Here is a 45,257-nt window from a genome sequence, read left to right as displayed (position 1 = left end):
GGCCCGGGGGGTGCTCCGGCGGGCCGTGCGACCAGACTGCCCGTCAGCCGGCGGGCCCATCCTCATCCCACGCCCCGGCGCGGGTGTGCCGGCGAACCGGGCACCGGTGCACCGGCGCGCTCGCGCCCCCGACCGCCGCCGGTCCACCCGCCCGGCTCCGGGGTCCGGTTGTCAGGGGTAGCGGCTTGGATGGGCGCATGACCGTCCATGACGTGGCCCGCCGGCTCCCCTCCATCGCCCGCCTGCGGGCCTGTGCCGCTCGCCGGCGATGCTCGACGCGATCCTGAGCCCCGACTGGGCGGGCCGGTACCACTCCTTCGACGCGGCCTGGGCCGACGACGAGGAGATGGCGTCGATGCGCAACGGGTCGGGGGACGAGTACGCCGTCGTGTTCTCCACGGCCGGCACCTACGTGCGCGGCTTCGGCCACGAGGCCCCGACGAGCCCGTACGGCAACGACGGCGAGCCCTGGCCGGGCGTGATCGACGACGTCCCGGCGGTCTTCCGGCCCTTCGTCGAGGAGCCGGCGTTCACCGACGAGCACGGCGTCCCCGTCGTGACGGCCTGCCTGTGGCGGGGTGCGGCGGACGACCGCCGGCAGCACGGCGTGATCGGCTTCCCGGCCGGCCACGCCGACCCCGACGGGGCGACGGCCCTGTTCGAGCTCCTGGTCGAGCGCTCACCGGAGGCGTTCCGGCGTTTCGCCGAGGACGGCTACGAGGTCCCCGTGGACCTGGGGGCGGTGCGCGACCTGTACGCCCTGCGGCCGCTCAGCCGGGCACTCGTGTCCGCGCTGAACCCTGAGCTCACCCTCGCGGACCTGGCCGAGGACATCGCGGAGATCGGCTGCCCCGCGGGCACCGGCCCCTCGGCCCGCACCGGGGACCGCCCCGTCAGCGGGTGAACTTGGCGACGGCGGCCGGGGTGACGGGGGTGAAGAAGTTGACGAGGTTGCCGTCGGGGTCGCGGAGCAGCAGCGAGCGGTTGCCCCAGGGCATCGTGGTGGGCTCCGTGACGAAGTCCGTGACGAACCCGGTCAGGTCCCGGTGGAGGCGGTCGACGTCGTCGACGAGGAACTCGGTGATCACACTGCGGTTGGCCGCCGGGGCGGCCGAGCCCGGGGCGAACAGCGGGACGGTGCGGACGCCGGCGATCGCGAGCGTGGCGCCCGTGGTCCGCAGTTCGGCGAAGTCCTCGGTGGCCCACTCCGCCCGCACCCCCAGGGCCCGTTCGTAGAAGCCGACCAGGCGCGCGACGTCGCCGGTGATGACGCGGATCGAAACGAAGTCCATGGTGATTCTCCTCGGGTGTGCGGAGCCGACCGCAGCCGGTGCGGCCGTGCGCTCCGCAGACTAGGAGGAATAGTGGACAGAACCGGTCCACTATTCGCCCTAGGCTGTGAACCGTGTCCCGACCCACCGGCCGCGTGCTGACCCTCCTGGAACTGCTGCAGGCGGGCGGTACCCGGACCGTCGCCGAACTCGCCGACCGCCTCGGCGTCGACGGGCGCACCGTGCGGCGCTACGTGGGCCACCTGGTCGACCTCGACGTGCCCGTGGAGTCGGTGCGCGGCCGGTACGGCGGCTACCGGCTCTCCCCCGGGTACCGCCTGCCCCCGCTGATGCTCGACGACGACGAGGCGCTGGCCGTGCTGCTCGGACTGGTCGCCGGCCCCCGGACGGGTCTGGCGACCGCCCAGCGCACGGCGGCCGAGACCGCGGCGGCCAAGATCCGGCGGGTGCTGCCCCGGCACGTCGCCCGCCGCCTCGACGCCCTGCTGGACTCCCTCTCCTTCACCGGTCGGACCGACCTGACCGACCGGGCCGGCCGCCCCGACCTGACCGGCCACCCCGACCGGCCCGACACCGCCGTCGCGCCGGAGGCCGAGGTCCTGCTCACCCTCGCCGACGCGGTGCGCCACCGCCGCCCCGTCGCCGTCCGGTACACCGACCGCAACGGCAGCACCACCGAACGCACGCTGCACCCGTACGGCATCGTCGCCCACGGCGGCCGGTGGTACGTCACCGGCGAGGACCCAGGGATCGGCGAGGACCGGACCTTCCGGCTCGACCGCATCACGGGCGCCCGGGCCCAGCCGGGCACCTTCGACGCACCCGCCGGACCGGACCCGGCCCAGCGGGTGCTCTCGGGGTTCGCCACGGCCGGGTACCGGCACGAGGTGGTGGTGCGGATCCGGGCCACGGCCGAGCGGATCCGCGTCCACCTCCCCGGGAGCGTCGCGACCCTGGAGGATTCCGAACCCGCGCCCGAACCGGGACCACGGGCGGAACCAGGAGCTGGGGCGGGGGCCAGGACGGGAACGGGAACGGGAACGGGCGGCGACGGTACGACCGAGGGCTGGACGCGCGTCGCGCTGCGGGCCGAGCGGCTCGACTGGCTGCCGCCGGTCCTCGCCGCCATCGACCGTCCCTTCGTCATCGAACGCCCCGAGGAACTGCGCACCCTCGTCGCCGCGTTCGCCGACCGCCTCGCCTCCCACGCCCGCCGGACCTGACGTCGCCCGACCCGACGGCGGGCGGGCCGACGGCGGGCGGGCCGGCACTGCCCCGCGGACTACCGCACGGTGAGCAACTCCGCCAACCGGTCCGCGAATCGGGTGAGCCAGTCCAGTCGCGGTCCGCTGCGGGCGACGCGGAAGCCGTGGCGGCGGCCCCAGAACGCCGCCTGGACGGCATGGAACTGGGCCCAGCACTGGACCCGTTCGCGGTCGAGTTCGGCCGTCTCGGCGAACACGTCCAGGATGCGGTGGACGGCCCGGCGCGGGTCGTCCGCGTCGAGGAGCGTCAGCGCGCGGGACTTCAGCAGGGTGCCGCCGTCGTAGGCGGGATCCCCGGCGTACCCCTTGGGGTCGACGGCGAGCCACGGTTCGCGGCCGGCGCGCAGGATGTTCCGCGCGTGGAGGTCACCGTGGACGAGGGTGTCCGGCTGGGTCCGGCCCAGTTCCCGGACGGTCGCCACCGCCGCGTCCAGCACGCGGCCCGGCAAGGGGTGCGCCAACGCCTCGGCGTCCGCGCGCAGTTGCTCCTCCCATGCCGCGGCCTGATCGCGCAGCCGGGGCAGGCCGGGCGGCGCGGGGACGGCCAGGCGGCGGTTGAGCCGCCCGGCGACCGCCACCAGCTCGTCGCCGTCCTCGACCTCCGCCAGGGTCACGGGCTCCGCCCGCTCCAGCAGCATCGCGTACCGCTCGTCGTCGCGTTCGTGCATCAGGACGGCGCCGCGCCCGGCCCACGCCACGAACGCGTCCGGCTCGTGGACGTTCCCCGGGTGTGGGAACGACACCTTCAGCACGGCGCTCTCCCCGCCCCGCCGGCGCACCGGGACGACGACACCGACGCCCCCGTGCATGACCTCGCCGTCCGGCACGCAGGCCCAGCTCCCCAGCAAGTCCTCCACGGTCCCGGGCAACGCCGCGATCCACCGCGCCCCGGCCTCCCCCTCACGTTCGACGGTGCTGCGCGCGAACTCCTCCGGCATCGTCATCATCCCGGCACCCTACGCGCCCGCCCCGCGCCGTCACGGCCCGGACGTGCGCCGAACGAACTTGTTCGTTACGAACATGTTCGTTACCGTGGAGGAAGAACCGGACCGACCCCCGAGCACCACGAGGAGCGAACCATGAGCACCCAGCACCACCCCGTCGCCGTCATCGGAGCCGGGCTCGGCGGCCTCACCCTCGCCCGCGTCCTGCACGTCCACGGCGTCCCGGCCGCCGTCTTCGACCTGGAGCCCTCCCCCGAGGCCCGCACCCAGGGCGGCCTGCTCGACATCCACGAGGACTCCGGCCAGCAGGCGCTGCGGGCCGCCGGGCTGCACGAGCGGTTCCGGCAGCTGGTCCACGAGGGCGGCGAGGCGGTGCGGCTGGTCGGGCCGGACGGCGTCGTCCGGCTGGAGCAGGAGGACGACGGCACCGGCGGCCGCCCCGAGGTCGACCGCGGCGACCTGCGGGCGCTGCTGCTGGGCTCACTGCCCGCCGGCACCGTCCACTGGGGGCGCAAAGCGGTCGGCGTCCGGGCGCTCGGCGACGGCCGGCACGAGGTCGCCTTCGCGGACGGGACGGCGATCACCACCGACCTGCTGGTCGGCGCGGACGGCGCGTGGTCGCGGATCCGGCCGCTGCTGTCCCGGGCGCGGCCCGTCTACACCGGCATCTCCTTCCTGGAGGCCGACCTGCACGAGGTCGACACCCGACACCCGGCGGTGGCCGCCCTGGTGGGCGGCGGGTTCTTCCTCTCCGTCGCCGAGGACCGCGGCTTCCTCGCGCACCGCGAGGGCGACCGGAGCATCCACGTCTACACCGCCCTGCGGGTGGGTGAGGAGTGGCTGGACTCCGTCGACGCCGAGGACCGCACCGCCACCAAGGCGGCCGTGCTCGCCCACTTCGACGGTTGGGCCGACGACCTGCGCGCCCTGGTCGCCGACGCCGACGGCGCCCTGGTGCCGCGCCGGATCCACGCCCTGCCGGTCGGCCACCGCTGGGAGCGCGTACCCGGGGTGACCCTGCTCGGCGACGCCGCGCACCTGATGTCCCCGTTCGCCGGGGAGGGCGCCAACCTCGCCATGCTCGACGGGGCCGAACTGGGCCTGGCCCTCGCCCGCCACCCGGGCGACCCGGAAGCCGCCCTGGCCGCCTACGAGGACGCGCTGTTCCCGCGCTCCGAGGTATCGGCCGCCGAATCCGCGGCGAGCCTGCAGCTGATGTTCGGGCCGGACGGCCTGCGGGGTCTGGCGGAGCTGTTCGCCGGCCCCGCGCCCGAGCCCACACCTACCGCCACGCCCACCACCACGCCCACCACCACGCCTACCGCCGCACCCGCACCCGCACCCGCACCTGCACCTGCACCCGCGAACTAGTTCGTCACGAACACGATCGCTACGCTGTCGGGCATGACCGGTTCGCCCTCCGCCACCCCCTCCGCCGCCCCCTCCCCGGCCCCCTCCCCCGCGCACCCGCGCAGCCGCCGCGAGCGGCCGGCCAAGCCCGCGCTGAGCCACCGGGCGATCGTCGCCGCCGCGGTCCGGATCCTGGAGGCGGAGGGGCTGCAGCGAGTGACGATGCGCCGGCTGGCGCAGGAGCTGGACACCGGGCCGGCCTCGCTCTACGTGTACGTGGCAAACACCGCGGAACTGCACGCCGCGATCCTGGAGGAGTACCTCGGCCAGGTCGACCTCTCCCCGGTGACGGCGGCCGGGGACTGGCGCGAGCGGCTGGCGCAGGTCCTCGACTCCTGCACCGCGGTGCTGTTCCGGCACCCGGCGCTCGCCCACGCCGCCCTGGTGGCCCGGCCGTCCGGTCCCCACTACCTGGCCCTCGTCGAGGCACTCCTCACCCTGCTCCAGGAGGGCGGCGTGCCGGACGCCCAGGCGGCCTGGGGCGTGGACGTCCTGCTGCTGACCGCCACCGCGACCGCCGCCGAGCAGTCCGCCCGGGACGCCGACCCCGAGGCCGAGGCGGAGCACCACGCACTCGGCGAAGCCCTGCGCGCGGCCCCCGCCGCCACCCACCCGAGGATCGCCGCCCTCGGCGACGACCTGGTGTCCGGGGCGCCCGAGGACCGGCTGGCCTGGATGTTCCGGGTCGTCGTCAACGGCACGCTGGCCACCCCCCGCCCCAGCTGACACCCCGCCCGTCCCCTGCGGGAAACCGCAGGGCACGGGGTGCGGAAACCCGCAGACGGTTCGCCGGAAACCCGCATACGGTTCGCCGGAAACCCGCATACCGCCGCTGACCAGCGGTTTCTAGCGTGGACGGTACCTGAGCGCAGCAGCGCTCCGACACAACCGTCAGGGAGCCCGTCATGCCCCACGCCGTCCTCGCCGCCGCACAGCCCGCCGACGGGTTCGCCGGGTGGGCCGCCCACCTGGTCGACACCCTGGGCGGCCCCGGCGCCGGCCTGGCGATCGCCCTGGAGAACCTGTTCCCGCCGCTGCCCAGCGAGGTGATCCTGCCGCTGACGGGCTTCGCCGCCGGACAGGGCGTGATCAGCCTCGCCTCCGCCCTGACCTGGACCACCCTCGGCTCGGTCGCCGGCGCCGTCGTCCTCTACTGGCTGGGCGCCCTGTTCGGCCGGGAGCGGATGCACGCGATCTGGGCCCGGCTGCCACTGGTCAAGGCCACCGACCTGGAGCGCACCGAGGCGTGGTTCGCCCGGCACGGGACGAAGGCGGTGCTGCTGGGCCGGATGGTGCCGATCTTCCGCAGCCTGATCTCCGTCCCGGCCGGGGTCGAGCGGATGCCGCTGCCCGCGTTCGTCATGCTGACCACGCTCGGCAGCCTGGTCTGGAACAGCGTGCTGGTGATGGCCGGCTTCCTGCTCGGGGACCGCTGGGACGCGGTGGAGACGTACGTCGGCCTGTTCTCGAAGGCGGTCCTGGTGGTCGTCCTGGTGGCCGTGGCCGGGTACGTCGTGCTGCGGTGGCGCGGGCGTCACACCACCGCCCAGCACCGCCGCGCCCGTTGACCGGTCCGTTGCCCGGCCTTCTGCCGAGTCGCTTGCCCAGTCCGACGAGCAGCCCGACGGACGCACCGGCCGGGCCCGTAGACTCGGACCCCGTGCAGGGGGACGGAACAGACACCGCGTCATGGCAGCGCCGCGCCACCGGAATGCTGCTCGGCTGCCCGAGCGCCGCACTCGCCGCGCTGTACCTGCTGTCCGCCGGCGTCGCCCTCGGCCCCTTCCTGCTCTGGCCGCGCACCCGCCCGTACGCGGAGCGGAGCCTGCTCTCCGGGGTGCGCCGCCTTTCCGGCCTGGAACGGGCCCGGCGCGGCGCGTTCTTCGGGGACCGCTTCCCCCGGCACTACCGCGCGGACGACCGCAGGCTGCTGCGCTACCTCGCGGTGCGCAGCGGCACCGGGCTGCTCACCGGGGTCGTCCTGGGCCTGCTGGTGTTCGGCGCGGGGCTGGCCGTGCTGCTGGCCGGCGGGGTGGCGCGCGGCTCGCTCGGCTGGGAGGAACTGGCGACCCAGGTGCTGCTCGGCGGGGTGCTGCTGTTCCTCGCCGTGCAGGGCCTGTTCTCGCTCGCCGCGCTGGACGCCCGGACGGCGCGGGAGTGCTTCGGGCCGTCCGAGGCGGAGCTGCTGCGCCGCCGGATCGCCGAACTCGCCGACAGCCGGGCCGCGGTGGTGCGGGCGGTGGACGCGGAACGGCGGCGGATCGAGCGGGACCTGCACGACGGCGTCCAGCAGCGGGTGGTGGCGCTGGCGATGCTGCTCGGACGGGCCCGGCGCGGCCGGGACCCGGAGCGGACCGGGGAACTGCTGCACCAGGCGCACCGGGAGGCGCGGGAGGTGCTGACCGAGCTGCGCGAGGTCGCCTGGCGGGCCTACCCGTCGGCGCTGGACACCCTGGGGCTGGAGGAGGCGCTGGGCGGGGTCGCCGAGCGGTGCGCCATCCCACTGCGGCTGCACTACGAGGTGCCCGCCCCCCTGCCCGAACCGGTGCGCACAGCAGCCTACTTCGTGGTGTCCGAGTGCGTCACCAACGCCGCCAAGCACTCCGGCGCCTCGGCGGTCTCGGCCCGGCTGTACGGGGCGGGCCCGCTGCTCACCGTCCGGGTCGAGGACGACGGCGACGGCGGCGCGGACCCGGCGGGCAGCGGCCTGACCGGGCTGCGCGGTCGGGTCGCCGCACTGGACGGCACCCTCCACGTCCACAGCCCCGCCGGGGGCCCGACCGTCATCACCGCGGAGCTGCCATGCGCGTGACCCTCGCCGAGGACTCGACCCTGCTGCGGGAGGGGCTGGTCCGGCTGCTCGCCGAGGAGGGGCACGAGGTGCTGGCCGCGGTCGGCGACGCGACGTCGCTGACCGCGGCCGTGGCCGAACAGCCCCCGGACGTCGTGGTGGTGGACATCCGGATGCCGCCGACGCACACCGACGAGGGGCTGCGGGCGGCGGTGCAGATCCGCGAGCAGTGGCCGGAGGTGGGCGTGCTGGTGCTGTCCCAGCACGTCGAACGCGGCTACGCGGCCCGGCTGTTGGAGGCAGGCGCGGAGCGGGTCGGCTACCTGCTGAAGGACCGGGTCGCCGAGGTCGAGGAGTTCCTGGACGCCCTGGAGCGGGTCGCGGCGGGCGGCACGGCGATCGACCCGGAGGTGGTCCGCCGGCTGGTGGTGCACACCACCCGCGTCGACCCGCTGGCCCGGCTCACCCCGCGGGAGCGCAGCGTCCTGGAGGCGCTCGCCGAGGGCTGGACGAACACCGCCGTCGCGCAGCGGCTGCACATCTCGCTGAGCGCGGTGGAGAAGAACCTCAACGCCGTCTTCGACAAGCTGGACCTGCCGCGTACCACCGACCACAACCGCCGCGTCCTGGCCGTCCTGCACCACCTCGGCGCGTAGCCGCCGGGCCGGGACGGGACGCCGGACCCGGCGTCCGCGTCCACGTCCGCGTCCACGCCTGCGCCTGCGCCTGCGCCTGCGCCGAAGCGGCACTGGCGGAAGGTTTCAGCGGCCGGTCGTCGCAGCGTCCGGAGGCGTCAGGAGGCCTCGGTGAGGCAGCGGGTGAAGCCGTCGAGCAGCGCCCGGTTGGTGGCCCGGGCCTGCGCGGTGTCGACGTGGATGGTGTTGACGAACAGGCCCTCGTCGGTGCGGTGCAGCCAGTGCAGGACGCCGTTGCAGCCGGAGACCCAGACGTGCAGCCGGGCCCGCTGCGCGGTGTGCTGCCCGGCACCGGGCAGCCGGCGGAAGTCGATGTAGGAGAAGAAGTTCACCGCGTGCGGCCAGTAGTGCAGCCGCGCGTACTCGGCGGGGGCGAGCAGCCGCCACGCCTTCACGAAGTGCACCCCGGCGTGGGCCTGCATCTGCCCGTAGGCGTCCTGCGCGGCGGCCAGCACCTCGCCGAAACCCGCCTGCGGCCCGACCGGGAACTCGATCGGCAGGGTGTTGATGAACCACCCCATCGACTCCGCGTAGTCGCCCCGGCCGCGCTCGTTGACCGGCACCAGCCCGCGGTACACCGCGGGCCCGCCCTCCTGCCGCAGGGCGATCGCCAGGCCGGCGAGCAGCCCCATGGACAGCCGCCCGCCGCGGGCCCGGCAGGCTGCGCCGAACTCCTCGATCTGCCGGGCCGTCAGCAGCCGTTCGGTGCTCGCGACCGGCGCGTACAGCCGGCCGGGCCGGACCCCGAGGTCGAGCGGGAAGGCCGGGAAGAGGCCGCCGTTGCGGTCGCGGAACGCCCGCCAGTAGTCCAGCCGCGCGTCGTCGGCGCGCATCGCCCGGTTGGCCCGGCGCTGGGCGCGGCTGAACTCCAGGTAGCTGCCCGGCTGCCGGGGCGCGGCGGGGGTTTCGCCGCTCCCGGTGTCACGGCTGTCGGCGTCGCCGCTCCCGGTGTCACCGCTGTCGGCGTCACCGCGCCCGGTGTCGGCGGCCGTGAGGCTCCGGTAGGCCGTGGCGATGTCGTTGACCGCGATCGCGCTGGAGAGGCCGTCGGTGACCAGGTGGTCGCAGGAGAACCAGACGGTGGTCGACTCCGCGCGCACCACCGCGCCCATCGTGATCAGCGGCCAGGAGAGCGTGTCCACCTCCCCGAACGCCTCCTGGAGGTGGCGGGTGACCTCCTCGGGCGTCTCCAGCGGGCCGGCGTAGACGTGCTTGACGGCCACCTCCTCGGCGTCGAGGACCTCACAGCCCAGGTCCCCGCCCAGCGGCTGGTAGACCGCCCGGAGCACCTCGTGACGCCGCACCAGGTGGAGCAGCGCGGCGGCCAGCGCGTCCAGGTCCACCCGGCCGGTGAGTTCGAAGCTGGACGCCACGTAGGAGCGGATCGGTTCGTCGACGCTCTGCGCGTGCTGGGCGACGGTGAAATGTTTCGCCTGGTTGTAACCGGTCATCCGGCGCGGGGCGGGCCCGTCGGCGCCGGTCAGGGGGACCAGGTGCCACCGGTGGGCCTCGCCGGGGCCGATCTCGGAGTCCTCGACTGAGATCTGGAGCATGCCGCCCTCTTCTGCCGCTGTCGTCGTCGGGTGGTACCAGAGCAGTCGTGTGCCGGCCTACCGACTGGTGCCGTACCAACGCGGCCGACGGGCACTCGGATACGGGCACCCACCGATCGGGTGACGGGCGACGGACTCCCCCCGTTCCCGGCTCCCCGACGCCCAGCACCGGCACGGGCGGCGCGGGCTTCCGCGCCCGGGGGCGGCCGATGGCCACGGGGCTCCCGGATCGGGTGACGACGTGCCCGAGCGTTGACGGCCCCGGTGCCCGGCCGACCGGGCACCGACACCGAAGCCGCCGGTCGCCGCCCGTCGGCCGACGAGGGCGTCGCGGCGGTCCGAGGCAGCGAGGTCCCGGCGGACCGGCGCACCGGCGGAACAGCACGCGGGCAGAACGTGGGACCAATCCCGGAACTCAGTCGCTTCAGTCCCTGCCACCGCCCTGACCTGCGAAAACACCGAGCGACTGAGCGACTGAGTCGCTCCCGGGCACCCTGCGCGGGCGCCGGTGCCGCTGTCGGTGCCGGCACGCAGGGCCACGCCGGAGGGTGCGAACGGCCGGAGGCATCGAGTCGGGGGCCCTGCGCCGCCCCCCTGCCGCTACTCGCTCGGGGACGTGCCGTAGTAGGGACGGACGGTGCCGCCCAGCTTCCGCTGGATCGACCTCAGCATCCTGATCGTCGCCTCGTCGGCGAACCCCGTGGTCGTGGACCACTCGGTCCCCGAGCCCACGAGGTCACTGACGAAGACGATCTCCGCCGCCAGCAGGATCCGCGCCCAGTCCGCTCGTCTACAGCAGGGCCTGCTTGATGAGGCCGTTCAGATGACACTCCAACGCGGCGAGGTTGAAACACGTGGTGATCGGCAGGGTGGGGTGCGGTCGGCAGCCGGCCCTGAGGGAGTCGGACAGCCCGTCGAAGGTGAGGACACTCTCATGAGCGACCCGGTAGAGCGCGTACTCGGAGCCGTCGATCTCCTCGATGGGAAGATCGCCCTCCCAGGCGTCCTCGTACCACCTGCCGGAGATACGGCTGATGAAGAGGAGAGCGCGTTGGCCCACGGCGAGTGACCGCTGGCCCCAGTGAGTCGGTTTGCCGACGAAGCGGATCTCCGATCCCGCGTTGCCCTCGAAGACCCGTGCCGAGTACACCTCTTCGACGATCGCGGTGAACTGCTGCGGGGCGGGCGAACCAGTGATCACCACTCTGATCAGATCGTTCCGCTCCACCTTCTCCTGCAGAAAGCTCATGGGCCGATTGTCCTCCTTGCCAATGGCCGGCGAAGGACCGGCCGAGGCATTGTGCAGCCGGATGCCGGTGACCTGCGGCGATCAGACTTCGCCGGCACACACTGGCGTTGGGCGGGGTCGGGCGGCAACCGGTCAAGGTCCAGTGGCGAAGGACGAGGGCAGAACGCGCACCCAATCCCGAATCTCAGTCACTTCAGTCCCTGTCACCACCCTGACCTGCGGAAACACCCAGCGACTCAGCGACTCAGCGACTCAGCGACTCAGCGACCGATCGACCCGGTAGCCGGACGACACGGACGGCCGGAGGACCCGGACGACCCGGACGACCCGGACGTCCGACGGGACGGTCCCGGCCGCGCCCCGGGTCCCGTCCCTCAGTCGCCGAACGGCGGTGCGTCGGCGGGCGGCGCGTGCCCGCCTGCCGCGCTCAGCAGCTCGTGGAGCAGGTCGATCACCTCGGCGGGCTGCGCCCCGGCGAGGTGGTCGAGTGCGCCGGCGGAGCGGGCGAGGATCACGCCGCCGAACGCCGCGACGGCGAGTTCCGCGCGCAGTTCGGGGCGGTCGAGGCCTTCGCGTTCGAAGCGTTCGCGCAGCGGGTCGACCAGCCGCCGGTACAGGTGCGCCTGCGCGGCCTCCCGGACGGAGGCGTCGTCGGAGGGCAGCATGACGATCTGCAGGATCGGGCTGGTGCGACGCCGGAAGCGTTCGAGCAGGTCGCCGAGCCGCTCGGGGTCGAGCAGGTCGGCGGGGGTCTCGTCGCCGTGTTCGGCCTGGACGGTGGCGAGGTAGAGCTGGGTCTTGCCGCCGAAGTAGCGGGCGATCAGGGCCGGGTCGACGCCGGCGCGTTCGCCGATCTCCCGGGTGGTGGTGCGTTCGAATCCGCGTTCGGCGAAGAGTTCGCCGGCCGCGTTCAGCAGTTCCTCGCGGCTGCGGGCCGCGTCCCGTCGGCGTGCCCGGTCGGGGGGCCGGGTCACGTGCGCGCTCCGCTGTCGCGTCCCGGCGGGGTGCTCCCGCCCGGGGTGGCCACGGTCGTGCTCTCGTTCACCGGCTGCTCCTCGTCCACGGTCCGCCCCGACGGCCGGCCGCCCGCCGCGGTGGTCACGCCGGGGGCTGTCACGCCCGGGGCGGTCACGCCGGGAACGGTCACGCCGGGAACGGTCACGCCGGGGCCGGTCGCGGCACGGTGCCGCGGCAGGACGATGGTAATCACCGCGACCAGTACCCACACCGCGCAGCCGATCAGGGTGGCCACGCGGTAGCCGTCGCCGGAGGGCAGGACGTGTCCGGGTGCGGTGTGGGCCTGCAGCACGGCGGCGCTGAGCGCGCTGCCGGTGGAGTAGCCGACGTAGCGCAGCACCTGGTTGAAGGCGACGGCGCTGCCGGTCTGGTCGGCGGGCACCGCGCCGACGATGAGTCCGGGCATCACGGCGAAGGTGCAGCCGACGCCCAGTCCGGCGATCGCCAGCACCGCGAACGCTTCCCAGAGCCGGTCGTGGGCGGTCAGGAAGAACAGCATCGACAGCAGCGACAGTCCGCAGCCGATGGGGAGCACCAGCGCCGGGGAGGTGCGCCGGGCCAGGACCGGAACGACCTTGCTGGACAGCACGCTGGTCACCGAGAAGGGCAGCAGGACGAGGCCCGCGACGGTGACCGTGGCGCCGAAGCCGTAGCCGGCGGAGCTCGGGGTCTGCACGAACCGCGTCAGCAGCGACATCAGCAGGTACATCCCGACGCCGGCGACGAGCCCGGCGACGTCGGCCGTGAGCACCACGCGGTTGCGCAGCGAGCGCAGGTCGACCAGCGGGTGGGCGGTGCGCAGTTCGTGGTGGACCCACCAGGCCAGCAGCAGGACGGCGCCGACGGCGAGGGCGAGCAGGCCGGGGGCGGTCCAGCCCCAGTTCTCCCCCTCGCTGAGGACGAGCAGCACGCCGCTGAGGCCGAGGCCGAGCAGGACGGCGCCGAGCGCGTCCAGCGGCGCGGGCCGGCGGTCGGCGGCGGCGGCGGGCAGCACCAGCGCCCCGGCGGCGAGGGCGGCGGCGCTGATGGTCGCGCCGAACCAGAAGCCGGCGTGCAGGCCGAAGGACTGGGCGAGCAGTCCGGTGAGGGGATAGCCGAGGCCCACGCCGGCCACGGTGGTGATGGAGAGCAGGGCGACGGCGGAGCGGGCGCGCTCGCCGGCGAGGCAGTCACGGGCGGTGGCGATGGCGAGCGGGGTCAGGCCGAGTCCGACGCCCTGCAGGGCCCGGCCGACGACCAGGTACTCGAAGCCGAGCGGGAGCGCGCCGAGCACGCTGCCCACCAGGACGGTGGCGACGGCGCCGAGCATCACGGCCCGGCGCCGGGGCCCGTCGCCCAGCCGTCCCATGACCGGGGTGGCGACCGCCCCGACCAGCATGGTGACGGTCAGTGACCACTGCGCCTCGGAGAGGGAGACGTGGTCGACGGCGGCGATCGTCGGCACCAGCGGCGCGCCGAGGCTGCTGATGACGGCCACGACCGTGCCGAGGAACACCAGGACGGGCATCAGGGCCCGCTGCCGCAAGTCCGCTGCGTGCACGATCGAACACTCTCCCCGATGTAGTCACCAATTGATGTCTTCACATGATGACATGAGCCGCCGGCGCACCGGGGGCGAGGTCCGCCGAAAGGGCTGGTGTCGATCGCCGATTTAGTTGTACTCTCACAATGATTACAACAACACAAATACCTGTGGAGCGTCCGTCATGCCCGAAGCCGCCCGACCGCGGCCCTGGCTCGTGCTCGCCATCTGCTGCATGAGCCTGCTGATCGTCAGCCTCGACATCACCATCCTGAACGTGGCCCTGCCCGCCGTCCGGCGCGACCTGCACACCTCGGTCTCCGGACTCCAGTGGACGGTCGACGCCTACACCCTGGTCCTGGCCTCGTTCCTCATGCTCTCCGGCTCCACCGCCGACCGGATCGGCCGCCGCCGGGTCTTCCGGATCGGACTGATCGTCTTCACCGGGGCGTCCCTGCTGTGCAGCCTCGCCCCCGGGCTCGGCTGGCTGATCGCCGCCCGCATGCTCCAGGCCGTCGGCGGGTCGATGCTCAACCCCGTCGCCATGTCGATCATCACCAACACCTTCACCGACTCCCGCCGGCGCGCCCGCGCCATCGGCGTGTGGAGCGGCGTCGTGGGCATCAGCATGGCCGCCGGACCGATCATCGGCGGCGCCCTGGTGGAGTCGGCCGGCTGGCGGGCGGTCTTCTGGATCAACGTCCCGATCGGCCTGGCCGCCCTCTTCCTGACCGGCCGCTACATACCCGAGTCCCGGGCCGCCCGCGCCCGCCGGGCGGACCCGCTCGGCCAGCTGCTCGTCATCGTCCTGCTCGCCGCACTCACCTACGCGATCATCGAATCGCCGGACCACGGCTGGACCTCGCCCCTCGTCCTCGGCTGCACGGCCGCGGCCCTGGCCGCACTGCTCGCCCTCCTGTGGCACGAACCCCGGCGCGCCGACCCGCTGATCGACCTGCGCTTCTTCCGCTCCGCGCCGTTCGCCGGTGCCACCGTCATCGCGATCGGCGCCTTCGCCGCCCTCGGCGGCTTCCTCTTCCTCACCTCCCTCTACCTCCAGGACGTCCGCGGGCTCGACCCGCTGCACGCCGGGCTGTTCATGCTGCCGATGGCCGTCATGTCGCTGCTCACCGCGCCGCTGTCCGGACGCATGGTCGCCTCCCGGGGGCCGCGCACACCCCTGATACTCGCCGGAACGGCCCTGAGCGCGAGCGCCGTACTCCAGGCGCTCGGCTACTCCACGCACCTGCCGACCTGGCTGCTGGTCCTCGCCTTCCTGCTCTTCGGCACCGGATTCGGCCTGGTCAACGCGCCCATCACCAACACCGCCGTCTCCGGGATGCCCCGCTCCCAGGCCGGCGTCGCGGCGGCCGTCGCCTCCACCAGCCGGCAGGTCGGCCAGTCCCTGGGCGTGGCCGTGATCGGCGCCCTGGTCGCCGGCGCCGCCCACACCGACCCCGCGACGTTCACCGCCACGGCGCGGACCGCGTGGTGGATCATCGCCGGCTGCGGAGCCGCCGTACTGGTCACCGGTACGCTCACTTCCGGCCGCTGGGCCCGGGCGACCGCCGAACGCACAGCGGAGCGGCTCGCCGCCGAGGAGGCGGGTGAGGGGACCAGGGAGACGAAGGAGACGGTGGACGCCTGATGGAGCGCCTTGACGCCGGCGGGCACCCGGAAGCCGGCAGGACCGGCGGGAGCGACGGGACCGACAGGAGCGACGAGACCGACCCGGCCGCCGGGACTGCCGCAGCCACCGAGGCCGACGACCGGATCGCGGCCCGGGTCTGGCAGGGGATGAACGCGCTCGTGCTGGAACGCTACGACCGCCGCAAGGCCGTCTCCGAGGCCCTCGGCATGAGCTTCAGCCGGGTCAGGGCGCTGCGCCGGCTCGCCGCCGGCCCGATCACCTTGCGGGAGCTGGCCGAACGGCTCGGCGCCGACCCGCCGTACACCACCGTCATCGTGGACGACCTGGTGCGGCGCGACCTCGCCGAACGCATCACCAACCCCGCCGACCGCCGCTCCAAGCTGGTCCACCTCACCGAGGAGGGCGCGACGAAGGCCGCCCGCGCCATCGACATCCTCACCACCCCGCCGGACGCCCTGCGCGCCCTGCCCGCGGAGGACATCCGGGCACTCGACCGGCTGGTGGCCACACTCCTCGGCTGAGTCCCCGCCCCGACGGTGGCGCGGTGCGGTGCGCCGCCGCCGGGGTGTGGTGCACCACCGCGGTGCGGTGCGCCGCCGCCGGGGTGCGGTCGGCCCGGGCGCACCGGAACGCACCGTCCGCACGCACCGTCCGAATGCACCGTCCGAATGCCGCCGGTGTCCGTCCGCGGAGTGCGGCATCGTCGCGAGCACACGCTCCCGACCAGCGAGGACGGACCCGATGACCGACACCGCCCCGGCAGCCGCCCACCCTGACGGCACCGGCCACGCCGCCCGCCCTGACGGCACCGACCGCCTCGACGGCACCGACTGGGCAGCCCTGGCGCGCGAGCTCGACGAGTACGGCCACGCCCTCACCGGCCCGCTCCTCACCCCGGCCGAGTGCCGGGCGGTCACCGCCCTCTACGACCGGCCCGACCGCTTCCGCACGACCGTGGACATGGCCCGCCACCGCTTCGGCTCCGGCCAGTACCGCTACTTCACGCACGACCTGCCCGCCCTCGTCGGGGAACTGCGCGAAGCCCTCTACCCCCGCCTGCTGCCCGTCGCGCGCGACTGGGCCGCCAGACTCCGGACCCCCGCCCCCTGGCCCGACGACCTGGACGCGTGGCTGGCGAGCTGCCACGCGGCGGGCCAGACCAGGTCCGCGCAGATCCTGCTGCGCTACGGCCCCGGCGACTGGAACGCCCTGCACCGTGACGTGTTCGGCGACATGCTCTTCCCGCTGCAGGTCGTCATCGGCCTCGACGCCCCCGGCACCGACTTCACCGGCGGCGAGTTCCTCATGACCGAGCAGCGCCCCCGCGCCCAGTCCCGCGGCTCCGCCACCACCCTCCCGCAGGGCCGCGGCCTGGTGTTCACCACCCGCGACCGGCCCGTCGCGACCAAGCGGGGCTGGTCGGCCGCACCGATGCGGCACGGCGTGAGCACCGTCCGCTCCGGCCGACGCCACACCCTCGGCCTCGTCTTCCACGACGCCTCGTGACCACACCCGACCCCACCTTCCCGGTGAGCCGACCGCAGCCCGGCTCCACCCTGACCGGACCGGGCCGTGCGGGGCACCCTCGGCGGACACCGCCGGAACCGGCTCTACGGGCGGCTCGACTGCCCGTCCGCCCGGCGGGCCGTCGCCCGCGGGCACGACGTCGCGCACCGGGTGTTCTTCGCCGACGAGCCCGCCGCCATCGCCGCCGGGTACCGCCCCTGCGCCGTCTGCCTGCCCGAGGAGTACACCCGATGGACATCACGCCGGAACGTCCCCACCACCCCGCGACCCCGCACACCGAAGCCGAACTCGCCTCCCTCATCCGCCTGTTGACGGAACTCACCCCCCACGTCCGAACCGTGACGATCGGCCACGGCCGCGACGTGGCCTCCCGCGCCGCCGCGAGCGCGTTCGCCGAGGCCTGGCAGGCCCGCGGCGGCACCGTCCTCGCCCGGGTGGACTGGCCGGAGGACGCCGCCTCCTGGCTGCGCCCCGCCCGCCGCCTGACCGCCCAGACCCCCGACGCCTGGGTGATCGCGGCCGCCGTTCCCGGCTTCGCCCACCTCGCCCGCCGCCTGCGCCGATCCACCGGCTTCGACCCGGCCCGCACCGTCGCGTTCGCCTCCCTCGCCGACCCCCGACTGCCCGCCCTGACCGGCCCCGGAACCCTCGACGGCCTGCACGGCGCCACCCCGGACGGCGGCACCTGGGAGGTACCGGGCGGCCGGCTCACCTCCCGTCAACCGGCCGGACAGTCCGAGGAGTTCGACGCATCGGGCAATTCATGAGAGTTGACTCTCACGTATTATGAGAGAACACTCTCACGCCATGGAGCATGAGAACCGCCTTGGCGACATCGAGATCACCGACCCGAAGGCCATGCGAGCCCTGGCACATCCGGTACGGCTTGCGATCCTCGAACGGCTGCAACGGCACGGGCCGGCAACGGCCACACAGTTGTCACCGGATGTCGGAGCCACCCCGTCCGTGACCAGCTGGCACCTGCGCCACCTGGCCGGCTTCGGACTGGTCCGCGACGCCGAGGCCGGAACGGACCGCCGCGAGCGGCGGTGGGAGGCCGCGGCGCGGGGCTTCCGGTTCGAGACACCGGAGGACGACGAGGGCCGGTCCGCCGCACGGGTGCTGTCCCGGGAGATGTTCGCCCGTTCCGCGACCCTGCCGCAGCGGTGGATGACCGAAACCGAACCCGGACTCGATCCGGTCTGGCGCAAGCCGGCAGGGCTGGCCAACACCCGCATCGTGGTCTCCGCGGAGGAACTCGCAGCCATCGAGAACGCGATCGAGCGCGTCCTCGTGCCCTACATCACCCGCGACCCTGCGCAACGGCCGAACGACAGCCGCAGCGTCCGGCTGCTGCGCTACGTCCTGCCGGAGGCGGCCGACGACCGGCCGAACGACACGGCAGCCGAACCGGCGGACGACAGGACAGCCGACCCGACGGGCGGCACGGCATGAACTCCTTACCGGACAAGGACCCTTCGGCATCACTGTGGCGGAACCGACGCTTCGTCCGCTTCTGGACGGGGCAGTCGGTGTCGCAGTTCGGCGACCGGATCTCCGAACTGGCGCTGCCCTTGATCGCCGTGGCGGCACTGCACGCCTCGGCCGGCCAGGTCGCATGGTTGACCGCGCTCGTCTGGGCCCCGAACCTCCTCGCCGTCGTGCTGGGCGCCTGGGTCGACCACCGCCTCCACAAGCGCCGCCTGATGATCCTCGCCGATCTGGTCCGCGCGGGCGTGCTGCTCACCGTGCCCGTCGCCTACCTCGCGGGCTCCGTGACGCTCCTCCAGCTGTACGCCGTGGCACTGCTGACCGGCGCCGCCGCCGTTCTGTTCAACACCGCCTACCCGCCCTTCTTCGCCCACCTCGTGCCACGCTCGTCCTACGTCGACGCGAACAGCAAGCTCAGCGCCGGCCGGTCCGCCTCCCACGTCGTCGGCCCCGCGGTGGGCGGCGCCCTCGTCCAACTCCTGAGCGCACCCGTTGCCTTGATCGCCGATGCCCTGTCCTTCGTGGCCTCGGCCGCCCTGCTCGGGCCGATCCGGGTCGACGAGCCGGCCGACGCCGCCCGTACGACGACAGGACCTTCGCTGCTGCGACGGGCCGGAGAGGGGCTGCTCTTCGTCGTCCGTCACCCGGTCCTACGGGCGAGCCTCGGCTGCGCGACGACCCTCAACTTCTTCACCTTCGTGTCGAGCACCGGCTTGACCGTCCTGTTCGCCGACCGGGTGCTCGGCCTCTCCGCCGGGACCATCGGGCTGGCGTTCGGCATCGGATCGACCGGCGCCCTCACGGGTGCGGTGCTGGCCCCGAAGGTCTCACGACGGATCGGCGTGGGGCGCAGCATCGCGGCGGGCGCCGTGCTCTTCCCCGCCCCCATCGCCATCGCCGCCACCGCGAGCGGCCCCGACTGGGCCCGCGCAGGGGCGCTCGGAGTCGCGGAGTTCCTCGCCGGGATCGGCGTGATGCTGTTCGACGTCAACCTCAACTCCGTGCAAGCCGTGGTGATTCCGGACGGAATGCGTAGCCGGGTGGCCGGCGCCTACAGCACGGTGAACTACGGCGTACGCCCCGTCGGCGCCGTCGTCGGAGGCGTGCTCGCCACCCACATCGGTCTCCGGACCACGCTGATCACAGCCGCCGCCGGGGGAGCACTGTCACTGCTCTGGCTGCTCCCCTCGCCGATACCGCGCATCCGCTCCCTGACCGCGGACGGCCCGCTCGTCACCGGCGTCGCCGCGGCGGCCGACCGACCGGTACCCCGATGACGCCCGGGCGCGGCTCACGACGGGCCCGTCGGTCGCTCCGGCGTCGCGGTGGGCCCGCCCGGTCCCGTCCGCAGGCCACGGGTGAACTCGAAGCCGGGCCGCCCTCCCGGGACGCCGGCATCAGCCGGTGTCCCAGCCCTGGGTTCGGGCGGAGGACGGGCGTACCCTGCCGCGGTGAACGAACTTCGTTTCAGGGGTGGGGACCTCAAAGCCGATCGGCGCCGGGCGGCCTGGACCCTGGTCGTGATCGCCTTCCAGACCGCGGTGGCCGTGCTGCGGATCGGGCCGGTCGGCGCGCTGTCGGTCATCGCTGTGGTCGCCGTGCTGTTCGCCGCGTTCCTGGCCGTGCAGCGGCGCAGCTGGACCGCGGTCGGGGAGGACGGCATCCGGATCCATCGGGGCTTCGGGCGGGTGCGCAGCTACCCGTGGCGGGAGATCCGCCGGGTTGCGGAGCGCCGGCAGCACGGCCCGAACGGGGAAGCCGTCAGCGTTCGGATCACCCTGGTGAGCGGTCGCCGGCGGACCCTGCCCGGTATCAGCTCGAACCCCGTCTTCCCCGACCCTCACTTCGCGTTGAAGCTCGCCCAGGTCCTGGCTCGGTGGGAGCAGCACACCGGCGGGTCTTCCGGGATCGGCGACGAGAGCCGCGAGCGCCTGTCGCGGCGGCTTCGCGGCGTCCTGCCGGGCGTCCTCGCCCTGGTCGCGGCGGTCCTGACCATGCTGTTCACGGTCCGGCTGCTCGACGACGTGGACGCGGCCCGGCGCTACGACTCGGCGCCGTCCTGCACGGTCGTGCCGCCCGTCGATCCGGGCGGGTGCCGGGCGGTGGAGCCGCACCGGACCGTCCGGATCGTCCCGGACGCGGACGGCGGCTCGGGCGCCGAGCTGACGGTGCGCAGGAAGTCGGACGACGAGCAGCGGACACTCCGCTTCGCCGCGCTGCCGGCCCACCTCTGGGGGCTGCAGTACGGCGACCCGGTCCAGGTGACCACCGGGCTCGACGGACGCACCGCCACCGAGGTGAGCGTCGACGGCGTCTCCGCCCCGACCGTCGACCACCCGGACGGCCGGGTCGTCGAGGGCACGGCGGAGCTGGTCTGGGCCCTCGCCTCGGCCGTGCTGTTCACCGCGTGGTGCGTCGCCACCCGCCGCGCCCCCCGCGGTCGCTATCCGTGGTGGGCCCCGCTCGCCCTGCCCGGTCCGTTCATGGCCATGGCGATCGCCGAGAGCACGGGGTCCTCCGACGTGCCGCTCACCCCGTGGTCGTACTGGCCCGCGGCCGTAGCGCTGCTCCTCGGCGTGGGCCTCGGCTACGCCGTCATCGGGTCGGTCCGCGCGGCCCGCCGCCACCGGGAGCCAGCACCGCGGAACGCCACGCCCTGACCCCGTGGCGGGATCCTCGCTGCCGCCGGGGGGGAACGCGCATCACGGCCGTGACCGACAGCGGGGAGCGCAGCCTGGCCGTGACGGGACCGCCGGGGCGTGGCAGGTGTCGAAGGAGGTGTCGGCTCCGATGACGACTCCGACACGTTCGTGTTCCACCGGGCGGCGCCCGCCGTCGCGGGCTGGGCACCGGGGGAGGTGATCCGATGCACAGTCGGCCCGGCCGGCCCGCCGCTCGGCTGACCGATCGCCAGTTCGACCGGGTGCGGGCCGGTCCGGGCTAGGCTCTCGGCTGATCACAGTCATCGCGAGAGGCAGACATGGGCCAGAAGATCATCCGGTTCTCGGACCTGACCGGCAAGCACGTGGAGGACGACGGCGACCTGGTGCGCATCGTGGTGCGCCAGCACCCCGAGCTGGAGGACGGCCCGGTCGAGATCGAGGCGCTGGCGGATGAGCTCGGCGCGGTGGAGGAGCTGGCGCTCGACCTGGTGACGGTCGAGCTGCACTACCCGGACGCCGAGGAGCCGGAGACGGTCGTCCTGGAGGCCGAGGCGTTCAACCGGCTGGCGTCGGCGGCCCCGATGGCCGAGGTGCTGCGCGGCGCCAAGCGGGTGGCCCGGACCGTCCCGGTGCAGGCGGCTCCCGCCGGCGTCAGGGAGCGGGTCAACTACGCCAGCCTGGAGCACGCCGGAAAGCCGCACAAGGGCCGCACCACCGACGCCGAGAAGCAGCTCGTCCGGCAGCACCTGGACGAGGTCAACGAGCGGCTGGCCGCCGCCGGCGTCCGGACGATCGACCTGGGCAACGCCGACCACGTGGCCCGGTACGGCCTGGAGGAGCTGGCCCGGGAGCGCGGCGTGACGCTGGGCTGACCCGTGGGGGCGACGGGCTCCGCCGCCACCGGCTCGCGGCCCGGGAGGGCTGCCGAAGGCGGCGGGGGCCGTACGTCCGTGTCCGGCCCCCGGTGACGACCCTCCCGCGTCGCCCGTCCTCACCCCGCGTGCGCTGCGCCTCCGCGGCGACACCCGAAGGACCACACCCGGCGGGTTGCCGGGCCCGATCGGACCCGGCGCGGGAGGATCACTCCGGCGACGACCCGCCACCGCTACGCCGGAGGGCCCCACGACACGGATCAGCCGCGAGACCATCCTGAGGGCGGCGACCTTCTGGCTCCGCCCGGCCTTCGCGCTGCGCGTGGTCAGCCGGTTCCAGCGGCTCGTGGGTTTCGACCGCTCGATGGCCCTGGCCTCCTCCGCGCTGACGGCCCTGGTGCCGCTGGCCATCCTCCTCAGTTCGGTCGTGGTCCGGCTGGGCGGCAAGGACATCGCCCAGCGCGTCATCGACCGCTACGGCCTCACCGGGGACGGCGCCGACGCCGTCCGCCACATCCTCGCCTCGTCGAGCGGGTGGACCACGGCGGGGCTCTTCGGGATCGCCTTCCTCCTCGTCTCGGTGCTGAGCTTCGCGCGGGCCGCCCAGCGGCTCTTCGAACAGGGCTGGGAACTCCAGCCGTTGAGTGTCCGCAACACGGTGAACGGCCTGAAGTGGATCGCCCTGCTGGCCGTGTACACCGCCCTGAGCAGTTGGGTGCACGCCCTTCTCGGCCGCCGACCGCTGGAACTGACAGCGGCCGTCGTGGAGGCGCCGCTGACCGCCGCCTTCCTCATCTGGGGCGGCCGGTTCCTGTCCGCAGGCCGGATCCCCCGGCTCGACCTCGTACCGTTCGGGGTCATCGGGGCGACCGCGCTGGGCGGTTACTCGGTGGCCATGAGCGTGTACCTGCCCCACCTCTTCAACTCCTACACGGACCGCTACGGCGCGATCGGCGCGGTCTTCGCCATGCTCTCCGCCCTGTTCGGCGCCATGCTCGCGACCGTGGGCTCGGCAGCCCTCGGCCGGGAGGTGCAGAACGAGCTGGACCGGATCGGCCGCGGCGAACGCCCGCCGGACAACGAGGTCCGCCAGCAGTGGGACACGGTCATCCGCCAGGCACGGTCACGCTGGCAGACGACCCGCGGCCGGACCGTCCTCGACCACCTGACGAGGAGACACTGAACCCCCAGGCGGCCGGCAACGGCTACGACAACGGCACGGCACGGCACGGCACGGCACGGCAACGACGGCCGCGCCGGCCGGCGTCACGAGCTGAGGTGCTCGTACAGCCTCGCCAACGGTTCGGTGCGGAGCGGTTCCCGGTGCGAGAGGCAGTTGCGGGCGTCGAGCAGGACGGCGAGGCGGGCGCTCTGCGGGAGGGTGAGCCTGACGTGCCCGTCCCGCCTGGCTCGGGCCAGCATGTTGAGTTCCATTCCGCGCAGCAGTTCGGCGGTGGCGCGCAGCACGGCCGCCAGTCCGCTCGCGGTCTCGCGCAATTCGGCCGCGGAGAGTGAGAGTTCCGCAGCGGTGGCGGGCTGGTTCTTCACCTGATCGTGACTCTCTGACTCGGAGGTCGGGCAGGAAGGATCGGACGGTTCCGGTGATGTGCCGCCGCAGGAGCACCGCACCGGTACGCCCGGCGCGTCGGCGCAGGCGGCGAGTTCGGGCAGCTGTTCCCCGTGCGGTCCCAGGACCGAGGGGTCCAGATCGGCCAGGGCGTGGAGATAGGCCCGCGCCAGAAGGGGTTCGAGGTCGGTCAGCATCTGCCGCAGCTGTTCCGGCCCTGGGGAGAGCGCGTCCTGTTCCTGGCAGTCGTGACCGTGGGCGAGCAGATGGGCCGCGTAGCCGCCGGCCTGGCGGGTGATCAGTCGCAGCCCGGCGAGCGGCAGGGTCGCGAGGTGGGTCCGCGCGGCGCGCAGCTCGCGCCGGCGCCACCCGCTGCCCGGGGCTCTTCCCTGCGTCCGGATACCAGCGGCGACGGGGAGGTTCGTCGGGATCTGCAGGAGTCGGCCGAGCTGGTCGTCGTCCAACCCGGCGAGCCAGCCGCGCAGCTCGCTCACAACTGGGGGCGTGGCCACGGAGTCTGCCAGACCTCGCCACCGGTGCGCACGAAAACCAAGGCAAGGGCGGTGAAACGGAGTTCCGCACCGGAGCAGGACCGCACCGGTCCGCCGGCCCCGGACCGAACCGGGTAGCCGGTCGGGCCGGGATGAGTACCCGTACTCAGGCTCGCCGGCCCGTGAGCGCCGGAGCATGGGAAGCATGCATCCAGCAGCGATACCGAGGATCGGCATCACCGCCGTCGGCTCCCATCTGCCCGCCCGCCGGCTCGGCTCCCGGCAGCTCCAGGACGAGGTCTGCGCGGGCGGCCGGCTCGCCCTGCCGGACGGGTTGTTCGAGAAGGCGACCGGCATCCGCACCCGGCACTTCGCCGCCGACGACGAGTTCGCCTCCACCCTCGCCGTCGGCGCCGCGCGGCGGGCCCTCGCCGCGCGCGGGCTGCACCCGCGGGACGTGGACCTGCTGCTGTTCGCCTCCGCCACCCGGGACGTCTGCGAACCGGCCACCGCCCACATCGTGCAGACCGAACTCGGCACACACGCCCACGCGTTGGACGTCAGCAACGCCTGCAACAGCTTCCTCAACGGGATCGACCTGGCCCGGGCGATGATCCTGGCCGGACGGGCCCGGCGGGCCCTGGTCGTCACCGGCGAGACCCCGAGCCGGGCGATGCGCCGCACTCCGGTCTCCGCGAAGGAGGTCCGGGAGGGCTTCGCCGGCTACACCTTCGGCGACGCCGGGGCGGCCGTCGTCGTCGAAGCCGTGGAGCGCGGCGGCATCCTGGAGGTCGAGACCGCCACCGCCTCGCAGCACTGGGAGGCCGGTGGCATTCCCGGCGGCGGCTCCCGGCACCCGCGCGGTGACGAACACAGCTACTTCCGGGGCGGCGGCAAGGAGTTGCGCGGCATCTTCGAGGAGATCGGCCCCGCCGTCCTGGCCCGGCTCGCCGACCGTACCGGCCTCGACTGGGACGACTACGCCCGCGTCCTGGTCCACCAGGTGACGGTCCCGTACCTGGAGGGCTTCGTCGAACTGACCGGGGTACCGGCGGAGAAGCTGGTGGTCACCGTGCCGGAGCTCGGCAACGTCGCCAGTGCCACGCTTGGCGTGCAACTCGACCGGATTCATGGAACGTTGACGCCCGGTGAGAAGGTCCTGCTGATCGGTCTCGGTGGCGGCGTCAGCCTGATGGCCATGGTCTGGGAGGCGTCGTGAGGACCGACCTGTGGGTGGTGGTCCCCGCCTACCAGGAGGAGGCCCGGATCGGGGGCGTGCTGCACGCCCTCGCCGCCCAGCGCGACCGGGACTTCACCCTGCTCGTCGTCGACAACGGCTCCACCGACGGCACCACCGCCGCCGTCCGGGACTTCGCCGCCCGCGCGCCGTTCCCGGTCGAGGTGCTGGTCGAACCGGAGAAGGGCGTCGGCTCCGCGGTGGACACCGCGTTCCGCCACGCCATCGCCCGCGGCGCCACCCTGCTCGCCCGCACCGACGCGGACTGCCTGCCCGAACCCGGCTGGACGGCCGCCGCCCGGGCCGCCATGGTCGCCTCGGGCGGGCTGGTCTGCGGCCGGGTCACCGCCCGCCGCGACGAGCACGGGCCGGCCGGGCGCGCGGTGTTCCTGGTGCTGGTCGCGCTCGGCGCCTTCTTCGGCCGGGTCCGGCCCGCGCACCGCCGCCGGCACGGCTACCTGACGCCGTACCGGATGCACGCGGGCAACAACATGGCGATCACCGCCGAGCTGTACCAGGCCGTCGGCGGCATGCCCCGCCGGCCCTCCCCCACCGACCGGGCCTTCCTCAACAAGGTCCGCCTGCACACCACGGCGGTGGTGCGCAGCCGCGACATGGTGGTGCAGAACTCCACCCGGCGGATCCGCGCGTACGGCGTACTGGGCACGGCGCGCTGGTACCTGGAACGCGGCGCCGGCCCGCGCCCCGTCGACGTCCGCTGAGGCCTCCGGCCCCCGCTCCGCCGTTCCTCTGTTCCTCCGTTCCGGTGGCCCTACCGCTCCCGAGCCCCGAAAGCAGCCCCTGCCGTGCTCGAACGCCTCGCCCACGCCCTGCGCACCGTCCACCCCGACCGGCCCGCCGTCCTGCGTCACACCCGCACCGGCGCCGTCCGCCCGGTGATCCGCCGCGGCGAACTCGCCGACCTCGCCGACGGCTACGGCGCCGCCCTGCACGCCCGCGGCCTCGGCCCCGGAGCGACCGTCGGCGTCGCGGTCCGCCCCGGACCGCGCGCGCTGGCGGTGATGCTCGCCGCGCACCGGCTGGGCCTGCGCATCGCCGTCCTCGACCCCACCGCCGGGCCGGACGTGCTCGCCGCCCGGCTCGCCCTGGCCCACCCCGACCTCGTCCTCGCCGACGCCGCCGCCCAGGCCGTGGCCGGCTGGGCCGGGCCCCTCGCCCGCCGCGCCGACCTCGCACTGCCCCGCCTCGCCGCGCTCGGACCGGTCGCCACCCTGGGCCGCCGCCTGCCTGGCTGCGCCCCGCGGCTACGCCCGGCCGGTGCCGCCCCGCCCGCCGCTTTCGGGGCCGGCGACGGCCTCGACGGCGGTATCCGCGACGGCATCGGCAGCGGCAGCGGAATCGCCGGCGGATTCGACGGCATCGACGGCATCGACGGCGACGACGCGGTGATCGTCTTCACCTCCGGCACCACCGCCCGTCCGCGCGCCGTCGTGCACACCCGCGACGGCCTGGCCGCCGGGCTGCGCACCGTCGCCGACCTGGTCGCCCCACGCCCCGGGACGGTCGTCCTCGGCGGCACCTTTTTCGTCCTCGTCCCGGCACTCGCCGCGGGCGCCGCCGTCGCCCTGCCCGCCCGTCGGCCCGCCGCACTCGGCCGCCAGCTCGCCCGGCTCGCCCCCAGCCACACCTATCTCACCCCGCCGCAGCTGCGCGCCGCGCTCGCCGCCGGGGCCCGCTTCACCGGCCGGGTCTGGACGGGCTCCGCCCCCGCCGACGCCGGTCTGCTGCGGCGCGTCAAGCAGTCCGGTGCCGAACAGGCCTGGAGCGTGTACGCGTTGACCGAGCTGTTCCCGGCCGCCGCGGTCGAGGAGGCGGACAAGAGTGCCTACGACGGGGACGGCGACCTGGTCGGCGCTCCCCTGCCCGGCGTCCGCGCCCGTCTCGCCGACGACGGCTCCGGCAAGCGCTCGGGCGGCGGCGGCGACGACGACAGCACCGGCGACGGTACGGGCACCGGCTCGGGCGACGGCACCGGCGAACTGCTGCTCACCGGACCGGGCGTCCGCCACCGCTACCTCGGCGAGGAGCCCGACCCCTGGGTACGCACCGGCGACCGCGCCGGCCTCACCCCGGACGGGCGCATCGTCCTCGCCGGCCGGCTCAAGGACATGGTGCTGCGGCGCGCCGAGAACATCTACCCCGGCCTGTACGAACCGGCACTGCACCTGCCGGGCGTCGAACTCGCCGTCCTGGTCGGGGTTCCGGCCGGCGACGGTGACGAACGACTGGTCGCCCTGGTCCAGCCCGCCCCGGGTACGGATCCGCGACGGCTGCGCGCCGCCCTGCGCGGCCCGCTCGACCGGATGGGCGCGGCGCGGCCCGACGCCGTCCTGTTCGGCGAGGTCCCGCTCGCGGGCCGCTCCCGCAAACCCGACCGGGCCGCGGCCGCCGCCCACTGCGCGAGGGAGCTGACACGATGAACCACCCGCCCGTACACCCGCCCGTGCCCTCGCCCGTCCGCCCACCCGTCCCACCGGCCGCCCGAACGGGCCTCGCCGGCGGGCCGGTTCGGCCCGACGTCGCGTCCCTCGCCGCCCGTTCCCGCCGGGCCCGCCGCCGCGACCGCCGGGTCTACACCCACAGCCACCCGCTGCTCTTCGCCCTGCTCGCCGCCACCCGCCGCCGCCCCGTGGTCCGGCTCGGCCGCACCCTGCTGGTGCACGGCACCGCGGCCTACCACGAGGCGCTCACCCGGGTGCCGCTGGACCGCACCGCATCCGGCACCACCGGCGGCGCGGCCGCCGAACTCACCGCCGGCGACGTGCTGTTCGACCAGGACGGCGCCGAACACCGCACCGCCCGCCGAGCCCTTTCCGCCAGTCTGAACACCGCCGCGCTGCAGCGGATCCGCCCCCACTGGCAGGCCGTCCTCACCGAACGGATCCCGGAGCGAGCCGACGGCGACCTCGACCTCGGCATCGACCTCGACATCGAACTCGTCGCGCTGGCGAGGGAGCTGGCCGGTGTCACCGCCGCCGCCCTGACCGGCGCGACGGGCTGCCCGCACCGGCTCGCGCACGCGGCTGCCGAGGCCGCCGCCCACGCCGCCCGTGACCACCTCCCCGGCCTCCGCCGCCGCGGGCAAGGCGCGGCCGCCGCCGCGGCCCGGCTCACCGCCCTGCTGCCCGGGCCGTGCGACGCCATGGTCGCCGTCGCCGCCGTGAACACCACCGTGGCCGCCGTGCCCCGGGCCGTCGCCTGGTGCGCCGACGCCGGACTCTGGCCCGCCGTCAACGAGACGACCGCACCCCGTCTGGCCGCCGAACTCCTGCGCCTGACCGCACCGTCCCCGCTGCTGCCCCGCGTCGCCGCCGCCGACACCACCCTCGCCGGGCACCCCGTACGGGCCGGCAACCGGCTGATCCTGGTCGCCCGGCACGCCGCCCGGGCCCACCGCCGGCCCCCGGCCGGCGATCCCACCGCCGTCAGCCGGGACGCCACCCAGGCCGTCTTCGGCGCCGGACCGCACGCCTGTCCCGGTGCCGGCCTCGCCCGCACCCAACTCGCCGATGTGCTGCTCGCGTTGGCGCCCCTCCAGCCGGTCGTCACCCGCGCCCGGGTCGACCGCCGCTCCGCCCTGCCCGGCTACGCCGAGCTCACCCTCCGACCCGGAAGGCCCTGATGCGCCTCGCGATCACCGGCGCCACCGGCTTCTGCGGCGCCCACCTCGCCCGCACCGCAGCCGCCCTCGGCCTGGACGTCACCTGCCACGGCCGCCGCCCCGGCCCGGTCGGCCGCCACCGCCCCTGGGACGCCACCGCCGGCGACCCCGACCTCACGGACGCCGACCTCGTCGTCCACTGCGCCGCCGCCGTCGCCGACCTGCCCCCGGGCCACCCCGCCGAAGCCCACCAGCACACCGTCAACGTCACCGGCACCGAACGCGTCCTGCGCGCCGCCGCAGGCCGTCCCCTCGTCCACGTCAGCAGCGCCAGCGTCTACGACCCGCGCACCCCCGCCCGCACCAGCGGACCCGACGCCGCCCGCACCACCCGGCCGGGCAGCACCACCCGCCCCCTCACCGAGGACCACCCCACCACCGCCGGCCACCTCAACGGCTACGGCCGCACCAAAGCCGCCGCCGAACGGCTCGCCCTCACGGCCGGCGCCGTCGTCCTGCGCCCCCGCGCCGTCTACGGCCCCGGCGACCCGCACCTCCTCCCCCAACTGCTCGCCCGCGTCAGGTACGGCCTGCTGCCGCTGCCCGGCCGTGACATCCCGCTCAGCCTCACCGCCGTCGCCAACCTCACCGACGCCTGCCTGGCCGCCCTCGGCCTCACCGGCACCCCGCCCTGGCCACCCGGCGCCTACAACATCGCCGACGCGACCCCGTACCGCCGCGACGCCGCCCTGCGCCACGTCCTCACCGCCCACCGCCTCCCCGCCCGCATCACCCACCTCCCCGCCGGCCTCGCCCGCCTCGCCGCCCGCACCGGCCGCGTCCCCGGCCTCACCCCGTACGCCGTCGACCTCCTCAGCCGCGGCGTCGTCCTCGACCTCACCCGCGCCCGCACCCAGGGCTGGCACCCCACCCACGGCCTCACCGACTACCGCCCCTGACGTACGGTCAACACCCGGGCGGTGGACCGCGGTCGCCTTCCCGGTCCGCCGGCGCGTGCTCCCGCTGCACGGCCGCTTCCGTCTCCGTGGTGGTTCGCATCCGGCGCCGGCCCCACCGCCCACCCGCCCGTGCGGTGACCGCCGCCCGCACCCGGGCCGGTGCCGGCACCCGAGCCCGGGCCGGCCACGCCCGCGATGTGGCAACACTCCAAGATCGGCTCGTGATCATTGTCCCGGGCAGGGCTCCTGCCCGCGTTCCGTGCGGTCCCAGACTTGCACCGGTGCGGCGGCCCGGGCGGTCGCCGCGATCCTGTTCCGGCCCGACCGAAGGACTGCCGTCGTGAGCGAGCGCGTTCTCACCCCCCGCAACCGGGGATTCCTCTTCCTCGACTCCCACCCCGCGGGCTGCCGGCAGCTGGTGGCCGACATGTGGCAGAGCTGCCCGGCGCCCGACCACGTGCCGTCAGGTGCCGGGCCGGTGGCGCTGATCGTCGGTTCCTCCGCGGGATACGGCCTGGCGGCCACCCTCGCCGGGCTCAAGCGCGCCGGCATCCGCGGGATCGCGGTGTCCTTCGAGAAGGCCGCCACCGACCGGCGCACCGCCACGGCCGGCTGGTACCGCACGGCGGCCACCGCCGACCTCGCCCGCACCGCCGGGCGGGACCTGGTCTTCCTCAACGGCGACGCGTTCTCCGACGCGATGAAGGACCGGGTCGCCGACCTCATCGAGCAACGATTCGGCGGCAGGCTGGACTTCCTGATCCACTCGGTGGCCGCACCCCGCCGCACCGACCCCGACAGCGGCGCCACGTACGCCTCCGTCCTGAAGCCGATCGGCCGGGCCGACCGCACCAAGACGCTCGTCTTCGACGAGCAGGGCGTCCCCGAGGTCCGCGAGGTCGAGACCGAAGCGGCCGGGGGCGACGACGTCGAACAGACCGTGGCCGTGATGGGCGGCGCGGACTGGGAACGCTGGATCGACCACCTCGCCGGCCGGGGCCTCCTGGCCGAGGGCTTCACCACCGCCGCGCTGTCGTACATCGGCTCGCCGTTGACGGCGGCGATCTACCGGCAGGGCACCATCGGCGCGGCCAAGGCCCACCTGGAGGCCACCGCCCGCACCCTTGACGAGCGGCTCCGCAGGACAGTGGGCGGGCGCGCCGTCACCTCCGTCAACGGCGCCGCCGTCACCCAGTCCTCCACCGCCATCCCGGGCATCGCCCTGTACACCGGCCTGTTGCGCGGTGTCCTCGGCGACGGCCTGGTCCCGCCGATCCACCAACTCGCGGCTCTCTGGGACCAGTTCACCGGTGCCGCCCCGCTCACCCCGGACGACGAGGGCCGGATCCGCCTGGACACCTGGGAACTCGCCGACGACGTCCAGGCGGCCGTCGCCGAACGCTGGGAGGCCGCCACCACCGACACCATCGCGGGCCTCGCCGACCTCGACTGGTTCCGCGCCCACGTCCGGCGCCTGTACGGGTTCTCCGTGCCGGGCGTCGACTACGGCGCGGCGGTGACCGTCGACGTCCCCTGGCCCGGCCAGGCGTCCTGACCCGGCCGGGGGTCCTGATCGGCCAGGCGGCCTGCCCCGGCCGGGTGTCCATCGGTCACGCGGCCTGCCCCGGCCGGTTGTCCTGATCGGTCACGCGTCCTGCCCCGGCCGGGCGTCCCGGCCCGGCCGGCGGGGCGCCGGGAGCGATCGCGGGATTCTGCGCCGACGGCGCCCGATCCGGGCCTCCCACCAGCACTTTTCCGTTTCCGTCAATGATTCCGTGCCGAAGTTCCCGTTGTCGCGCCGCAGTGGTCCTCAGCAGGATGAGGGACGTACCGCACCGGCACGACCTACGAGGTTCTTTCATGATCGTCATCACTGCTCCCACCGGGAACATCGGCCGTCACCTGCTCCCCCGGCTCCTGGAGTCCGCCCCCGCCGCCGGCGAGGACCTGCGCGTGATCGTGCGCGATCCCGCGCGGCTTCCGGACGCGGCGCGCAGCCGCGTCGAGGTGGTCACCGGCTCGCACGGGGACGCCGCGGTCCTCGACCGGGCCTTCGAGGGTGCGGACGCCGTCTTCTGGCTCGTCCCCCCGGACGCCTCCCTCCCCCCTCGGGACGGCTTCAGCGGCTTCACCCGACCCGCCGTCAAGGCGTTCGCCGCCCACGGCGTCCGCCACGTCGTCGGCGTGTCCGCGCTCGGCCGCGGCACCCCGCTCGCCGACCGGGCCGGCCTCGTCACCGCCTCCCTCGCCATGGACGACCTCATCGCCGGCTCCGGCGTCTCCTACCGCGCCCTGGCCAACCCGTCCTTCTTCGAGAACCTCCTGGAGGAGGCCGACTCGATCCGCGAACACGGCGTCTTCACCGACACCGTCGACCCGGACCGCAAGGTCCCCCTCGTCGCCGTCGCCGACATCGCGGCCGCCGCCGAAGCCCTGCTGCTGGACCGCTCGTGGACCGGCACCGGCAGCGTCCCCGTCCTCGGGCCGCAGGACCTGTCCCCCCGCGACCTGGCCCGCATCATGACCGAACAGCTCGGCCGCCCCGTCCGCTACGAACGCCAGCCGCTCGACGAGATGCACACCGCCCTCGTCGGCTACGGCCTCGACGAGGAGTTCGTCCGGGCCGTCGTCGACATGAAGCGGGCCAAGGACGAGGGCCTCGACGCCGGCGTCACCCGCACCCCGGCCACCTCCTCCCCCACCACCTTCGAGCAGTGGTGCACCCGGGTGCTCAAGCCCGCGGTCCTCGCCTGAGGTCCGGCACGGAAGCCGGCCCCGCCCGCCCCGAGACGCCCGCCCCGAGACGACCGGCGGCGGGCTCCCGCGGCCCCCCGGCACCGCGGCGGAGGCGCGGGTGCGCACGGGGCAGGACTGACTAGAATCACAGTGAGGGGTGCGTACGGGGGCGCAGGCCGGGATTCCACCGGCCGACATGACGCCGGCCCACGTCCACCGGCCCACGTCCACCGACGGACTTCCACCAACGGACGTTCCACCGAACGCTTCTGACGGCCGGGACGGTCTTCTGCGAGGGCCGCACCCGCGCTCCGCCCGGACCGAGGAGCCCCCATGTCCCATGCCTCGCAGAAACCCGAACCGCCACGGGCGCCCCTCGCCGCAGCCCGCGCCCACACCGCTGAGCTGCTGCGACTTCCCAACGTGACCGGCGTGGGCGTCGCCTACAAGGTCGTGGCCGGTCGCCGGACCGAGACCGTCGGCGTGACCGTCAATGTGTCGCGGAAGGAACCGCCGACGCACCTCTCCCGACTGCAGCGCGTTCCCGGTGAACTGACCGTCAACGGCGAGACCGTTCGCACCGACGTCGTCGAGACGGCCATGCCCCGGTTCTGCGCGGGGCCCGTGGACTTCGCCGAGTACCGCCCCGTCCCGGGCGGTTGCATGATCGAGAGCATGGTCCCGATGCTGGGCACGGTCGCCGGAGTGTTCTACGACCGCCAGTGGCCCTATGACGCGGTGCTCCTCACCAACAACCACGTACTCTGCGACCCGGACCGGCTCTTCGAGCTGCCGCCCGACACCCGCGTGCTCCAGCCGTGGGCCGGAGGCGTCTTCCCGGCCGAGTTCATCGGCCGGAGCAGGCGGATCGTGCCGTTCTACCGCGCGCCGCTGGGGTCCGAGAACGCCTTCGAATGCACGGTGGATGCCGGGATCGTCGCTCTCGATCCCCCAGTGCGACCGCAGTTCTCCGTCCTGGAGATCCCCGGGAAGCACCCCTTCGTCGTCCTCCCGCCGTCCCTCGGGGAGCGGGTCCTCCGTCGCGGGATCACCACCCGCCTCCAGAGCGGGACGGTCGAGGCGATCGGTGTCACCCAACAGATGCAGTCGGCTACCGGCAAGATCGTCCTGCTGGGGGTGGGCAACACCCTGTTCCAGATCCGCTCGGACCCCGGAGACCCGGCAGCGCAGGAGGGCGACAGCGGCTCGATCGTGCTGGACTCCACGGCCACCCGCGGACTCGTCGGTGCCACCGACTTCGCCCTCGGCGGACGCACCTGGGCCTACGACATGCTCACCGTCATGGCCGTGCTCGACATCGACACGGCCTGCAAGGGCAGCAAGAGGGACCTGATCCGCCGGATGGCGCTGACCCATCCGGAGACGACGGCCTCGCTGAAGTCGTTCGTCGACATGCACACGGAGAAGTTCGAGCGCTTCAGTGCCGAGTACCTGACACCACGACGTGAAGGAAGGCTCGCCGGCGCGCTCGGGACCCTGCTGGAAGGAGCGTCAGGGCAGGCGATCGCCGAAGCGCAGCTCACCGACGAGGACTTCGCCGGTCTGCTGACCCGCACGATCGGGCCCTGGCTCGTCCGGCCCACGGCCTTCGACATGCTGGAGTACCGGCTGCCGGACGACTTCGCGCCGAGCCTCCGCGCGGCATTCACGCGCCTGAGTGACCTCCGGCCGGAAGCGGTCGACACCCACTGGTGGGACGACGCCTTCCGTGACGTCGGTGGGCGGTCCATGCGCGAGGTGCTCGATCGACGGGTTCAGGCACCCGCCGCACCCGCCACCGACCGCGTCGGCCCGTACGCCTGGTCGTCGAGCGGGACGGTGGCGAGCGTGTCCCAGCAGATCTGACGGCCCGGCAGGCCCGTGCCGGCCACCGGGACGCGCCGCCAGTACACCTCGTTGACGATGATCCGGCTCACCGTGAACGGGGCGTGCCCGGGCCGGACCCGGTGGATGGCCTGGGCCAGTTCGTCGGTGTCGGTGTCGGCGGCCGCGTAGGCGGCGGTGGCGTGGAGCACGCCGAGCGGGTAGGCCGTGGAGTCGGGGCCGAAGACCCGGTGGACGGCGCCGCGGACGCGGTGCTGGAGGGCGGCGAGTTCGCCGTCGGGGTGGAGGTCGAGGCGGACGCCGGTGCGGTAGGCGATCGGGGAGCCGGCCTGGAGGCGGAGCGGCCCGGTCCCGGCCACGGCGGCGCGCAGGTGGTCGGCGAGGTCGCGGTGCTGGGCTTCGGTGACGGTGTCGGCGGGGCCGGAGGTGACCATGTCGAGGGTGATGTGCGTGCGGTCGTCGGGCACCGGAAGCACGGGGAAACCGGCCAGGGCCTTGCGCAGGTCGGCGAGCAGGGTGTGCAGGGGCGAACCGGGCGGCAGGTCGGGCAGGGCGTACACCTGGAGGGCGCGCAGTCCGTCCGGCCAGGGCTGCTGCCCGTAGGTGGGGCGGAAGGGCCTCACGTCGTCTCCCGGGGGTCGGGTCCGGTGGTGCTCTGGCGGGGCAGCCGGTCGCCGATGCCGTACTGGGCGGCCTGGAGGCGGTAGGCCTCGCGGTAGGCGGTGGGTCCGGCCATCAGTTCGGCGTGGGTGCCCTCTTCGATCAGGCGGCCGTGGTCGAGGACGTAGATGCGGTCGGCGCGGGCGGTGGCGGCGAGCCGGTGGGTGATGAGGACGATGCTGACGCCGAGTTCGGTGAGGCCGCGGATCTTCTCGAAGGCCTCGATCTCGGCCTTGGCGTCCAGGGCGCTGGTCGGCTCGTCGACGACGACCAGGTGCGGCAGGCGCCCGTCCGGCCCGGGCGTGGTGACGCGGTGGCGCAGCCGGGCGAGGGCGACGCGCTGCCACTGTCCGCCGGAGATGCCGACGCCACCTTCGAAGCCCTTGGACAGCAGGGTGTCCCAGCCGCGGTCGAGGTCGGCGAGGACGGGGGCGAGGTCGGCGTAGCCGGCGGCGGCGTCGAGTCGTTCCTGGGTGCCGGGTGCGTCGGGGCGGCCGAGGAGGAGGTTGGCGCGCAGGGTGAAGCTCCACCGCTGGAAGTTCTGGGCGAGCAGGGCGATTCCGGCGAACAGCTGGGCGCGGTCCGCGGTGGCGGTGTCGGCGTCGTCCCACCGGATGCGGCCCCGGTGCGGCCGGTAGACGCCGCACAGGAGGTGGGCGAGCGTGGACTTGCCGGAGCCGTTCTCGCCGACGAGCGCGACGACCTGGCCGCGGCGGATGGTGAGGCTGACCCGGTCGAGGGCGGGGGTGTCGCGGCCCGGGTAGCTGAAGGTCACGTCCTCGACCCGGATCTCGGCCGGTCGCGCGGGCAGCGGTGCGCCGCCGTCGGGGATCGCCCGGCGGTGTCCCTCGCGGCGCAACCGGTCCAGGTCCGCGACGAACAGGGACTCCTCATACAGGCTGTTGATCTGGGCGACCAGGCCGCCGATCGACGAGGATCCGGTGCGGATGGCGACCACGGCCGTGCCAGCCACCGCCAGCGGCATCGAACCGGTACCGACGAGCCACCCCAGCACCGCGAACGCCCCCGTGGTGGCGAGACCGGACAGCGCGGCGGTCAGCAGGTCGGTGCGCGCCTTCGCCCCGGCCAGCCGGGCCTGCTCGCGCTCGGCGGTGCGGGCCAGCTGCTCGTAGTGCCGCAGCAGGAACGGTCCGCACGCGTGGACCCGGACCTCGGCCGCCGACCACGGGCGGATCAGCATGTCCGCGAGGAGCCCGCTCGCCCGGTTGTGCTGGAGCATCGCCTGCGTGGACAGGTAGCGGCGGCGGGCGGTGCGGACCGCGCCCCAGCCGCGCGGGGCGGTGATGAGCAGCAGCATCGGCAGCAGCGCCGGGTGGAGGACGGAGAGCACCCCGGCGGCGGAGACCAGCGCGAACGTCGCGGTGAGGACGGCGGTGGCCTGTCCGATGATGTGCTGGATCGACCCGGCGCCCCAGCGGGCGGAGTCGACCTCGGCCAGGAACTCCGGGTCCTCGATCGCCTCCAGCTCGGAACGCGAGACGACGTCCAGGAAGTCCACCGTGGCCCGGCGGAACACCGCCGGTTCCAGCCGCCCCGAGGCCAGGCCGGACACGGCGGCCAGCACGGCCGACAGCGCGGAGACCGCCCCGACCGCGACGACCGCCGGGACGGCGGCGTGCAGGACGGTCCGCACGTCACCGGGCGCCAGCAGCCGCCCGAGGGCCTGGTTGGTGGCGATCAGCACCACCGCGGCGGCGACACCGCGCAACACCTCGGCCCCCACCAGCGTCACCAGCGCGGTACGGTCGGCCGCCCACGCCATCCGCCCGGCCAGCCCCAGGAACCGGGGCATCTGCCGGGCGACCGTCCCGAACGTCACCCTGGCACCGACGAACTCGTGCTTGGCCCAGCCGTAGTCGTAGCGCAGCGGCCCGCCGAACAGCAGCTGCTCGCTCTCGGACACCCCGGCGCCGCCCTTCGTCGCGCCCGTGGCGGAGGTGCTCGCGGTCGTCGTGTCCGTGGTCGTCGTGTTCGCGCCGGTGCTGTTCGAACCGGTCGAGGTCATGGCACTCCTGCCGTCGGGGTGCGGGTGTGGGCAGCGAACCGGGGTACGGGTACGGGGTGTCGGTACGGGTACGGGGTGTTCGCCGGCCGGCACAGGCCGGGACCGGCGGGACACCGGAATGCCCAGTGTCCGCGCTGCGCCCACCCGTTGGGCGGTAATCCGTCCGGTTCAGCCGACAGGGCGACCCGGCACCCCACTCCGGTTGACCCGGCCCACCCCCGCGTGCGGGCCCCTCGGAGCACCGGACCGTCCCCAACAGGCGTTCGACGGACCTTCGTTGGGGTGAGCATTCGGCGCTGCCCGGCGGTTCGGGGGCCGACCGGTCGGTAGGCTCGGGTGGGGCGCAGCAGTGATCCGTTCCGAACGGGAGTGATCCGTGGCGACGTACGTTCTGATCCATGGCGCGGCTGCCGACGCCTGGTACTGGGGGCCGCTGGCGGGCGGGCTGCGCGAGCGGGGTCACGAGGTGGTCGCGCCGGAACTGCCGTGCGACGACGATGCGGCCGGGCTCTCCGAGTACGCGGACGCGGTGGTCGCGGCGGTCGGCGGCCGGGCGGGCGGGCTCGTGGTCGTCGCGCACTCGTTCGGCGGCTTCACGGGCCCGCTGGTGTGCGACCGGCTGCCGGTGGACCTGTTGGTGCTGCTCCAGGCGCAGGTGCCGGCGCCCGGGGAGTCGCCGGACGAGTGGTGGGAGAACACCGGCTACCGGGCGGACCGGCGGGAAGCCGACCGTGCCAGGGGTGTGGCGGAGGGCGCGGAGGAGGACGAGCGCGCCCTGTTCCTGCACGACACCCCGGCCGCACTGGCCGAGGAACTCCTCACGGAGCACCAGCGGCCACAGTCCGCCACCCCGTTCGGAACTCCGTGGCCGCTGGAGGCCTGGCCGGAGGTGCCGACCCGGTATCTGCTGGCCGCCGGCGACCGGTTCTTCCCGCCCGCGTTCGTGCGGCGGCAGGTCGAGGAGCGGCTCGGCTTCCGGCCGGACGAGATGCCGGGCGACCACCTCCCGATGCTCGGCCACCCGGAGGAGCTGGCCGAGCGTTTGGAGGCGTACCGGGCCGCGCTGTAGGCGAGGCGCGCTGTGTGGGAAGTCGACGGGTCCGACTTCCCACGCAGCGGCAACGGCAGCGGCGTTCAAGACGTGCCGGCTGGGGACACGCTCGGCATCGCGCCCCTCCGCAAGCGCGCGGGTGGGCACAGCGGCGGGCGCTGCCGGTGAGGCGGGCGCTGCCGGTCAGGTGGTCGCTGCCGGTGAGGCGGGCGCGTCGGACGGGTGCGGTCGCACCGACCGGGCGGCGTCGACGAACTCCGTGCGCAGGGAGGTGAAGCGCTCCATCAGCGGGTCGCGGACAAGGCCTCCGACCATCGCCGACCAGGAGCTCGGGCAGCGGTCCGCGAGGGCGAGCACCCGGGCGGCGTCCTCCTCCGACATCCGTCCGCTCTCCAGGAGACAGAACTCCAGCAGACCCCGCTCCTCGCGCCTCTTCTCGGCCTCCATGTCCGGCCATTCCACGAGGAAGCACCACGCGACCCAGGCCGAGCCGTGCTCGGGGTGGTCGCAGTCCTCGGCGTCGGAGTCGCACCAGCCGTCCTCCATCGCCGCCACGGCCGACCGCAGCACCGCACGGTCGAGGGCCAGCTTCTCCAGTCGCCGGCAGTGCTGCAGCAGGCCCGTGGCGCGGGAGATGAGGTCCGGGGACGCCAGCAGCTCCAGCGGTCCGAAGGCCGATTCCACGGCCGTGCCGTGGTCGGCGAGTTGCGCGCTCCGCCGGTCGTGGTCGACCTCGGACAGCCGTTGGACCGTCGCCACCAGTTCGTCGCTCGCGCGGAGGAAGCCGGACGACGCGTCCGCCAACGCGGTCTGCTGCCTGAGCTCCTGCTCGTTCTGCTTCTGGACGTGAACGGCCGCGAGGGCGGCGCTCGCCTGGCTGTGTCCCGCACTCAGGGTCGCGCCCGCCGCCCGGTCGCCGGAACGCCTGGTCCACCATGCCGCGAGGACGCTGATGGGGAGGGCCAGCACTGCGGGAAGGACGGCGCCGATGTCTGCCACGCTCATGCGCCGATCCTGTCGGGGCCGCTCCGCCGTGCCCGGGCAGTTGTCAGGAGCTGCGAGAAAGTGACGGACCGGGACCGTCCGAGTCCTGACGGCACCGGATTCGCGATCGCTTCGCCCGCGGAAGTGGACGGGTTCGGACGGGTCGGGGTGTGCGGGGCCGGACGGCCCCCGGCGGCCGGTCGTACGCCCCCCCCGAGCCGGGGGTGCCTCCTCCCGGTGCGCCGGCCGGGCGGCGGCGTCGGACGCGGGCACGACCCCGGTGTCAGTGGTGCCGTGCATGATCTGCGCATCGGGACATCCACTCATCCACGCAGGGGGAAGCACCGTGCCGATCACGAACCAGCGGGTGGCAGGGCACGCGTTCCTGCGGCCGATGTACGAGGACCCGTACTTCCCCGATCACGTCGTCGACCGGGGCAGGGCGGTCCTGCTGCGGCTGTGCGAGCGGATCGAGGCCGAGCAGCCGTCGGACCTCGGGGGCCTGTATGCGCTCACCCATGCCGCGACGGAGGAGTTCAACCGTCTGGAGGCGGAGTTCGAGGCCGCCGGGAGCGAGATCGAGACGGTGGCGCGTGAGTGGATCGGCGAGGAGTTCTGGTTCGTCGCGTCGGCCTACGGGTTCCCGGACGCGGACGCGGAGGAGCTGATCGCCGTCCGGGACTGGTGAAGCGGCAACCGGTCTCCCTCAGGACCGGCGCCCTTCAGGGCCGCGCCGGTCCGGTCCGGTCCCGGACCACCGACCGGGCCGATCGACCGACCGAGTTCCTCACAGGCACGTGAGGGCGTCCTTGAGGAGGCGCCAGACCTTCTGCCCGACGGTGGCGGTGGCGCGCCAGTGCTTCTCGGCCTCGACGTCGGCGCGTACGACGGCGAGTTCCTTGCCGCCCGTGGTGCGGACCATGTCGACGCGGTGCGTGACGCACGTCAGGGCGTTCAGGTGGTACTGGCCGATGCCGAGGTGGGCCGCGGCTTCCTCCTGGATCATCCAGGCTCCCCCCGCCGGCAGGTCCCACCCCGAACGCGGCAGCGCGGACACCGCCGACCGCCCGGCCACGCCGGTTCCGGTGCCGAGGCCGGTGCCGGTGCCGAGGCCGAGGCCGCAGACGGCGAAGATTCCGGGGGCCCCGTCGGGACGCTCCGAACGCCGTGGCATGCTGGCCGACCACGGGCGACCATGATCGCCGTCGCTGCGGGCGGAAAGGGCCACGATGCGCATCCCCTGGAGACGACGACCGGCCGGACGGACACGGCGGCTCCTCGACCTCGCGGGTGTCGGGGCCCGATCGGTCGACGCCGACGAGGACCTGGACGTCTGCCGGCAGGTCGCCTACCGGGTGGCCCGGCGGGACCACGGCGCGACCGCCGAGGTCCTGGCCGTCGTCGAGGAACTGCTGGCGGACGAGTCCGAGTACCGGTTCGTCGTCACGTTCCTGGAGAACCTCCAGAACCTCGTGTCGCACGGCCTCGACGTCTTCCGGTCCACCGAGGAGGTCCGCCCGCTGCTCGGACCCCGCAGCACGGTCTGCTGGGACGGCGTGAGCGGTTTCTGGGCCGCGGTGGCCGACTGGCGGGTCGGCACCGGCGTGCCGCTGATTCCCGCCGCACCGCTCCTGGACCTGGAGAACGAAGACCTGCGTGTCCTCCTGTGGACGACGAACAGGTCCCTCGCGACGGGCGGCAAGGTCGGACTCGCCGACGCCGTGCGCTACGAGAAGGCCACCGGGTCGTCCATCCCGGACTACAGCCACATCGCGGTCGCGCTGTGGGCCGCCGGGCAGGGCCCGGCCGACCTGACGCGCCCCTGACGCCGGGAGCGACCGAAGCGACCGAAGCGACTCAGGGCCGGACGTTGCCGAACGCGTGGCACGGTCGGGTGCGGGCACCTCGGCACGGCCGGGCTGTCAGTTGCTCCTTGTACAGTCGACCGCACGCAACAGCGCTCACGACACGGGGGACATGACCGATGATCAGGACCGATCCACCGACGCCCGACCTCTTCCTCACACCCGTCGACGAGGTCTTCGTCCGCAACCACCTCGGTCCGCATCCGCGGCTCGACACCGCGACCTGGTCGCTCACCGTCGAAGGCCTGGTGGAGCGTCCGCTGCGGCTGGACTTCCCGACGCTCCAGAGCCTGCCGCAGACCCGCTTCACCGCCGTGCACGAGTGCTTCGGCAATCCGCTGCACCCCACCGTGCCGACCCGTGCGGTCACCAACGTGGAGTGGGCCGGCGTCCCGCTCGCCGCCGTCCTGGAACTCGCCGGCCCGCTCCCGGAGGCCCGGCACGTCTGGCTGGAGGGCGCCGACACCGGCGACTTCGGCGGGGAGAGCGGCACGAGCTACCTCAAGGACCTGCCGCTCGACCTGGCGGGCGCCGAGGTCGTCCTCGCGCACGGCATGAACGGCGAGCCGCTGCGCCCCGACCACGGATACCCGGTGCGGGCGGTGGCGCCCCTGATGTTCGGCACCAACTCGGTCAAGTGGCTGAGCCGGATCGTGCTGGCCGCCGACCGCCCCGACCACCTCTTCACCACCCGCCTGTACACCCGTGTCCTGCCCGGCGAGAGCGAGTCCCGGCCGGTCCGTGAGAAGGACGTCAGCAGCAAGCTGCTCGCCCCGGGCGACGGAAGCTCCGTCCCGGCCGGCACCTGCGAACTGGCGGGCTACGCCTGGAGTTCGACCGAGGTGACGTCCGTCGAGGTCTCCGTGGACGACGCCGGCTGGCAGCCCGCCGCGCTGGACCGCCGCGGCCCGGACCCGGCCTGGCAGCGCTTCCGCCTGCCGTACGACCTGGCCCCGGGCCCGCACCGCATCCGCTGCCGGGCCACCGACTCCGCCGGACGCGTCCAGCCGCTCGCCGGGGACCGCAACGCCGTCCACGAGATCCGGGTCGTCGCCGAGGCGAGCACGCACCCGACCGGCCGGTAGCTCCCGGGCGGCCGGCGGGCGAGTGCGAGGTCGGGCGCGAGAAGGCCCGACCCGTACTCGTCGGGGCCGCCGCACGAATCGGCGTCCGGGACGGTGGCGGCGGCGTCACCCAACTGGCCGCCGGTGGAGCCGAATTCGGTGTCGCCCGCCCTCTTGTCAAAGGTTAGGGAAGTTTCCTAACTTGATGTCATGTCCGAGACACCACGGCACTCCCGACGCGACCTCCTGCGCGTCGGCGCGGCGGGCGGAGCGGCCTTCGCCGGCGGCCTCCTGCTGCCCGGCACCGCCCAGGCCGCCGCCCCGCGCCCCACCGCCCTCGACACCCCGCCCCTCCCCACGCCCCGGAGCGACCGGACCGCCGGGTCCGCGCTCCGGCCCTTCGGCCGTCACCTCGCCTTCGGAGCCGACCCGTCCCGCCAGGTCGTCGTCTCCTGGCAGGTGCCGGACGCGGTGACCGCCCCCTTCGTCCGGATCGGTCTCCGGCCCGGCGACTTCGGCGCCCCGGTCGCCGCCGAGGTCCGCACCCTGGTCAGCAAACTCGCCTGGCAGCACCCGGTCGAGGACCAGCCCCTGATCAAGCCCACCACCGTCACCCAGTACTACCTGCACGCCCAGGTGGACCAGCTGATCCCGGACACCACCTACTACTACGTCGTCGGCCACCAGGGCCTCGACCCCGCGGGCCAGGGCGGCCGGCTCGGCGACGTGGCGAGCTTCCGCACCGCGCCCGCCCCCGGACGCGGCGCCGGGTTCACCTTCACGGCCTTCGGCGACCAGGGCATCGGGTACAACGCCGCTGCCACCGGCAACCTGATCGCCGGCCTCGACCCCGCCTTCCACCTCCACATGGGCGACCTGTCGTACGCCAACAGCGGCGGCAGCGGCAAGACCGGCGACGCCTACGACGCCCGCCTGTGGGACTCCTTCTTCGTGCAGAACGACCCCGTCGCCGCGCGGACCCCGTGGATGGTGGCGGTCGGCAACCACGAGATGGAGCCGTGGTACGGGCCCGACGGCTACGGCGGCGTCCGCGCCCGGTTCACGATGCCCGACAACGCCTGGAGCCAGTCGACCGGCATCTACTCCTGGCGCTACCAGAACGTCGGCCTGATCAGCCTCGACGGCAACGACGTCTGCTTCAACACCCCCGCCAACCTCGACTACACCAAGGGCAAGCAGAAGAAGTGGCTGGACAGCCGGCTCGCCGCACTGCGGGCCGACCCCGGCATCGACTTCATCGTCGTCTACCTGCACCAGTGCACGTACTCCACCTGCCACGACAACGGGGCCGAACTCGGCGCGCAGCAGGACTGGGCCCCGCTGTTCGACAAGTACCAGGTGGACCTGGTGCTCAGCGGCCACAACCACGTCTACGAGCGGACCGACCCCATCCGCGCCGGCAAGGCCACCCGCAAGGTCGCCTCCGGGGACACCGTCGACCCGGTGAAGGACGGCACCACGTACGTCGTCGCGGGCGGCGGTGGCGGCGGGCTCTACACGTTCCCGGCCTCCGACACCTACCTCGGGCACGAGACCAGGAACGACGCCCCGGTGCCGATGGTCGTCTCCGACCGGAGCGGCCACGAGCAGACCGTCAAGGTCGGCTGGTCCAGGGTCCGTTACACCGGCTACTGCCTGGTGGCGGTCGACGTGACGCCCGCTTCCGGGGGCGCGCCCGCGCGGATGGACGTGCGGTCCGTCACCGAGGACGGCACGGCCGTGGACCGGGTCACCGTGCAACGCGGCTGACGCGGCCGACCCGGCCGACCCCCGGCCGACCCGGCCCGCACCGCGGCGGCGCCCAGGAGCAGTCCGACGGAGCGCCGCGCTTCCGGGAGTTATGACAAATCGTCACATACCGTGCGATCCGAAGCCGTGGCACGACCACGGGCCTTCGTCATGACCCCAGTTCCTCAAGGAAGCAGATCGCCGTGCAGAAGCTCACTCGTATCGCCGTCGCGACCGCGCTCGCCACCGCGGCCCTGGGCGCCCCCGCCGCATCCGCCGCGCAGCACGGGGGCGGCCAGGGCCGTCCCGACGGCGGCAACCACGCCGTCTTCGTCCAGAACGACAACCCGGCGGGCAACCAGGTCATCGCCTACCGGCGGGCGGACGACGGACGCCTGACCCCGGCCGCCACCTACGACACCCACGGCCTCGGCGGACAGCTGGACGGCTCCGTCGCCGACCACCTCGCCTCCCAGGGCTCCCTCACCTACGACCCCCGGCACGCCCTGCTGTACGCGGTGAACGCCGGAAGTGACACCGTCACCGTCTTCTCCGTGGACGGCGACCGTCTCACCCTGCGGCAGGTGGTCGACTCCGGCGGCCGCTTCCCGGTGAGCGTCGCCGTGCACGACGACGTCGTCTACGTGCTCAACGCCCTGGACGGCGGCTCGATCCAGGGCTACACCGTCCACGCCGGACGCCTCCGTGCGGAGTCCGACTGGAACCGCCGCCTGGGGCTCGACCCGAACGCCACGCCCCAGTTCACCAACACCCCCGGGCAGGTCGGCTTCACCGGGGAGGGCTCCCAGCTCGTCGTCACCACCAAGGCGAACGGCAGCAGCCTCCTGGTGTTCAACCTCGACCGCTCCGGCGCCCCCGCGGACGCGCCCGTGGTCACGAGCCTGCCCGGCGCCGTGCCGTTCGCCTTCGTGCCCGACGGCGCGCACGGGCTGTTCCTGGCCGAGGCCGGCACCAACGCCGTCGCGACCCTCGTCGTCCACCGCGACGGCTCGGCCTCCCAGGTGACGCAGGCGCCCACCGGCCAGTCGGCCACCTGCTGGATCGTCGGCGTGCGCGACCTGCTGTACGCCTCCAACGCGGGCAGCTCGACCCTCACCGGGTTGCGCACCGCCGACCGCGGCCGCCGACTCACCGTCCTGGGCAACACGCCCACCGACCCCGGCACCGTCGACGCCGCGGTCTCCTCCAACGGGCGCTTCCTCTACGCCCAGACCGGGGTCAACGGCATCGTCGACGAGTTCGCGATCAACGACGACGGCTCCCTCACCGCGCTGGGCTCCCAGACCGTCCCCGGCGGCGTCGGCGGCGAAGGCATCGTCGCCTTCTGACCCGGACCGTCACCGACGCTCCCGCCCCGGGGCCAGGGGCAAGGAAGCGCCCGCGCGGCGACCGTCCCCCCCGCCCCCCCCCCCCGGGCCGCCGCAAACCGCGCGGCGGC

43 protein-coding genes are annotated in these 45,257 nt (G+C 74.2%); 31 read left to right on the top strand and 12 right to left on the bottom strand.

The window, feature by feature from the left end:
• The first annotated feature begins 268 nt into the window (after positions 1–268).
• Positions 269–904: a hypothetical protein gene (locus ACFV0O_RS01405; protein WP_380334692.1), complete on the top strand. Its 636-nt coding sequence runs from the start codon at positions 269–271 to the stop codon at positions 902–904.
• Here ACFV0O_RS01405 and ACFV0O_RS01400 read toward each other — a convergent pair.
• A complete protein-coding gene (locus ACFV0O_RS01400; RefSeq protein WP_360256090.1) occupies positions 894–1,292 on the bottom strand; it encodes a VOC family protein in 399 nt (132 codons plus the stop codon). The genes ACFV0O_RS01405 and ACFV0O_RS01400 overlap by 11 nt on opposite strands.
• 113 nt (positions 1,293–1,405) lie before the next feature.
• Between ACFV0O_RS01400 and ACFV0O_RS01395 the strand changes: the two genes are divergently transcribed.
• Positions 1,406–2,515 (top strand): helix-turn-helix transcriptional regulator, encoded by a 1,110-nt coding sequence (locus tag ACFV0O_RS01395; protein ID WP_380334689.1) that lies wholly within the window; start codon positions 1,406–1,408, stop codon positions 2,513–2,515.
• Positions 2,516–2,574: 59 nt separating this feature from the next.
• On the opposite strand, the gene ACFV0O_RS01390 is transcribed toward ACFV0O_RS01395, so the two are convergent.
• On the bottom strand, positions 2,575–3,504 hold the full coding sequence (locus tag ACFV0O_RS01390) for an aminoglycoside phosphotransferase family protein (protein WP_380334687.1): 930 nt from the start codon (positions 3,502–3,504) through the stop codon (positions 2,575–2,577).
• Positions 3,505–3,636: 132 nt separating this feature from the next.
• Here ACFV0O_RS01390 and ACFV0O_RS01385 point away from each other — a divergent pair, with 132 nt between their 5' ends.
• The 5 genes from ACFV0O_RS01385 to ACFV0O_RS01365 all read left to right on the top strand — a co-directional run bounded on the left by ACFV0O_RS01385 (position 3,637) and on the right by ACFV0O_RS01365 (position 8,358).
• Complete coding sequence (locus ACFV0O_RS01385; protein WP_380334685.1) at positions 3,637–4,872, top strand: FAD-dependent oxidoreductase; 1,236 nt, start codon at positions 3,637–3,639, stop codon at positions 4,870–4,872.
• A 33-nt stretch (positions 4,873–4,905) separates the two neighbouring features.
• Positions 4,906–5,637: a TetR/AcrR family transcriptional regulator gene (locus tag ACFV0O_RS01380; protein ID WP_380334682.1), complete on the top strand. Its 732-nt coding sequence runs from the start codon at positions 4,906–4,908 to the stop codon at positions 5,635–5,637.
• Between the two features lie 179 nt (positions 5,638–5,816).
• Positions 5,817–6,479, top strand: a complete 663-nt coding sequence (locus ACFV0O_RS01375) for a DedA family protein (protein ID WP_380334679.1) — start codon at positions 5,817–5,819, stop codon at positions 6,477–6,479.
• Positions 6,480–6,571: 92 nt separating this feature from the next.
• Positions 6,572–7,723: a sensor histidine kinase gene (locus ACFV0O_RS01370; protein ID WP_380334676.1), complete on the top strand. Its 1,152-nt coding sequence runs from the start codon at positions 6,572–6,574 to the stop codon at positions 7,721–7,723.
• Positions 7,714–8,358, top strand: a complete 645-nt coding sequence (locus tag ACFV0O_RS01365) for a response regulator transcription factor (RefSeq protein ID WP_360256103.1) — start codon at positions 7,714–7,716, stop codon at positions 8,356–8,358. The genes ACFV0O_RS01370 and ACFV0O_RS01365 overlap by 10 nt, the downstream gene beginning before the upstream one ends.
• Positions 8,359–8,495: 137 nt before the next feature.
• Here the strand turns inward: ACFV0O_RS01365 and ACFV0O_RS01360 are convergent, their stop codons facing one another.
• The 5 genes from ACFV0O_RS01360 to ACFV0O_RS01340 all read right to left on the bottom strand — a co-directional run bounded on the left by ACFV0O_RS01360 (position 8,496) and on the right by ACFV0O_RS01340 (position 13,756).
• A complete protein-coding gene (locus ACFV0O_RS01360; protein WP_380334673.1) occupies positions 8,496–9,950 on the bottom strand; it encodes a condensation domain-containing protein in 1,455 nt (484 codons plus the stop codon).
• 600 nt (positions 9,951–10,550) lie between these two features.
• The gene (locus tag ACFV0O_RS01355; protein WP_380334670.1) at positions 10,551–10,682 is read right to left on the bottom strand and encodes a hypothetical protein; all 132 of its coding nucleotides are present in this window, start codon (positions 10,680–10,682) and stop codon (positions 10,551–10,553) included.
• A 58-nt stretch (positions 10,683–10,740) separates the two neighbouring features.
• The gene (locus ACFV0O_RS01350; protein WP_380334667.1) at positions 10,741–11,199 is read right to left on the bottom strand and encodes a hypothetical protein; all 459 of its coding nucleotides are present in this window, start codon (positions 11,197–11,199) and stop codon (positions 10,741–10,743) included.
• Between the two features lie 374 nt (positions 11,200–11,573).
• Positions 11,574–12,173: a TetR/AcrR family transcriptional regulator gene (locus ACFV0O_RS01345; RefSeq protein WP_380334665.1), complete on the bottom strand. Its 600-nt coding sequence runs from the start codon at positions 12,171–12,173 to the stop codon at positions 11,574–11,576.
• Positions 12,170–13,756, bottom strand: coding sequence for an MFS transporter (locus ACFV0O_RS01340; protein WP_380334662.1), 1,587 nt, complete (start codon positions 13,754–13,756; stop codon positions 12,170–12,172). Before ACFV0O_RS01340 ends, ACFV0O_RS01345 begins: the two co-directional genes overlap by 4 nt.
• Positions 13,757–13,922: 166 nt before the next feature.
• Between ACFV0O_RS01340 and ACFV0O_RS01335 the strand changes: the two genes are divergently transcribed.
• From ACFV0O_RS01335 to ACFV0O_RS01290, 10 genes are all read left to right on the top strand, one after another.
• Complete coding sequence (locus ACFV0O_RS01335; protein WP_380334659.1) at positions 13,923–15,386, top strand: MFS transporter; 1,464 nt, start codon at positions 13,923–13,925, stop codon at positions 15,384–15,386.
• The gene (locus tag ACFV0O_RS01330) at positions 15,386–15,910 is read left to right on the top strand and encodes a MarR family winged helix-turn-helix transcriptional regulator (protein WP_380334656.1); all 525 of its coding nucleotides are present in this window, start codon (positions 15,386–15,388) and stop codon (positions 15,908–15,910) included. Before ACFV0O_RS01335 ends, ACFV0O_RS01330 begins: the two co-directional genes overlap by 1 nt.
• A gap of 220 nt (positions 15,911–16,130) precedes the next feature.
• On the top strand, positions 16,131–16,895 hold the full coding sequence (locus ACFV0O_RS01325) for a 2OG-Fe(II) oxygenase (RefSeq protein ID WP_380334650.1): 765 nt from the start codon (positions 16,131–16,133) through the stop codon (positions 16,893–16,895).
• A gap of 66 nt (positions 16,896–16,961) precedes the next feature.
• On the top strand, positions 16,962–17,228 hold the full coding sequence (locus tag ACFV0O_RS01320) for an Ada metal-binding domain-containing protein (protein WP_380334647.1): 267 nt from the start codon (positions 16,962–16,964) through the stop codon (positions 17,226–17,228).
• A complete protein-coding gene (locus ACFV0O_RS01315) occupies positions 17,147–17,683 on the top strand; it encodes an ABC transporter substrate-binding protein (RefSeq protein WP_380334646.1) in 537 nt (178 codons plus the stop codon). Before ACFV0O_RS01320 ends, ACFV0O_RS01315 begins: the two co-directional genes overlap by 82 nt.
• A gap of 40 nt (positions 17,684–17,723) precedes the next feature.
• Entirely contained in the window at positions 17,724–18,371 is a 648-nt protein-coding gene (locus ACFV0O_RS01310) for an ArsR/SmtB family transcription factor (protein WP_380334643.1), read from the top strand.
• Positions 18,368–19,684: an MFS transporter gene (locus ACFV0O_RS01305; protein WP_380334640.1), complete on the top strand. Its 1,317-nt coding sequence runs from the start codon at positions 18,368–18,370 to the stop codon at positions 19,682–19,684. Before ACFV0O_RS01310 ends, ACFV0O_RS01305 begins: the two co-directional genes overlap by 4 nt.
• A gap of 174 nt (positions 19,685–19,858) precedes the next feature.
• A complete protein-coding gene (locus ACFV0O_RS01300) occupies positions 19,859–21,067 on the top strand; it encodes a hypothetical protein (protein ID WP_380334637.1) in 1,209 nt (402 codons plus the stop codon).
• 320 nt (positions 21,068–21,387) lie between these two features.
• Positions 21,388–21,942: a hypothetical protein gene (locus ACFV0O_RS01295; protein WP_380334635.1), complete on the top strand. Its 555-nt coding sequence runs from the start codon at positions 21,388–21,390 to the stop codon at positions 21,940–21,942.
• A 346-nt stretch (positions 21,943–22,288) separates the two neighbouring features.
• The gene (locus ACFV0O_RS01290) at positions 22,289–23,125 is read left to right on the top strand and encodes a hypothetical protein (RefSeq protein ID WP_380334632.1); all 837 of its coding nucleotides are present in this window, start codon (positions 22,289–22,291) and stop codon (positions 23,123–23,125) included.
• 83 nt (positions 23,126–23,208) lie between these two features.
• Here the strand turns inward: ACFV0O_RS01290 and ACFV0O_RS01285 are convergent, their stop codons facing one another.
• The gene (locus ACFV0O_RS01285) at positions 23,209–24,003 is read right to left on the bottom strand and encodes a hypothetical protein (protein ID WP_380334630.1); all 795 of its coding nucleotides are present in this window, start codon (positions 24,001–24,003) and stop codon (positions 23,209–23,211) included.
• A gap of 202 nt (positions 24,004–24,205) precedes the next feature.
• Between ACFV0O_RS01285 and ACFV0O_RS01280 the strand changes: the two genes are divergently transcribed.
• From ACFV0O_RS01280 to ACFV0O_RS01245, 8 genes are all read left to right on the top strand, one after another.
• On the top strand, positions 24,206–25,219 hold the full coding sequence (locus ACFV0O_RS01280) for a 3-oxoacyl-ACP synthase III family protein (RefSeq protein ID WP_380334627.1): 1,014 nt from the start codon (positions 24,206–24,208) through the stop codon (positions 25,217–25,219).
• On the top strand, positions 25,216–25,959 hold the full coding sequence (locus ACFV0O_RS01275) for a glycosyltransferase (RefSeq protein WP_380334625.1): 744 nt from the start codon (positions 25,216–25,218) through the stop codon (positions 25,957–25,959). Before ACFV0O_RS01280 ends, ACFV0O_RS01275 begins: the two co-directional genes overlap by 4 nt.
• A gap of 84 nt (positions 25,960–26,043) precedes the next feature.
• Complete coding sequence (locus ACFV0O_RS01270; RefSeq protein ID WP_380334622.1) at positions 26,044–27,678, top strand: AMP-binding protein; 1,635 nt, start codon at positions 26,044–26,046, stop codon at positions 27,676–27,678.
• Complete coding sequence (locus ACFV0O_RS01265; protein ID WP_380334618.1) at positions 27,675–28,880, top strand: cytochrome P450; 1,206 nt, start codon at positions 27,675–27,677, stop codon at positions 28,878–28,880. Before ACFV0O_RS01270 ends, ACFV0O_RS01265 begins: the two co-directional genes overlap by 4 nt.
• Positions 28,880–29,818: an NAD-dependent epimerase/dehydratase family protein gene (locus ACFV0O_RS01260; RefSeq protein ID WP_380334615.1), complete on the top strand. Its 939-nt coding sequence runs from the start codon at positions 28,880–28,882 to the stop codon at positions 29,816–29,818. Before ACFV0O_RS01265 ends, ACFV0O_RS01260 begins: the two co-directional genes overlap by 1 nt.
• A gap of 340 nt (positions 29,819–30,158) precedes the next feature.
• Positions 30,159–31,373, top strand: coding sequence for an enoyl-[acyl-carrier-protein] reductase FabV (gene fabV / locus ACFV0O_RS01255; RefSeq protein WP_380334612.1), 1,215 nt, complete (start codon positions 30,159–30,161; stop codon positions 31,371–31,373).
• 305 nt (positions 31,374–31,678) lie between these two features.
• Positions 31,679–32,572, top strand: a complete 894-nt coding sequence (locus tag ACFV0O_RS01250; protein ID WP_380334609.1) for an NAD(P)H-binding protein — start codon at positions 31,679–31,681, stop codon at positions 32,570–32,572.
• A gap of 315 nt (positions 32,573–32,887) precedes the next feature.
• On the top strand, positions 32,888–34,420 hold the full coding sequence (locus ACFV0O_RS01245) for a hypothetical protein (RefSeq protein WP_380334606.1): 1,533 nt from the start codon (positions 32,888–32,890) through the stop codon (positions 34,418–34,420).
• On the opposite strand, the gene ACFV0O_RS01240 is transcribed toward ACFV0O_RS01245, so the two are convergent.
• Positions 34,330–35,022 (bottom strand): 2'-5' RNA ligase family protein, encoded by a 693-nt coding sequence (locus ACFV0O_RS01240; protein ID WP_380334604.1) that lies wholly within the window; start codon positions 35,020–35,022, stop codon positions 34,330–34,332. The genes ACFV0O_RS01245 and ACFV0O_RS01240 overlap by 91 nt on opposite strands.
• Entirely contained in the window at positions 35,019–37,085 is a 2,067-nt protein-coding gene (locus ACFV0O_RS01235) for an ABC transporter ATP-binding protein (RefSeq protein WP_380334601.1), read from the bottom strand. The genes ACFV0O_RS01240 and ACFV0O_RS01235 overlap by 4 nt, the downstream gene beginning before the upstream one ends.
• Positions 37,086–37,461: 376 nt before the next feature.
• Here ACFV0O_RS01235 and ACFV0O_RS01230 point away from each other — a divergent pair, with 376 nt between their 5' ends.
• On the top strand, positions 37,462–38,154 hold the full coding sequence (locus ACFV0O_RS01230; RefSeq protein WP_380334598.1) for an alpha/beta fold hydrolase: 693 nt from the start codon (positions 37,462–37,464) through the stop codon (positions 38,152–38,154).
• Between the two features lie 165 nt (positions 38,155–38,319).
• Here ACFV0O_RS01230 and ACFV0O_RS01225 read toward each other — a convergent pair whose 3' ends face one another.
• Positions 38,320–39,141: a hypothetical protein gene (locus ACFV0O_RS01225; protein WP_380334597.1), complete on the bottom strand. Its 822-nt coding sequence runs from the start codon at positions 39,139–39,141 to the stop codon at positions 38,320–38,322.
• A 325-nt stretch (positions 39,142–39,466) separates the two neighbouring features.
• Between ACFV0O_RS01225 and ACFV0O_RS01220 the strand changes: the two genes are divergently transcribed.
• Positions 39,467–39,808, top strand: coding sequence for a DUF5713 family protein (locus ACFV0O_RS01220; RefSeq protein WP_380334594.1), 342 nt, complete (start codon positions 39,467–39,469; stop codon positions 39,806–39,808).
• A gap of 99 nt (positions 39,809–39,907) precedes the next feature.
• On the opposite strand, the gene ACFV0O_RS01215 is transcribed toward ACFV0O_RS01220, so the two are convergent.
• Positions 39,908–40,294: a hypothetical protein gene (locus ACFV0O_RS01215; RefSeq protein WP_380334591.1), complete on the bottom strand. Its 387-nt coding sequence runs from the start codon at positions 40,292–40,294 to the stop codon at positions 39,908–39,910.
• A 55-nt stretch (positions 40,295–40,349) separates the two neighbouring features.
• Here ACFV0O_RS01215 and ACFV0O_RS01210 point away from each other — a divergent pair, with 55 nt between their 5' ends.
• The 4 genes from ACFV0O_RS01210 (at position 40,350) to ACFV0O_RS01195 (ending at position 45,147) form a co-directional block, all read left to right on the top strand.
• A complete protein-coding gene (locus tag ACFV0O_RS01210) occupies positions 40,350–40,946 on the top strand; it encodes a hypothetical protein (protein WP_380334588.1) in 597 nt (198 codons plus the stop codon).
• Positions 40,947–41,104: 158 nt separating this feature from the next.
• The gene (locus tag ACFV0O_RS01205; protein WP_380334585.1) at positions 41,105–42,070 is read left to right on the top strand and encodes a molybdopterin-dependent oxidoreductase; all 966 of its coding nucleotides are present in this window, start codon (positions 41,105–41,107) and stop codon (positions 42,068–42,070) included.
• Positions 42,071–42,259: 189 nt separating this feature from the next.
• Positions 42,260–43,819: a purple acid phosphatase family protein gene (locus tag ACFV0O_RS01200; protein ID WP_380334582.1), complete on the top strand. Its 1,560-nt coding sequence runs from the start codon at positions 42,260–42,262 to the stop codon at positions 43,817–43,819.
• 182 nt (positions 43,820–44,001) lie between these two features.
• Positions 44,002–45,147: a lactonase family protein gene (locus ACFV0O_RS01195; protein ID WP_380334579.1), complete on the top strand. Its 1,146-nt coding sequence runs from the start codon at positions 44,002–44,004 to the stop codon at positions 45,145–45,147.
• Positions 45,148–45,257 lie beyond the last annotated feature (110 nt).

The organism is Kitasatospora sp. NPDC059577, from assembly GCF_042735475.1.
In the GTDB taxonomy this organism is placed as follows: Bacteria; Actinomycetota; Actinomycetes; order Streptomycetales; family Streptomycetaceae; genus Kitasatospora.
Note: the sequence above shows the minus strand (reverse complement) of the source record. Positions and strands in the feature narration are given on the sequence as shown.

Excerpts from the sequence above, each read along its gene's own strand:
- ACFV0O_RS01265 (WP_380334618.1), top strand. The coding sequence starts at position 27,675 with ATGAACCACCCGCCCGTACACCCGCCCGTGCCCTCGCCCGTCCGCCCA.
- ACFV0O_RS01400 (WP_360256090.1), bottom strand. The coding sequence starts at position 1,292 with ATGGACTTCGTTTCGATCCGCGTCATCACCGGCGACGTCGCGCGCCTG.
- ACFV0O_RS01200 (WP_380334582.1), top strand. The coding sequence starts at position 42,260 with ATGTCCGAGACACCACGGCACTCCCGACGCGACCTCCTGCGCGTCGGC.
- ACFV0O_RS01280 (WP_380334627.1), top strand. The coding sequence starts at position 24,206 with ATGCATCCAGCAGCGATACCGAGGATCGGCATCACCGCCGTCGGCTCC.
- ACFV0O_RS01315 (WP_380334646.1), top strand. The coding sequence starts at position 17,147 with ATGGACATCACGCCGGAACGTCCCCACCACCCCGCGACCCCGCACACC.
- ACFV0O_RS01330 (WP_380334656.1), top strand. The coding sequence starts at position 15,386 with ATGGAGCGCCTTGACGCCGGCGGGCACCCGGAAGCCGGCAGGACCGGC.
- ACFV0O_RS01325 (WP_380334650.1), top strand. The coding sequence starts at position 16,131 with ATGACCGACACCGCCCCGGCAGCCGCCCACCCTGACGGCACCGGCCAC.
- ACFV0O_RS01385 (WP_380334685.1), top strand. The coding sequence starts at position 3,637 with ATGAGCACCCAGCACCACCCCGTCGCCGTCATCGGAGCCGGGCTCGGC.
- ACFV0O_RS01245 (WP_380334606.1), top strand. The coding sequence starts at position 32,888 with ATGTCCCATGCCTCGCAGAAACCCGAACCGCCACGGGCGCCCCTCGCC.
- ACFV0O_RS01215 (WP_380334591.1), bottom strand. The coding sequence starts at position 40,294 with ATGCCACGGCGTTCGGAGCGTCCCGACGGGGCCCCCGGAATCTTCGCC.
- ACFV0O_RS01375 (WP_380334679.1), top strand. The coding sequence starts at position 5,817 with ATGCCCCACGCCGTCCTCGCCGCCGCACAGCCCGCCGACGGGTTCGCC.
- ACFV0O_RS01350 (WP_380334667.1), bottom strand. The coding sequence starts at position 11,199 with ATGAGCTTTCTGCAGGAGAAGGTGGAGCGGAACGATCTGATCAGAGTG.
- ACFV0O_RS01405 (WP_380334692.1), top strand. The coding sequence starts at position 269 with ATGCTCGACGCGATCCTGAGCCCCGACTGGGCGGGCCGGTACCACTCC.
- ACFV0O_RS01360 (WP_380334673.1), bottom strand. The coding sequence starts at position 9,950 with ATGCTCCAGATCTCAGTCGAGGACTCCGAGATCGGCCCCGGCGAGGCC.
- ACFV0O_RS01380 (WP_380334682.1), top strand. The coding sequence starts at position 4,906 with ATGACCGGTTCGCCCTCCGCCACCCCCTCCGCCGCCCCCTCCCCGGCC.
- ACFV0O_RS01305 (WP_380334640.1), top strand. The coding sequence starts at position 18,368 with ATGAACTCCTTACCGGACAAGGACCCTTCGGCATCACTGTGGCGGAAC.
- ACFV0O_RS01390 (WP_380334687.1), bottom strand. The coding sequence starts at position 3,504 with ATGATGACGATGCCGGAGGAGTTCGCGCGCAGCACCGTCGAACGTGAG.
- ACFV0O_RS01295 (WP_380334635.1), top strand. The coding sequence starts at position 21,388 with ATGGGCCAGAAGATCATCCGGTTCTCGGACCTGACCGGCAAGCACGTG.
- ACFV0O_RS01225 (WP_380334597.1), bottom strand. The coding sequence starts at position 39,141 with ATGAGCGTGGCAGACATCGGCGCCGTCCTTCCCGCAGTGCTGGCCCTC.
- ACFV0O_RS01210 (WP_380334588.1), top strand. The coding sequence starts at position 40,350 with ATGCGCATCCCCTGGAGACGACGACCGGCCGGACGGACACGGCGGCTC.
- ACFV0O_RS01365 (WP_360256103.1), top strand. The coding sequence starts at position 7,714 with ATGCGCGTGACCCTCGCCGAGGACTCGACCCTGCTGCGGGAGGGGCTG.
- ACFV0O_RS01205 (WP_380334585.1), top strand. The coding sequence starts at position 41,105 with ATGATCAGGACCGATCCACCGACGCCCGACCTCTTCCTCACACCCGTC.
- ACFV0O_RS01260 (WP_380334615.1), top strand. The coding sequence starts at position 28,880 with ATGCGCCTCGCGATCACCGGCGCCACCGGCTTCTGCGGCGCCCACCTC.
- ACFV0O_RS01235 (WP_380334601.1), bottom strand. The coding sequence starts at position 37,085 with ATGACCTCGACCGGTTCGAACAGCACCGGCGCGAACACGACGACCACG.
- ACFV0O_RS01250 (WP_380334609.1), top strand. The coding sequence starts at position 31,679 with ATGATCGTCATCACTGCTCCCACCGGGAACATCGGCCGTCACCTGCTC.
- ACFV0O_RS01310 (WP_380334643.1), top strand. The coding sequence starts at position 17,724 with ATGGAGCATGAGAACCGCCTTGGCGACATCGAGATCACCGACCCGAAG.
- ACFV0O_RS01335 (WP_380334659.1), top strand. The coding sequence starts at position 13,923 with ATGCCCGAAGCCGCCCGACCGCGGCCCTGGCTCGTGCTCGCCATCTGC.